The 53,321-nt window shown below is 65.6% G+C and carries 60 protein-coding genes and 2 tRNA genes (2 of these 62 only partly in view); 22 read left to right on the plus strand and 40 right to left on the minus strand.

The features are described from left to right. Positions 1-258, plus strand: partial view of a tyrosine-type recombinase/integrase gene (locus AC1DW9_RS21375; protein ID WP_476775668.1) — the 3' end only. The gene continues 822 nt to the left of window position 1, outside the view; the window shows 258 of its 1,080 coding nt (coding positions 823-1,080); its start codon lies off the left edge, out of view; the stop codon is at positions 256-258. Between the two features lie 9 nt (positions 259-267). On the opposite strand, the gene AC1DW9_RS21380 is transcribed toward AC1DW9_RS21375, so the two are convergent. The 4 genes from AC1DW9_RS21380 to AC1DW9_RS21395 form a co-directional block, all read right to left on the minus strand. Next, positions 268-343, minus strand: a tRNA-Phe gene (locus AC1DW9_RS21380). 88 nt (positions 344-431) lie between these two features. Beyond that, positions 432-641 (minus strand): DNA gyrase inhibitor YacG, encoded by a 210-nt coding sequence (gene yacG, locus AC1DW9_RS21385; RefSeq protein ID WP_074471494.1) that lies wholly within the window; start codon positions 639-641, stop codon positions 432-434. Then, positions 634-1,455 carry an SDR family NAD(P)-dependent oxidoreductase gene (locus AC1DW9_RS21390; protein ID WP_476775667.1) on the minus strand — a complete coding sequence of 274 codons (822 nt, stop codon included), beginning with the start codon at positions 1,453-1,455 and terminating at the stop codon, positions 634-636. The genes yacG and AC1DW9_RS21390 overlap by 8 nt, the downstream gene beginning before the upstream one ends. Before the next feature lie 93 nt (positions 1,456-1,548). Next, on the minus strand, positions 1,549-2,157 hold the full coding sequence (locus tag AC1DW9_RS21395; RefSeq protein ID WP_476775735.1) for a Maf-like protein: 609 nt from the start codon (positions 2,155-2,157) through the stop codon (positions 1,549-1,551). 328 nt (positions 2,158-2,485) lie between these two features. Between AC1DW9_RS21395 and AC1DW9_RS21400 the strand changes: the two genes are divergently transcribed. After that, positions 2,486-2,869 (plus strand): hypothetical protein, encoded by a 384-nt coding sequence (locus AC1DW9_RS21400; protein ID WP_141739951.1) that lies wholly within the window; start codon positions 2,486-2,488, stop codon positions 2,867-2,869. Positions 2,870-3,024: 155 nt separating this feature from the next. On the opposite strand, the gene AC1DW9_RS21405 is transcribed toward AC1DW9_RS21400, so the two are convergent. Together AC1DW9_RS21405 and AC1DW9_RS21410 are read right to left on the minus strand one after the other, a co-directional pair. Continuing rightward, positions 3,025-3,876 carry a CDP-alcohol phosphatidyltransferase family protein gene (locus tag AC1DW9_RS21405; RefSeq protein WP_476775666.1) on the minus strand — a complete coding sequence of 284 codons (852 nt, stop codon included), beginning with the start codon at positions 3,874-3,876 and terminating at the stop codon, positions 3,025-3,027. A gap of 95 nt (positions 3,877-3,971) precedes the next feature. Then, positions 3,972-4,670, minus strand: a complete 699-nt coding sequence (locus AC1DW9_RS21410) for a phosphatidylserine decarboxylase (protein ID WP_441507899.1) — start codon at positions 4,668-4,670, stop codon at positions 3,972-3,974. 232 nt (positions 4,671-4,902) lie between these two features. On the opposite strand from AC1DW9_RS21410, the gene AC1DW9_RS21415 reads away from it, so the two are divergent. Next, entirely contained in the window at positions 4,903-5,367 is a 465-nt protein-coding gene (locus AC1DW9_RS21415; RefSeq protein WP_441507900.1) for a GNAT family N-acetyltransferase, read from the plus strand. A 9-nt stretch (positions 5,368-5,376) separates the two neighbouring features. On the opposite strand, the gene AC1DW9_RS21420 is transcribed toward AC1DW9_RS21415, so the two are convergent. From AC1DW9_RS21420 to AC1DW9_RS21440, 5 genes are all read right to left on the minus strand, one after another. After that, positions 5,377-5,889 (minus strand): hypothetical protein, encoded by a 513-nt coding sequence (locus AC1DW9_RS21420; RefSeq protein ID WP_441507901.1) that lies wholly within the window; start codon positions 5,887-5,889, stop codon positions 5,377-5,379. Beyond that, positions 5,886-6,479 (minus strand): hypothetical protein, encoded by a 594-nt coding sequence (locus tag AC1DW9_RS21425; RefSeq protein WP_441507902.1) that lies wholly within the window; start codon positions 6,477-6,479, stop codon positions 5,886-5,888. Before AC1DW9_RS21425 ends, AC1DW9_RS21420 begins: the two co-directional genes overlap by 4 nt. Before the next feature lie 12 nt (positions 6,480-6,491). After that, positions 6,492-6,983: a hypothetical protein gene (locus tag AC1DW9_RS21430; protein WP_441493068.1), complete on the minus strand. Its 492-nt coding sequence runs from the start codon at positions 6,981-6,983 to the stop codon at positions 6,492-6,494. A gap of 99 nt (positions 6,984-7,082) precedes the next feature. Beyond that, positions 7,083-8,996, minus strand: coding sequence for an ABCB family ABC transporter ATP-binding protein/permease (locus tag AC1DW9_RS21435; protein WP_441507903.1), 1,914 nt, complete (start codon positions 8,994-8,996; stop codon positions 7,083-7,085). A 3-nt stretch (positions 8,997-8,999) separates the two neighbouring features. Further along, the gene (locus AC1DW9_RS21440; RefSeq protein WP_476775665.1) at positions 9,000-9,176 is read right to left on the minus strand and encodes a hypothetical protein; all 177 of its coding nucleotides are present in this window, start codon (positions 9,174-9,176) and stop codon (positions 9,000-9,002) included. Between AC1DW9_RS21440 and AC1DW9_RS21445 the strand changes: the two genes are divergently transcribed. Beyond that, complete coding sequence (locus tag AC1DW9_RS21445; protein ID WP_441493071.1) at positions 9,175-9,522, plus strand: hypothetical protein; 348 nt, start codon at positions 9,175-9,177, stop codon at positions 9,520-9,522. The genes AC1DW9_RS21440 and AC1DW9_RS21445 overlap by 2 nt on opposite strands. Positions 9,523-9,663: 141 nt before the next feature. On the opposite strand, the gene cimA is transcribed toward AC1DW9_RS21445, so the two are convergent. The 3 genes from cimA to cysS form a co-directional block, all read right to left on the minus strand. After that, positions 9,664-11,259 (minus strand): citramalate synthase, encoded by a 1,596-nt coding sequence (cimA, locus tag AC1DW9_RS21450; protein WP_441493072.1) that lies wholly within the window; start codon positions 11,257-11,259, stop codon positions 9,664-9,666. A 112-nt stretch (positions 11,260-11,371) separates the two neighbouring features. Then, positions 11,372-11,749, minus strand: coding sequence for an endonuclease domain-containing protein (locus tag AC1DW9_RS21455; RefSeq protein WP_441507915.1), 378 nt, complete (start codon positions 11,747-11,749; stop codon positions 11,372-11,374). A 173-nt stretch (positions 11,750-11,922) separates the two neighbouring features. Continuing rightward, positions 11,923-13,452, minus strand: coding sequence for a cysteine--tRNA ligase (cysS, locus tag AC1DW9_RS21460; protein WP_441507904.1), 1,530 nt, complete (start codon positions 13,450-13,452; stop codon positions 11,923-11,925). A gap of 314 nt (positions 13,453-13,766) precedes the next feature. Between cysS and AC1DW9_RS21465 the strand changes: the two genes are divergently transcribed. Further along, positions 13,767-14,099, plus strand: coding sequence for a hypothetical protein (locus AC1DW9_RS21465; RefSeq protein WP_113512928.1), 333 nt, complete (start codon positions 13,767-13,769; stop codon positions 14,097-14,099). Between the two features lie 9 nt (positions 14,100-14,108). Here the strand turns inward: AC1DW9_RS21465 and AC1DW9_RS21470 are convergent, their stop codons facing one another. Then, positions 14,109-14,636 (minus strand): CreA family protein, encoded by a 528-nt coding sequence (locus AC1DW9_RS21470; protein ID WP_441493075.1) that lies wholly within the window; start codon positions 14,634-14,636, stop codon positions 14,109-14,111. A 75-nt stretch (positions 14,637-14,711) separates the two neighbouring features. Between AC1DW9_RS21470 and AC1DW9_RS21475 the strand changes: the two genes are divergently transcribed. Next, entirely contained in the window at positions 14,712-15,317 is a 606-nt protein-coding gene (locus tag AC1DW9_RS21475) for a GNAT family N-acetyltransferase (protein WP_476768790.1), read from the plus strand. On the opposite strand, the gene AC1DW9_RS21480 is transcribed toward AC1DW9_RS21475, so the two are convergent. The 6 genes from AC1DW9_RS21480 to AC1DW9_RS21505 all read right to left on the minus strand — a co-directional run bounded on the left by AC1DW9_RS21480 (position 15,298) and on the right by AC1DW9_RS21505 (position 20,176). Continuing rightward, a complete protein-coding gene (locus AC1DW9_RS21480; protein ID WP_441493077.1) occupies positions 15,298-15,831 on the minus strand; it encodes a hypothetical protein in 534 nt (177 codons plus the stop codon). The two genes, AC1DW9_RS21475 and AC1DW9_RS21480, sit on opposite strands and share 20 nt — an antisense overlap. A 33-nt stretch (positions 15,832-15,864) precedes the next feature. Then, a complete protein-coding gene (locus AC1DW9_RS21485) occupies positions 15,865-16,062 on the minus strand; it encodes a DUF2783 domain-containing protein (RefSeq protein ID WP_441507906.1) in 198 nt (65 codons plus the stop codon). Continuing rightward, complete coding sequence (locus AC1DW9_RS21490; RefSeq protein ID WP_441507907.1) at positions 16,059-17,657, minus strand: FAD-dependent oxidoreductase; 1,599 nt, start codon at positions 17,655-17,657, stop codon at positions 16,059-16,061. Before AC1DW9_RS21490 ends, AC1DW9_RS21485 begins: the two co-directional genes overlap by 4 nt. Positions 17,658-17,735: 78 nt before the next feature. Continuing rightward, the gene (locus AC1DW9_RS21495; protein ID WP_476775664.1) at positions 17,736-18,206 is read right to left on the minus strand and encodes a DinB family protein; all 471 of its coding nucleotides are present in this window, start codon (positions 18,204-18,206) and stop codon (positions 17,736-17,738) included. 4 nt (positions 18,207-18,210) lie between these two features. Then, the gene (locus tag AC1DW9_RS21500; protein ID WP_441507908.1) at positions 18,211-19,173 is read right to left on the minus strand and encodes an MBL fold metallo-hydrolase; all 963 of its coding nucleotides are present in this window, start codon (positions 19,171-19,173) and stop codon (positions 18,211-18,213) included. Further along, positions 19,163-20,176 (minus strand): fumarylacetoacetate hydrolase family protein, encoded by a 1,014-nt coding sequence (locus tag AC1DW9_RS21505; RefSeq protein WP_441507909.1) that lies wholly within the window; start codon positions 20,174-20,176, stop codon positions 19,163-19,165. Before AC1DW9_RS21505 ends, AC1DW9_RS21500 begins: the two co-directional genes overlap by 11 nt. A 62-nt stretch (positions 20,177-20,238) precedes the next feature. Between AC1DW9_RS21505 and AC1DW9_RS21510 the strand changes: the two genes are divergently transcribed. Then, positions 20,239-21,324 carry a TRAP transporter substrate-binding protein gene (locus AC1DW9_RS21510; protein WP_441493083.1) on the plus strand — a complete coding sequence of 362 codons (1,086 nt, stop codon included), beginning with the start codon at positions 20,239-20,241 and terminating at the stop codon, positions 21,322-21,324. A gap of 31 nt (positions 21,325-21,355) precedes the next feature. Here AC1DW9_RS21510 and AC1DW9_RS21515 read toward each other — a convergent pair whose 3' ends face one another. Both AC1DW9_RS21515 and hmgA read right to left on the minus strand, forming a co-directional pair. Beyond that, the gene (locus tag AC1DW9_RS21515; RefSeq protein WP_476768786.1) at positions 21,356-22,333 is read right to left on the minus strand and encodes a CHAD domain-containing protein; all 978 of its coding nucleotides are present in this window, start codon (positions 22,331-22,333) and stop codon (positions 21,356-21,358) included. A 35-nt stretch (positions 22,334-22,368) separates the two neighbouring features. After that, positions 22,369-23,727 carry a homogentisate 1,2-dioxygenase gene (gene hmgA / locus AC1DW9_RS21520; protein ID WP_441507911.1) on the minus strand — a complete coding sequence of 453 codons (1,359 nt, stop codon included), beginning with the start codon at positions 23,725-23,727 and terminating at the stop codon, positions 22,369-22,371. 105 nt (positions 23,728-23,832) lie between these two features. Between hmgA and AC1DW9_RS21525 the strand changes: the two genes are divergently transcribed. The 3 genes from AC1DW9_RS21525 (at position 23,833) to AC1DW9_RS21535 (ending at position 27,243) form a co-directional block, all read left to right on the plus strand. Beyond that, complete coding sequence (locus tag AC1DW9_RS21525) at positions 23,833-24,333, plus strand: MarR family winged helix-turn-helix transcriptional regulator (protein ID WP_441507912.1); 501 nt, start codon at positions 23,833-23,835, stop codon at positions 24,331-24,333. A gap of 181 nt (positions 24,334-24,514) precedes the next feature. Then, the gene (locus AC1DW9_RS21530) at positions 24,515-25,678 is read left to right on the plus strand and encodes a DUF2865 domain-containing protein (protein WP_441507913.1); all 1,164 of its coding nucleotides are present in this window, start codon (positions 24,515-24,517) and stop codon (positions 25,676-25,678) included. A gap of 245 nt (positions 25,679-25,923) precedes the next feature. Continuing rightward, on the plus strand, positions 25,924-27,243 hold the full coding sequence (locus AC1DW9_RS21535) for an MFS transporter (protein ID WP_441493088.1): 1,320 nt from the start codon (positions 25,924-25,926) through the stop codon (positions 27,241-27,243). A gap of 82 nt (positions 27,244-27,325) precedes the next feature. On the opposite strand, the gene gltX is transcribed toward AC1DW9_RS21535, so the two are convergent. The 3 genes from gltX to AC1DW9_RS21550 all read right to left on the minus strand — a co-directional run bounded on the left by gltX (position 27,326) and on the right by AC1DW9_RS21550 (position 30,826). Next, a complete protein-coding gene (gltX, locus tag AC1DW9_RS21540) occupies positions 27,326-28,666 on the minus strand; it encodes a glutamate--tRNA ligase (protein WP_441493089.1) in 1,341 nt (446 codons plus the stop codon). A gap of 41 nt (positions 28,667-28,707) precedes the next feature. Further along, on the minus strand, positions 28,708-30,447 hold the full coding sequence (locus AC1DW9_RS21545) for an NAD+ synthase (protein WP_441493090.1): 1,740 nt from the start codon (positions 30,445-30,447) through the stop codon (positions 28,708-28,710). A gap of 85 nt (positions 30,448-30,532) precedes the next feature. Next, entirely contained in the window at positions 30,533-30,826 is a 294-nt protein-coding gene (locus tag AC1DW9_RS21550) for a Dabb family protein (protein ID WP_441493091.1), read from the minus strand. A gap of 234 nt (positions 30,827-31,060) precedes the next feature. On the opposite strand from AC1DW9_RS21550, the gene AC1DW9_RS21555 reads away from it, so the two are divergent. The 3 genes from AC1DW9_RS21555 (at position 31,061) to AC1DW9_RS21565 (ending at position 33,016) form a co-directional block, all read left to right on the plus strand. Then, a complete protein-coding gene (locus tag AC1DW9_RS21555) occupies positions 31,061-31,309 on the plus strand; it encodes a F0F1 ATP synthase subunit epsilon (RefSeq protein ID WP_441507914.1) in 249 nt (82 codons plus the stop codon). Between the two features lie 93 nt (positions 31,310-31,402). Beyond that, positions 31,403-31,663, plus strand: a complete 261-nt coding sequence (locus AC1DW9_RS21560; protein WP_441493092.1) for a PsiF family protein — start codon at positions 31,403-31,405, stop codon at positions 31,661-31,663. Positions 31,664-32,137: 474 nt separating this feature from the next. Beyond that, on the plus strand, positions 32,138-33,016 hold the full coding sequence (locus AC1DW9_RS21565; protein WP_476855177.1) for an outer membrane protein: 879 nt from the start codon (positions 32,138-32,140) through the stop codon (positions 33,014-33,016). A 75-nt stretch (positions 33,017-33,091) separates the two neighbouring features. On the opposite strand, the gene AC1DW9_RS21570 is transcribed toward AC1DW9_RS21565, so the two are convergent. Further along, positions 33,092-34,477, minus strand: coding sequence for a class II 3-deoxy-7-phosphoheptulonate synthase (locus AC1DW9_RS21570; protein WP_113512887.1), 1,386 nt, complete (start codon positions 34,475-34,477; stop codon positions 33,092-33,094). Positions 34,478-34,832: 355 nt separating this feature from the next. On the opposite strand from AC1DW9_RS21570, the gene AC1DW9_RS21575 reads away from it, so the two are divergent. Further along, positions 34,833-35,864, plus strand: coding sequence for an alpha/beta hydrolase (locus AC1DW9_RS21575; RefSeq protein ID WP_476775663.1), 1,032 nt, complete (start codon positions 34,833-34,835; stop codon positions 35,862-35,864). Positions 35,865-35,900: 36 nt separating this feature from the next. On the opposite strand, the gene gor is transcribed toward AC1DW9_RS21575, so the two are convergent. Beyond that, positions 35,901-37,265, minus strand: coding sequence for a glutathione-disulfide reductase (gene gor, locus AC1DW9_RS21580; protein ID WP_441493095.1), 1,365 nt, complete (start codon positions 37,263-37,265; stop codon positions 35,901-35,903). Next, the gene (locus tag AC1DW9_RS21585; RefSeq protein ID WP_441506560.1) at positions 37,258-38,556 is read right to left on the minus strand and encodes an O-antigen ligase family protein; all 1,299 of its coding nucleotides are present in this window, start codon (positions 38,554-38,556) and stop codon (positions 37,258-37,260) included. Before AC1DW9_RS21585 ends, gor begins: the two co-directional genes overlap by 8 nt. A 182-nt stretch (positions 38,557-38,738) precedes the next feature. Between AC1DW9_RS21585 and AC1DW9_RS21590 the strand changes: the two genes are divergently transcribed. The 3 genes from AC1DW9_RS21590 (at position 38,739) to AC1DW9_RS21600 (ending at position 41,842) form a co-directional block, all read left to right on the plus strand. Further along, positions 38,739-39,704, plus strand: coding sequence for a Bug family tripartite tricarboxylate transporter substrate binding protein (locus AC1DW9_RS21590; RefSeq protein WP_113512881.1), 966 nt, complete (start codon positions 38,739-38,741; stop codon positions 39,702-39,704). A gap of 149 nt (positions 39,705-39,853) precedes the next feature. Further along, positions 39,854-40,330, plus strand: coding sequence for a tripartite tricarboxylate transporter TctB family protein (locus AC1DW9_RS21595; RefSeq protein WP_113512879.1), 477 nt, complete (start codon positions 39,854-39,856; stop codon positions 40,328-40,330). A 12-nt stretch (positions 40,331-40,342) separates the two neighbouring features. Further along, a complete protein-coding gene (locus AC1DW9_RS21600; protein WP_441506561.1) occupies positions 40,343-41,842 on the plus strand; it encodes a tripartite tricarboxylate transporter permease in 1,500 nt (499 codons plus the stop codon). A 265-nt stretch (positions 41,843-42,107) separates the two neighbouring features. Here AC1DW9_RS21600 and AC1DW9_RS21605 read toward each other — a convergent pair whose 3' ends face one another. The 4 genes from AC1DW9_RS21605 to AC1DW9_RS21620 all read right to left on the minus strand — a co-directional run bounded on the left by AC1DW9_RS21605 (position 42,108) and on the right by AC1DW9_RS21620 (position 45,501). Then, a complete protein-coding gene (locus AC1DW9_RS21605; RefSeq protein WP_441489223.1) occupies positions 42,108-42,632 on the minus strand; it encodes a DUF2059 domain-containing protein in 525 nt (174 codons plus the stop codon). Positions 42,633-42,817: 185 nt separating this feature from the next. Next, a complete protein-coding gene (rpiA, locus tag AC1DW9_RS21610) occupies positions 42,818-43,519 on the minus strand; it encodes a ribose-5-phosphate isomerase RpiA (RefSeq protein WP_441489222.1) in 702 nt (233 codons plus the stop codon). 17 nt (positions 43,520-43,536) lie between these two features. Then, on the minus strand, positions 43,537-44,988 hold the full coding sequence (locus AC1DW9_RS21615; protein ID WP_441506563.1) for an NAD-dependent succinate-semialdehyde dehydrogenase: 1,452 nt from the start codon (positions 44,986-44,988) through the stop codon (positions 43,537-43,539). Positions 44,989-45,096: 108 nt separating this feature from the next. Continuing rightward, entirely contained in the window at positions 45,097-45,501 is a 405-nt protein-coding gene (locus AC1DW9_RS21620; protein WP_441506564.1) for a hypothetical protein, read from the minus strand. 131 nt (positions 45,502-45,632) lie between these two features. On the opposite strand from AC1DW9_RS21620, the gene gph reads away from it, so the two are divergent. Continuing rightward, complete coding sequence (gph, locus tag AC1DW9_RS21625) at positions 45,633-46,334, plus strand: phosphoglycolate phosphatase (protein ID WP_441506565.1); 702 nt, start codon at positions 45,633-45,635, stop codon at positions 46,332-46,334. A 165-nt stretch (positions 46,335-46,499) separates the two neighbouring features. Here the strand turns inward: gph and AC1DW9_RS21630 are convergent. Next, positions 46,500-46,574, minus strand: a tRNA-Val gene (locus AC1DW9_RS21630). A gap of 350 nt (positions 46,575-46,924) precedes the next feature. Between AC1DW9_RS21630 and AC1DW9_RS21635 the strand changes: the two genes are divergently transcribed. After that, complete coding sequence (locus AC1DW9_RS21635) at positions 46,925-47,230, plus strand: hypothetical protein (RefSeq protein WP_113514830.1); 306 nt, start codon at positions 46,925-46,927, stop codon at positions 47,228-47,230. Between the two features lie 84 nt (positions 47,231-47,314). On the opposite strand, the gene AC1DW9_RS21640 is transcribed toward AC1DW9_RS21635, so the two are convergent. The 3 genes from AC1DW9_RS21640 to AC1DW9_RS21650 form a co-directional block, all read right to left on the minus strand. After that, the gene (locus tag AC1DW9_RS21640) at positions 47,315-47,764 is read right to left on the minus strand and encodes a hypothetical protein (RefSeq protein ID WP_441506566.1); all 450 of its coding nucleotides are present in this window, start codon (positions 47,762-47,764) and stop codon (positions 47,315-47,317) included. A gap of 88 nt (positions 47,765-47,852) precedes the next feature. After that, positions 47,853-47,999: a hypothetical protein gene (locus AC1DW9_RS21645; RefSeq protein ID WP_441506567.1), complete on the minus strand. Its 147-nt coding sequence runs from the start codon at positions 47,997-47,999 to the stop codon at positions 47,853-47,855. 163 nt (positions 48,000-48,162) lie between these two features. After that, positions 48,163-48,363: a hypothetical protein gene (locus AC1DW9_RS21650; protein ID WP_441489215.1), complete on the minus strand. Its 201-nt coding sequence runs from the start codon at positions 48,361-48,363 to the stop codon at positions 48,163-48,165. A 116-nt stretch (positions 48,364-48,479) separates the two neighbouring features. Between AC1DW9_RS21650 and AC1DW9_RS21655 the strand changes: the two genes are divergently transcribed. Continuing rightward, positions 48,480-49,475, plus strand: coding sequence for a lytic transglycosylase domain-containing protein (locus AC1DW9_RS21655; RefSeq protein WP_441506568.1), 996 nt, complete (start codon positions 48,480-48,482; stop codon positions 49,473-49,475). Between the two features lie 172 nt (positions 49,476-49,647). After that, positions 49,648-50,229, plus strand: coding sequence for a L,D-transpeptidase (locus AC1DW9_RS21660; protein WP_113514822.1), 582 nt, complete (start codon positions 49,648-49,650; stop codon positions 50,227-50,229). A gap of 94 nt (positions 50,230-50,323) precedes the next feature. On the opposite strand, the gene AC1DW9_RS21665 is transcribed toward AC1DW9_RS21660, so the two are convergent. Next, entirely contained in the window at positions 50,324-50,692 is a 369-nt protein-coding gene (locus tag AC1DW9_RS21665; RefSeq protein ID WP_441489213.1) for a gamma-butyrobetaine hydroxylase family protein, read from the minus strand. A 174-nt stretch (positions 50,693-50,866) separates the two neighbouring features. On the opposite strand from AC1DW9_RS21665, the gene moaA reads away from it, so the two are divergent. Beyond that, positions 50,867-51,868, plus strand: a complete 1,002-nt coding sequence (gene moaA / locus AC1DW9_RS21670; RefSeq protein WP_441506664.1) for a GTP 3',8-cyclase MoaA — start codon at positions 50,867-50,869, stop codon at positions 51,866-51,868. Between the two features lie 191 nt (positions 51,869-52,059). On the opposite strand, the gene AC1DW9_RS21675 is transcribed toward moaA, so the two are convergent. Both AC1DW9_RS21675 and AC1DW9_RS21680 read right to left on the minus strand, forming a co-directional pair. Further along, positions 52,060-52,593: a GrpB family protein gene (locus AC1DW9_RS21675; RefSeq protein WP_441506569.1), complete on the minus strand. Its 534-nt coding sequence runs from the start codon at positions 52,591-52,593 to the stop codon at positions 52,060-52,062. A 116-nt stretch (positions 52,594-52,709) separates the two neighbouring features. Then, positions 52,710-53,321: the 3' portion of a methyl-accepting chemotaxis protein gene (locus AC1DW9_RS21680; protein WP_476775662.1), read on the minus strand. Its footprint extends 1,161 nt past the window's final position; 612 of the gene's 1,773 nt are visible here — the last part of the coding sequence; its start codon lies off the right edge, out of view; it ends in the stop codon at positions 52,710-52,712.

Genomic DNA, 53,321 nt, shown 5'->3' on the forward strand with positions numbered 1-53,321 from the left:
CTTCCCAACGCCTGCGTGACGCACGGCCTGCGGAAGGCCGCCGCACGGCGACTGGCCGAAGCGGGCTGCACGGCACACGAAATTCAGGCGATCACCGGCCACACGACGCTGAAAGAGGTCGAAAGGTACACCGCCGCGGTATCGCGCGAGCACCTGGCCACATCGGCAATCGGAAAGGTGGCGAACGCCGGTGGAACATCGGGCTCGCAAACCGGCTTGCAAACCACCCCCGCAAAGCGAGGAAAATCAAATGCTTAGAGGAAGGAATGGTGCCCAGAGCTGGAATCGAACCAGCGACACTGCGATTTTCAGTCGCATGCTCTACCAACTGAGCTATCTGGGCATCCGGCGAAGCGCCAGGCGCTTCGTGTTGGTGGGGGCGATATAGAGGGTGATTGGCGGGCTGTCCAGTCGCTTCAGCCGGCTTCCGATCAAGTCTCGTCTTCGCGTGTGGGTAACCCGGTTTCAGCCTCCTCCACCGGCTCGCCGGGAATGACATAACTGCCCTTCAGCCAATGGCCGAGATCGATGTCGCGGCAGCGTGACGAGCAGAAGGGCCTGAAGCGGTGCACCGCCGGCTTGCGGCAGATCGGGCAGGGTCTCGGCGCCGGCGGGGGTGACGTGTCCTGATTCTCAGCCATATTTGAGCGTGATGCCTCCATCGACCACGAGTTCGATGCCGGTGACATAGCGCGCTTCGTCACTGGCAAGGAAGAGCGCGGCATAGGCCACGTCCCAGGCCTCGCCCATATGGCCCATCGGCACCTGCGCATCGCGCGCCTTCCACATCGCGGCGATGTCGCCCTCGCCATAGGCCTGCGCGAGGCCGGCGGAATGCTCAACCATCGGCGTCTTCATCAGGCCGGGCAGGATCGCGTTCACGCGAATCTTCTGCGCCGCGTATTGCACGGCGGTCGTGCGGGTCAGGTGATTCAGCGCCGCCTTTGTGGCGGAATAGCTGGCATAGGGCACCCCGGTGTGGCGAATCGAGGCGATCGAGGAAATGTTGATGATCGAGCCGCCCTCGCCCGTCTCCTCAAACTGGCGCTGCATCACCGGGATGACGTGTTTCATCGCCAGGAAGGCGCTGGTGACATTGACCTTGAAGACCCGCTCCCAGGTCTCCTGCGGCAGATCGACGACGCTGCCGACCTCGGCGATGCCGACATTGTTGTCGAGAATGTCGATGCGGCCATAGCGGCCGAGCGCCTGGCCGACGAGATCGGCGATCGAATCGGCCCGGGTTACGTCGGTCTGGACCGCAAAGGCCTGGCCGCCCTCGTTCTGGATGATCGCTGCCGTCTCCTCGGCGGCATCGCGGTTGAGATCGGCGCAGACCACCCTGGCGCCCTCGCGCGCAAAGATCGTCGCGGTTGCCTTGCCATTGCCCCAGCCGGGCCCGATCGAGCCTGCGCCCGCGACGATTGCGACCTTGCCCCTCAAGCGTTCCGTCATCGGCCCCATCCCTGGTTGCGCGCCTTGCGCTGCCGAAGCGGCAGCGGCGACAGGATCGGGATAACCGCAGGTCAGGGCAAGATGCGCTGACGCTCAGCCGACATTCATCCAGCCGAAGCGGATCGGGAAGCCTTCGCCGCCGAGCAGGTTCACCGTCTCGTAAAGCGGCAGGCCGACAACGCCGGTATAGGAGCCGACGAGCTTGACCACGAAGGAGCCGGCAATGCCCTGGATGGCATAGGCGCCGGCCTTGCCGCGCCACTCACCTGAGGCGAGGTACATCTCGAGATCTTCGGTCGAGAGCCGCTTGAAGCGCACGCGCGTCTCGACGATGCGGTCACGGATCGCTCCGCCCGGGGTCACAAGGGCAACGCTGGTATAGACGCGATGGGCGCGCCCGGAGAGCATCCGCAGGCAGGCAGCTGCCTCATCGACGATCTCCGCCTTGGGCAGGACCCGACGGCCGACTGCGACCACGGTATCGGCCGCCAGGATGTAGCAGCCTTCGAGATCGGGGCGGCTCTTCGCGCCTTCCCGCGCGGCCAGCGCCTTCTCGCGCGCCAGGCGGCGCGAAAGATCGCGCGGACGCTCGCCTTTCAGCGGTGTCTCGTCCAGATCGGACGGCAGCATGGCGTCGGGCTTCAACCCGGCCTGCTCCAGCAAGGCCAGCCGGCGCGGAGAGGCCGAAGCCAGGACCAGCATAGGCCGCCAGCCGGGCTGCTTGGGAGTGGAGAAGAAACTCAAGGGCGTTCGTCTCTGAGGCTCGCAGGCGCCCATGGCGGACACCCTCCGACCAAGCCTCTAGATCATTTTCGCCGGTTGCGAAATCTCTCTGAACCGCCACGCGTCGAATGCAATCCTGGAGCGCAATACCCATTTCGTTATGTTCACTGCGCATAAAATACGCAGCCTCGCCCTTGCGTTTCAGCCTTTCACTTGACACATTAAAGCCTGCGGCCCGCAGACGCGGCCTCTTTGCGAGGCCGGAGTCCTTTCCGACCTGTCCCGTGTTCCGGAGCCCTTCACCGAAATGACCACATCGACCCGACGTCCGCGTTCCGCTCTGGGAACGGGAGTGGAAGCGCAGGCGCTCGTGAGCAAGGTCATGACGATGCAGGCCGAGGCCGGGCTGACCATCGCGATGCGGATGCCGATCCTGCTCAAGGGCGCGCTCGGCGACCGGCGCGGCCAGCGCGAGGCGACGAAGGCCCTGACCGAGAAGGTTTCCGCGGTGATGGAAAGCGGCCTCGCCGCGAGCCAGGCTGTCAGCCTGTTCTGGTGGGATCTGGCCTTCAGCCCATTCAGCCAGCTCGACATGAGCGAGGCGGTCGCCCGGGCGACCAGCAACACCCTCGAGCCATTCTCGAAACGAACCCGCGCCAATGCGGCGCGGCTGAGCAGCCGCCGCCGCTAGATTATAGCGACCGGATTTCGCGTCCGACCCGATAATCCAATCGTCTGTGCTTGCATCGGCTCTACCGAAAACCGCAATCCACTTTTCGGGCCGACGCTTTGGCGCGCTCGCGTCGGCTTTTCCGAAAACCGCAATCCACTTTTCGGGCCGACGCCCTAGTCGGTATCCGACACGGGCGTCTTGCCGCCCTCGGACGGAGCTTCCACCAGGCCGGCGTTGTATTCGCGCTCGAGCTTGCGATAGCGCGCAACGCTGATCGGGATCAGCGCGAGATAGGCCAGCACGATCAGCGACAGCATCTCGAAGGGGTAGGCAAAGAGCAGCCCCGCCACCACCACCACCGCGACGAAGAGCGGCAGCACCTTCTCACGCGGCACGCGGGTGCCGAGCGTCTTGCCGGCATAGCAGGGGATGCGCGAAATCGTCAGGAAGGCGATGAACAGGATATAGATCCCGACCAGCAGGGCGCCATATTCCTGCACCGGCACACCGATGAAATGCAGATAGAGCGGCAGCATCGCGGTGATCGCGCCCGCGGGCGCCGGCATACCGACGAAGAAGTTCTTCTGCCAGTCGGGACGATTGGGATCGTCGATCATCACGTTGAAGCGCGCGAGCCGGAGCGCCATGGCGCAGGCCAGCGTCAGCACGATGATCCAGCCGAAGGAGCGCAGATCGTGCAGGACGAAAATCCAGAGCACATAGCCCGTGGCGACGCCGAAATTGACGAAATCCGAGAGCGAATCGAGCTCGGCGCCGAAGCGCGACGTGCCCTTCAGCATGCGCGCCAGGCGGCCGTCGACGCCGTCGAGCGCGGCAGCGATCAGGATGAAGATCGTCGCCGATTCGAGCTTGCCCTCGACCACGAGCCGCATCGCGGTCAGGCCGAGGCAGAGCGCCAGCAATGTGATGACATTGGGCGCGATCAGCCGAAACGGGATCGCCTTGAAGCGCGTGCGCTTCGATTCAGCCTGCTCGGGCTCGAAGGGGGGAAAGAGATCGCTCATGCCAGCCGGAATACGCGGTTTTAGGCCCGGAGGCTAGGAGCAGTCGGCGATCATCCCGGGCGCCGCATCACGGCGCTCCGGGATGTCGAAAGCGCTCAGATTCCGCGGAAGCTGCGCCGTGTTTCGCTGGCCGAGACATCGGCCAGCACGGTCTCGCCGGCGATCGCGGTCTGGCCTTCGCCAACCAGCGGAATCACGCTCGTCGGCAGATAGACGTCGACGCGCGAGCCGAAGCGAATCAGGCCGAAACGCTCGCCGGTCGCAATCGCATCGCCCTCCTTGACGAAGGGCACGATGCGCCGCGCGATCAGGCCTGCGATCTGGACGACGCCGACCGTGCCGGCCGGGGTCTCGATCGCCAGCGCGTTGCGCTCATTGTCCTCGCTCGCCTTGTCGAGCTCGGCATTGAGGAAGAGGCCCGGCGTATAGGCCATCTTGATGATGCGGCCCGAGACCGGGGCGCGGTTCACATGGCAATCGAAGACGTTCATGAAGATCGAGATGCGCGTCATCGGCTCGGCCGGCAGGTTCAACTCCGGCGGCGGCAGCGCCGAGGCGATCTGGCTGATGCGGCCATCGGCCGGCGAGATCACCAGCCCCTCGCGTTGCGGCGTGACCCGGATGGGATCGCGGAAGAAATAGCAGACCCAAATCGTGATGATCGCGCCGAGCCAGCCGAAGGGCGACCAAAGATTGGCGAGCACGATCGTCGCCACCAGCGCGATCGCGATGAAGACGTAGCCCTCCTTGTGGATGGGAACGATCACTTTGCGGACGGAATCGACGAGCGACATGGGCAATCCTGTTTGGTCTTGTCAGCGCGTCGGCAGAGTGACGCTCCCCTGCGGCCCGAATGGGGCGGCAGGCATTGCCGCGTGATTTACGGGGTTCGGCGCTCCGGGGGAAGAGGCCGCATGCCGCGCCCCTTGTGGCAGACGAAACTCCGCCTCTTTGCCGCCGCGTCTTCCAGACAGGGCAGCGGAACGGCTAGAAGTGCAGCCATGGCATTGGTGCGGAGTGCGGGACATGGCGGAGGCGGGCGATATCGACACGGCTCTTCTGGCCAGGCTTGGCTGTGACGATGTCAGCCTGCGGCTGAGCAGGAGCTATTCGCCGGAAACCTCGCCCTGGCGCGCCGCCGCCTATCGCTTCGACATCCTGGCCGAGGCTGAGCCCGCCGGCACGATCAGCCTGCGGCCAGGCGCGAGCTATCTCCTGACCCATCTCGCCGGGCAGATCGGCTTTTCCGTCGAGCCAGCCTATCGCGGGCGCGGCCTCGCCGGCAAAGCCGTGACGGCGCTGCTTCCCCTGGCCAAGGCGTGCGGCCTCAGCGAACTCTGGCTGACGACGACGCCCGACAATCTCGCCTCCCGCCGCACGCTGGAAAGGCTCGGCTGTGTCCTCGTCGAAGAGGTCACGATCCCGGAAAACTACGAAAGCTATGCCCGCGGCGAGCGCCTGAAGCTGCGCTACCGGCTGGAGCTGGACTGAGCGTAGCCGTCAGTCGGCCGGGCACTGCCCGACAAGCTCGGCCAGCGCGCTCCGGCCGGATGCAAGGTCGAAATCGGCAGAAACCGCCCCGCTGCCCTGAGCCGGGATCAACACACTCATCTCGGCCCCGCCGAGGATCAATCCGAGTAGGGACGCCGGGCGCGCAACATGCACGGCCCGGTCCGCCCCGACCGCGCCCGCCAGTTCAACCGCCGGCTGACCATCGGCTTGAACGAAGGATGCAGCCGCCCGCCCCGCCTTGCCGAACAGTCCGTCATTGTTCAGCGGCAGAAAGGCGATGGACAGGCTGGCCTCGATGCAGCGGATCGCGAGGCCGACATGGGCCTCTCTATCGCTCAGCACCGCCGCGACATCCTTGCGCCCGCCCTGCCGGTCATTGGTAATGACCACCCAGTTGCCGATTTTCTTCGTGCCGGAGGCCTGCACAGGCATGGCCGACAGCGCCAGGACCAGGCTGGCGCCGAGCCCGAACACCGCTCGCAAGCGCTTCGCTGCCGTCATCGCGTGGCCCCTGAGGGGCGGCTGAGCGCACCGAGCGCCGCCGCCCAGGGCGCAGGGGCCGGCAGCATGACATCCGCCGGAAAATGCGGGAGCAGTTCGAAGGCGAGCCGCTGGCCTGCCCGGTCCTCCTGGACCACGAGAGTATCGAAGCGAAGCAGCTGAGCGGAGGCTCGCGGCAGGACAGCGCCGGCCGCGACAGGCTTGCCCGCAACCATCAGGACGAAGCAACTATCGGCCGGATTCCAGCCCCGCTTCGCTGCGGGGCTCTCGGGCGCGCCGCCCTGCACGAGATATCCGCCCTGCCAGCGTATCGAGAGCGCCTCATCGAGCCGAAGCGGTTGCCGATCGGGAGGAAGTGTCGATTCAAGCGGCGACGGCGACATTCTGAGCAGCGAGCACGTCTGGACGATGCCCGGCCGTCCCGGCTTGACGATCCAGAGCTCCCAGCCCTGCTCCGTCGCGGCAGCGGCCCGGTCCGCGGCCAGGATGGAGAAGAGAAGCGCCCCGGTCAGGCGCAGGCGCTTCAGCATGGTGTCACCGCGGCAGGCAAGGATCGGCCAGTTGCGTGGGAGCGAGCCATCGCCACGCAAGCCACGCAATCCTCAGGCGAGCGCCGTCGGGCTGCGGACGAAGCGGCGCGCGGCGAGATAGGTCAGCACCACGAAGATCAGCAGCACGAGCCCTTCGGCAATCGCGAAGGGCGGCTCTGACTGGGTCGGCGCCATGGCCTGGAGAAACGGCACCTTCATGAAAGCCTGCGCGACCGCAACGAAGATCAGCAGATAGAAGGCGAGCATCGCCGTGACCGCATAGATCCGCCGCCAGGCGCCATCGAGCCTGCGAGCGTAGAGGGCGTATCCGGCAAGGCCGACCAGAATGAGCGAGATCGCACCGACGATATGCGAGGGCAGGAGGCCGTTGAATGGAAAGCCGAAGCCCGTCGCGCTGGTGGCAAACGCGGTGGAGAGGAAAATTCCGGTCCAGCGCGGCCGCGTGTGCCCTTTCAGCATGGCCGCGGCGACGGGAAAACCCGCCACGATGGCGATCAGGCTGAGCCAGGTATGAAAGCCGGTGAAGGTCGTCGGATCGAACATGAGCAGCCCCCGCAATGCTCCACCGGCTTCGTGTGAAACCGGCGGAGTATAGCATGCAGGAAGCAGGCCGCGTTTGGCGAGAGAATTCCGTCGCCCCGACTACTGCGTCAGGGTCACTCTCACACTCTCTTCTTCTTCCTCGGTCGCGCGCTTCAGCGTCGCCTTGGCCTCGTCGACCTGGCGCTGACGGTTCCAGAGCGCCGCATAGACGCCATCCGCCGCCAGCAACTCGCGGTGATGGCCGCGTTCGACGATCAGGCCCTTGTCCAGCACGATGATCTCGTCGGCATTGATTACGGTCGAGAGCCGATGGGCGATGACCAGCGTCGTGCGCCCCTCGCTGACCCGGTCGAGCGCGTCCTGGATCTCCTTCTCGGTGAAGGAATCGAGCGCCGAGGTCGCCTCGTCCAGCACCAGGATCGGCGGCCCCTTCAGGATGGTGCGGGCGATGGCGACGCGCTGCTTCTCGCCGCCTGAGAGCTTCAGGCCGCGCTCGCCGACGGAGGTCTCATAGCCGTCGGGCAACGACCGGATGAAGCGGTCGATCTGGGCGAGCCGCGCCGCCTCCTCGACCTCGGCCTCGGTCGCATCCGGCCGGCCATAGCGGATATTGTACTCGATCGTGTCGTTGAACAGCACGGTGTCCTGCGGAACCATGCCGATCGCCGAGCGCAGGCTGACCTGCTGGATCGCGGCGATATCCTGCCCGTCGATCATGATCCTGCCCTTGGCCGGTTCGTAGAAGCGGAAGAGCAGGCGCGAAATCGTCGACTTGCCGGCGCCGGACGGGCCGACGATGGCGATCGTCCTGCCCGGCGGCACCGTGAAGGAAATACCCTTCAGGATCGGCCGCTCAGGGATATAGGCGAAATGCACGTCCTCGAAGCGGACCTCGCCTGCATCGACGCGAAGCGGCGGGGCGCCCGGATGGTCCTGGATCTCGGGATCGCGGCCAATCAGGGCGAACATCTCGCCGATGTCGAGGGTCGCCTGCTTGATCTCGCGATAGACCGTGCCCATGAAATTCAGCGGCTGGTAGAGCTGGATCAACATGGCGTTGATCAGCACGAAATCGCCGACCGTATGCGTGCCGGCCTGGAAGCCGCGCACCGCCATCACCATCGAGATCGTCAGGCCCGTCGCGAAGATCGCCGCCTGTCCGAAATTGAGCCAGGCGAGCGAGGTATAGGCCTTGATCGAATTGCGCTCGTAGCGCGCCATCGAACGGTCGTAACGGGCTGTCTCGCGAGCCTCTGCTCCGAAATACTTCACCGTCTCATAGTTGAGCAGCGAGTCGATCGCCTTCGAATTGGCGTCGGTATCGGACTCGTTCATGGCGCCGCGAATGGCGATGCGCCATTCGGTGGCCTTGATCGTGTAGGCCATGTAGGTCGTCACCATCACCACCAGCACGACGACATAGAGCCAGTCGAACATCGTCAGCAGCACGGCGGTGATCAGGGCGACTTCGACCACGACCGGCACCAACTGGTTCAGGCCGAGGCGGACCATTTCCTCGATGCCGTTGCGGCCGCGCTCCAGCACGCGGGTCAGACCGCCGGTCTTGCGCTCGAGATGGAAGCGCAGCGAGAGATAATGCAGATGACCGAAGGTCTGCAGCGCCAGCGTGCGCACCGCATGCATGAACACGGGTGCGAACAACGCGTCGCGCATCTGGATGAAGGCCGAGGAGCCGACGCGCGCCAGCCCGTAGATCAGCGTCAGGGTCAGCGGTGCGCCGACCAGCCAGGGCAGCCAGCGCCCGAGACTGGTCGGCGTGTTCGCCAGGGCATCCGTCGCCCATTTGAAGGTGAAGGGCACGCCCATCAGCACCATGCGGCCAATGACCAGCAGGATGAAGGCCGCGACCACGCGCTTGCGTAGATCGGCGCGATCCGGTGGCCAGAGATAGGGCCAGAGCGCACGGAAGGTCGCGACAAAGCCGGAGCCGGGTTGCAGGACGGCCGAGTGGGCGAAGTTCGACGCTGGAGGCGGCGCGGCAGGCGGGGACATTTTTCAAACAGTTCCAAGTTGAACCGCCCATATATCCGCGATCGCGGGCGAATGCATGAGCCTTGCTGCAAGTCGGGGATTGCGGAACACGCGCGCCGGCTTGGCCTTGTTCTCGTCGAAGGACCGGTGTGAGATGGCGTCGGAGCGGTCAATGCTCGGATCGGGGAAAGAAACAGCCATGAGAGCTCAACGGGTTATCCTTGCCGGCCTGATCGGCGCCAGCGTCTCACTCTGCCTCGCGACGCTTCCCGCCCTGGCGCAATCAGCGCGGCCGCCGGCACAGATCAAGGTAACCAATGCCCGCAGCGTGCCATTGAACACGCTCGAAATCACCACCTCGGGTGAACAGCCCCGCCTCGTCGCCAAACTCGCCAAGCCGCTCGCTCCCGGAAAGAGCGCCGTGCTGAAACTCAACAAGCCGGCAGGCTGCAGCTATTTCGTGCTCGGTCGCTTCAGCGACGAGGTCGAAAACGACAATGACGGCGTCGATCTCTGCAGGGAAAAGACGATCCGCCTGACGGATTGAGCCGCCAGGGCCATCATGGCCGGGCCTCGTCCCGGCCATTCCCGACCGCGGCGGCACCGCCGAACGCTCATCCGCAGAATGATTGCCAGGTGGGCGCTGCGCCTCACCCGGGAATCGCGGCGGATCAAAAGCCCTCGTCGCTTACGCCGTCGCGCCGGCCCGCATCAGCTTGTAGGTGATCGAGTCGACCAGCGCCTGGAACGAGGCGTCGATGATGTTGGCGCTGACACCGACCGTGGTCCAGCGTTCGCCGGTCTCGTCAGCGGATTCGATCAGGACGCGCGTCACCGCATCGGTGCCGCCCTGGAAGATGCGGACCTTGTAGTCGACGAGCCGCAAGCCGCCGATCAGCGACTGATAGCGGCCGAGATCCTTGCGCAAGGCGACGTCGAGCGCATTGACCGGACCGGCAGAGCCCTCGGCAGCCGAGATCAGCAGCTCGTCGCCGACCTGCACCTTCACGATCGCCTCGGAGAAGGTGACGAGCTCGCCATTGGCGTTGTAGCGGCGCTCCACATTCACCTTGAAGCGCTCGACCGTGAAATAATCCGGCACCTCGCGCAGGATCCGCTTGGCGAGCAGGAAGAAGGAGGCGTCGGCCCCCTCGAAGGCGTAGCCTTGCGCCTCCTTGTCCTTGAGCTCGTCGAGCAGGCGCCCGAGCCGCGGATCGTCGCGCCCAAGCGTCACGCCGATGCGCTCCAGCTCGGCAACGAGGTTGGACTTGCCGCCCTGGTCGGAGATCAGGACCTTGCGGATATTGCCGGTCGCTTCCGGCGCGACATGCTCATAGGTGCGCGGGTCCTTCAGCACCGCTGAGGCATGGATGCCGGCCTTGGTCGCGAAGGCAGACGAACCGACGAAGGGCGCGTGCCGGTTCGGGGCGCGGTTCAGCATCTCGTCGAGGGCCCGCGAAACATGGGTCAGCTCGCCGAGCTGCTGCTCGTCGACATTGATGCTGAAGCGCTCGCGATACCTGTCCTTCAGTTTCAGCGCGCCGATCAGCGTCACCAGATTGGCGTTGCCGCAGCGCTCGCCGAGCCCGTTCAGCGTGCCCTGGATCTGGCGGACCCCCGCCTCGACCGCCGCCAGCGAATTGGCAACGGCGCAGCCGCAATCGTCATGGGCATGGATGCCGAGATGATCGCCCGGCACGACCTTGGCGACCTCGGCAACGATGGCGCCGACCTCGTCCGGCAAGGTGCCGCCATTCGTGTCGCAAAGCACGACCCAGCGCGCGCCCGCCTCATAGGCTGCCCGCGCGCAGGCCAGCGCATAGTCGGGATTGGCCTTGTAGCCGTCGAAGAAATGCTCGCAGTCGAGCATCACCTCGCGTCCGGCCGCCTTCGCGGCCTTCACGCTGTCGGTGATCCCCTCGAGATTGTCCTCGAGCGAGATCTCGAGCGCGACATGGACATGGTAGTCCCAGCTCTTGGCGACGAAGACGATGGCGTCGGCCTTCGCCTCGAGCAGGGCAGCGATGCCCGGGTCGTTGGCGGCCGAGCGCCCTGCCCGCTTGGTCATGCCGAAGGCAGCGAACTTGGCCTTCGAAGTCGGCTTCTCCGCGAAGAAGGCGGTATCGAGCGGGTTCGCCCCGGGATAGCCGCCCTCGACATAGTCGATGCCGAGCTTGTCCAGCATGGCGGCGACCGCGCGCTTGTCGTCGAGCGAGAAGTCGACTCCGGTGGTCTGGGCGCCGTCGCGCAGCGTCGTATCGAAAAGATGGACGCGGGCGCTCATCGCCCGGCCCTCATCCGATAGCGCAGCACACGCGGCATCACCATGGCGAGCATGACGAGCTTCATGGCGACCGAGAGCGCACCGGCGCGCCGGATCTTCGGGGCATCCCGGTTCATCGTTTCACTTCCCATGTCATGTCCGTCTCATGGAGCGTCGCTCCATCGAGATCGTGCCAAAGCGTGTCCTGGACCTCGTCGCCACGACGAAGAATATCGGCGTTCCAGAAGCGACGAATGCGAAAGCCCTGCTCCTTCAGCCAAGCGTCCCGAACGGCGTCATAGGTGCTTTCTGCATGGTGGCCGCCATCGGCTTCGACGATCAGTCGCTTCGACGGACACACGAAATCGACGATATAGGAACCGATCTGGACCTGCCGACGGAACTTGAAACCGCTGAACCGCCTGTCGCGCAGGAGGTGCCAAAGCTTGCGCTCGGCCTCCGTCGGCTCCTTGCGCATCGAGCGCGCGCGCTGGCCGAGCTTGGCACGCAGCGACGGCGCATGCTCCCCTTCTCCCCCTGCGGGAGAAGGTGGCCGCGCAGCGGCCGGATGAGGGGTCGCGCTTCCCTGTCCGGTTGAAGCAGAATGAGCCGAAGGCCGGCAAGCGTCGCGCGACCCCTCACCCCAACCCTCTCCCGCAAGGGGAGAGGGGGCTTGGTCGCGGTTCATCGCTTGACCTGCCATGCTGTCGTGGGCTCGCCCGTCGCCGGGTCCTTGCCATCCTTGAGCTGGATGCCGATCGCCGCAAGTTCGTCGCGGATGCGATCGGACTCGGCAAAGTCCTTGGCGCGACGTGCTGCAAGCCGGCGCTGGATCAGATCGTCGACACGCGTCGCGAAGCCGTCATCGGTCGCCGTCCGGATGAGGAACTCCTGTTCCTTCCGCCCCCAGGCCTGACGATTCAGGCCGAGGAAATCGACGCTTGCCGCCAATGCGCGCGCAGCCTTCGGATCGCCGGCCTTCGCTTCGCGTGCGAGACCGTGAAGCCGCGTCATCATCTTGGCCGTGTTCAGGTCATCGGCCAGCGCGGCGATGATTTCGGCATCCACGTCGCTTGGAGTGGCCTGCGGTTCCGTCGGAATGCCACGCAGGACTTCCTCCCAGCCACCGATGATGGACTCGACCTCCTCCAGCGACTTCACCGTCCAGTCGATCGGCTGACGATAATGCGTCTTCAACATCGCAAGGCGCAGCACTTCGCCCGGCCATGTCCGGCCGCCGAAGGCATCGGTCTGCAGCAGTTCGTTGATGGTGACGAAGTTGCCGAGAGACTTCGACATCTTCTCGCCTTCGACCTGCAGGAACCCGTTATGCATCCAGATATTCGCCATGCGGCCGGCGCCATCGGCACCGCCGAAGGCGCAGCAGCTCTGGGCGATTTCGTTCTCATGATGCGGGAAGACGAGGTCGATGCCGCCGCCATGGATGTCGAAGACATTCCTGGCGGGGTCATCGCAGGCGAGCCCGCCGCCGAAGGGTGCGAGCAGCTTCGCCATCGACATGGCCGAGCACTCGATATGCCAGCCGGGGCGGCCGGGCGTGGCGATGCCGGCCGGGGAAGGCCAGCCGGGGTCGATGCCGTCGCGGCTTGGCTTCCACAGCACGAAATCCATGGCATCGCGCTTGTAGGGCGCGACATCGACACGGGCGCCGGCCATCATCTCGTCCAGCGAACGCCGGGCGAGCGAGCCGTATTTCGGTGCCTTCCCCAGGCTCGCCACAGCCGGCACATGGAACAGCACATGCTCCTCGGCGACATAGGCGATGCCACGGGCGATGAGGCGCTCGATGATCGCCTTCATCTCCTCGATATGGTCGGTGGCGCGCGGCTCGGCATCGGGGCGCAGATTGCCCAGCGCATCGACATCATTGTGGAACTGCGCCGTCGTCGTCTGCGTGACCCGGGCAATCGCCTCGTTCAGCGGCAGGCCCGGAAAGTCGCGGGCGGCGCGCGCATTGATCTTGTCGTCGACGTCCGTGAGGTTGCGGGCATAGGTGACATGCTCGGGGCCATAGAGATGGCGGAGCAGCCGGTAGAGCACGTCGAAGACGATGACCGGGCGGGCATTGCCGATATGGGCGTAGTCATAGACCGTCGGACCGCAGACATACATGCGGACATTGCCGGGATCGATCGGCGCGAACGTCTCTTTCGTCCGCGTCAGCGTGTTGTAGAGCCTTAAAGTCGGCGTCATCGAAACGGTCCTGGCGAATAGGCGACGAGAAGCGTGGTCCGGGCCGCTGGCCGGGGGCGCTTTCTGTCGGGTCGTTTCAGGACGATGACGTGAGCAGCCGGCCAGCGAAAGCTAGCGGCAAATAATGCAAATCCGGATGGCGGCCTGCGTCATGAAAAACTGATTGCCTGTGCGCGGGCTTTGCGTCAAGAGGGCGCCCGAGTTTGTTGCGCCGCAACATAGCTGACGCCGAATTCATTCAAATTTAACGGACTGGAACCATCCTCATGCTTCGAAGGTTCTTTGGCCTGTCGGGTCACGAGGAAAGATCGAGAATGCGCCGCGCCATCGCCCTGATCGGCCTGTTCGGAATCGTCGGAGCCGGCCTCTCGCTCGCAGTCCTGCCGACCTCGAAGACGGTGGCCGCTTCCAACGACCAGCGCATTTTCCTGATTCCGGCGAGCGACGGCTATGGCGTCGCCGACTGCCTGTCCTCGAAGACTTCGGAATGCGGCAAGATCGTCGCCGATGCCTGGTGCGAGGCCCAGGGTTTTGCGAAGGCGACAGCCTTCGGCATCGCCTCGCGCGAAGATTTCACCGGTTCGGTCTCGAAGCCTGTCATCACCGAACCGGCCGAACAGCCGCTCTCGATCACCTGCGGCGGCTGAGCCTGCGGCTCACCTCACCCAATCCGAGCATTTCGGCGCCTCGCCTACCCCGCCCCAGGGCATGATCGGGACGGTGGATGTCGAATTCTGCGGCGACCCGTCGATCAGCTTGTCGGAATAGACGAGATAGACCAGCACGTTGCGCTTGATGTCGCAGCCGCGCACGATCTGCATCTTCTTCCAGACCATCGAGCGGCGCTCGCGGAAGACGACATCGCCCTGCTCGAACTTCTCCTTGAACTTGATCGGACCGACCTGACGACAGGCGAGCGAGATCTCCGAGACCTCCTCCGCCACCCCGAACATGCCGGAGACGCCGCCCTTCTCGGGGATAGTGTAGTGGCAGGCCACACCCTCGACGATCGGATCGTCGACGCCATAGACGGCGAGCTTGTCGTTCGGCGTCAGCATCTTCCAGACGGTCGATTTCCTGAAGATCAGGTCCTCCTGGGCCTGTGCGGCCCCGGTCAGACCGAGCCCTAGCGCCAACAGAGCCAGGGCCAGGGCGCGTGAAGAGGTGGTACCACAGGCGCGCATTCTCGATCTCCTGACTGTTCCGCGTAGCCGGCGCCGCATATGGGTTCTGAGGCGAAGCAATGCCAGAGGCGTCCGATGCAGACCAGCAAGATGCCGGCGACGACGCAGCCGATCCTCGCGACGGACCGCCTCATCCTCAGGCCGAGAACCATTGAGGATCTCGACCATGTCATTGCAATGAATTCCGATCCGGAGGTGATGCGACACATCGCGCCAGTCGGCACCGCCTTCATGAGCAGGGAGGCCGTGGCGAAGCGCAGCTTCACCCATGTCGATCGGGGGCTGGGCTACTGGTCGATCAGCCCGCGCGAAAGCCCTGGCGCGTTGCTGGGCTATGTCGCGCTGTTCCCCGGCGCTCCGGCGACGGCGCAGATCGAGCTGAGCTACCGCTTCGAGACGCGCCATTGGGGCCGGGGTTATACGACGGAGGCGGCCTCGCGCCTGCTCCAGCACGGTTTTGGCCCATTGGACCTAACCGAGGTGGTCATCCTCACGCACCCGTTGAACGCGGCATCCCTTCGTCTGGCGGAGAGGCTCGGTTTCCAGCGCGAGAGCGACCGGTGCTCATGGCTGATGGGCGATCCGCACTTCCTCTGCGCCTTCTTCCGCCTCGGCCGCGCCGGCTGGCTTGCCACCCATGACGCAGCCGCGGCACCGGTCGTCACACCGCCAGTGGCTTGAACACCAGATAGGCCGCGGCCAGCGCGCCGAGCACGCCGAGCGTGAACAGCACCAGCTTCAACTGCGTGAAGCCGCTCGCCATGGCGACATCGCCCGCCTCGACCCGGGGGTATTTGTCGAGCAGCCGGGCAATGACAAAATTCTCGACGACATCGCAGAGCCCGCCGAAGAGCCAGCCGCCGCCGCATAATGCCGCCACCCACCAGGGATAGCCGCGCATCGCGACGCCCGCGACGATGATCGCGCCGACGATCGCATAGGTCAGGGCGAAGGCGACATCGGCCGGCAGCACCCGGTGACGGTAGCGGTTGCGGCGTTCCTCGCCATAAGCTGCGAAGAGCTTTTCGACATCGGCAGCGTTGAAGCCGTTCCAGTCGCTCTCGAGCATGCGGGCCACGCCCTGACGGCTCGCCCAGAGCCCGGTGAGCCAGAACATCAACATCACCAGCGCCGGCCCCCACAGGAAGAACGAGAGCGGGATGGCGCTGGAATAGAGCGGAACGGGATCGATCATCGCGGCCAAGGCTCCGGCAGAGGAAATGCGACGTTACCGCGCCTCGCGCGCCAGCGCCAAGGCCTGACGCAGGATCTCCACGTCACCGATATGATTGACGAAGATCAGGACGAGCCTTGCATTGAGCGCCACGCTCTCGGCCTCGGAGAGATCGCGATGCGCCTCCGCGATCATCCGGAACGCCGCGTCGGGATCGGAGAGATTCGGTTCCGTGACAAGTTCGCTGCTCATGCTGCGGCGCGCCCTTCCAGCCTCTCGATCGCGGCCGCCAGTTGCACAGGTGTCGCCTGGCGAAACCGCGCCGCGACATGGCCGTCAGGACGCAGCACGACGGCATCGCCCGGCGTCAATCCGTAACGTCGCGCCAGGGGCTCGTCTCCCCCATCTCTGGCGGGAACGTCGACCCACAAGGCGGCGGCAGGCGTCATGCCCTCGGCCGCCACCCCGCAGGCGATGATGACCGGCCGGCCCTCGGCCAGCGTCTCGCTCAGCCAGCGCCGCCCGCCGGCTGTGGATGGCAGCGCAGCGTCGTGGAAGGAGGTGCCCGCCGCGAGCCCCCCCTGCCAATCCGGGCCAGGCGTCGAAAGCGGCGACGCCAGATAGGTCGTCGGCTGCGAGAGACGCCCGGAATTGACGAAGCCCCGGGCGAAGCCGGCCTTGCCGGCCAGGGCAAGGGCCGCATCGCGCAAGACCCGCTCGCCTGGCGAGCGCGGCGCGATGAAATCCGTGGCGCGGGTCGAATGCAGGATATTCTCCTGCGCTGCTTCGACACGCTCCCTGTCATAGCTGTCGATCAGAGAAGCGGGACTCTGCCCTTTCACGACCAATGCCAGTTTCCAGCCGAGATTGTCGGCATCCTGGATGCCGGAATTGGCGCCGCGCGCGCCGAAGGGCGAGACCTGATGCGCCGCATCGCCGGCGAAGACCACCAGACCATGAACGAAGCGCGCGAGCCTGCGGCACTGGAAGCGGTAGACCGAGACCCATTCCAGCGCGAAATCGTCATGGCCGAGCATCTGCCGGATGCGCGGCCGCACGATCTCGGGCTGTCGTTCATGCTCGGGGTCGGCGTCGCGATCGAGTTGCAGATCGATGCGCCAGACATCGTCCGGCTGCTTGTGCAGCAGGGCCGACTGTCCGGAATGGAAGGGCGGCGCGAACCAGAACCAACGCTCGGTGGGGAATTCCGCCCGCATCTTCACGTCTGCGATGAGGAACTTGTCCTCGAAGGCCTCACCGCGAAACTCCAGGCCAAGCAGCGCGCGCGTCGGCGATCGCGCTCCGTCGCAGGCGACCACCCAGCCGGCATCGAACTGGTAGGGCCCATCCGGCGTCGCGATGGTCAGGAGCGCGCCGTCGCTACGAGGCTGGATGCCGGTGAGACGGTTCGACCAGCGCAGATCGATCAGCGCCTCCGCAGCCGCAGCGTCGGCCAACGCCGCTTCGACGTAATATTGCTGCAGGTTGATGAAGGCCGGCTGCTTGTGGCCAGGCTCGGGCAATAGATCGAACTCATAGAGCTGCTCCTGCCCGCGAAAGACCCTGCCCCGCTGCCAGGTGACGCCTTTCGCGACCATGCCTTCCGCGAGGCCGAGCCTGTCGAAGATCTCGAGCGTACGCTTGGCAAAACAGATCGCGCGCGAGCCCTCGCCGATGCGATCGGAATCATCGATCAGCACGACGGGAACGGCACGGCGCGCCAGATCGAGCGCGAGCGTCAGCCCGACCGGGCCGGCGCCAATGATGACAACCGGATGATGGGCCGGTTCGCGTGCATCCTGGTCAGGGCTGCGGCGATAGGCGAAACGGCGCAGCTCCGTCGTCATCCGATCGCCTCCGGCCCCTCGATCCCGAGCCCCCGCAGATCCGAGGCACGCCGGCCGGCATCGAAAGCGAGGAAATACTCATCGAGCTGCGGCGGCGCGACCGTCGTGCCGGCGAGCATGGTGGGCCTGGCCGCGATGATGGATCTGATGCTGGAAGAGATGCGCGAGCAGATCGTCGATCCGCTCGGGCACCTTGCCGTCATCGCCGCGATCGGTCTCGACCTGCCGTGCCAGCTCTGCCTCGCTCAACGCATCGCAGAAGGCGATCAGGCGGCGATCGGTCTGCCCCTGCACGATGAGGAGCGCGGCCGCGTCGAGCGGCCGGAAGGTATCGAAGACGGCGAGCCCGCGCCCGCCCTGCTCCAGGGCGTCGAGATAGAACTGATCGACCGAGAGATTGTGGTTCAAGGTCTCGTGGAGCGAGGGGAAGAAGCTCGTTCGCGTGGCCCTGAATGCCTCGTCGTCCAGTTCGGCGCAGGCGCGCAGCAGCCGGTCATTGGCCCAGCCATTGTTGCGGGCCGCCTTGCGCAGATAGGCGACGAGCGACACCGCCCTACCCTCGCAGGTCGAGCCACATCTGGCGATCGCGCTCGTCGGTCCAGATGCGGGGATGATCGAGCCCGTTGGCCTCGTCATAGGCACGCGAAACATTGAAGGGCAGGCAATGCTCGAAGATCACCCAGTCGCCATAGCCTGGCTTCAAAACGGCATGGACACGCTCGAAGGTCTCGCGGAGCGAGCGGCCCGCGCCGGCGTTCTGCTTCACGGCGTCATAGAGGTCGCTGAGAAAGGCGCGCGTGCCGCTGATGCCATCGGCGACCATCGCCGCATCGGTCAGCGCAGCGCCCCGGCCAGGCACCATCGCGACCGAGCCGAGGGCCGACAAATGGTCGAGCGTCGTCGGCCAGTCCTCGAAATGGGCATCGCCGCAATAGGGCGTCGCACCATATTCGACGAGATCCCCCGCGAAGGAGACCTCGGCATCGGGAATCCAGGCGACGATGTCGCCTGCGGTATGACCGCGCCCGAGCTTCATCAGCCTGACCTCGCGCTTGCCCAGCCAGATCGAGGCGGTGTCGGAAAAGGTCATGGTCGGCCAGGTCAGGCCCGGGCGGATCGAATCCGCGCCCTGGAAGAGCCGCGGAAACCGGCCGATCTCGCTCGCCTTGTCCTGCTCGCCGCGTTCCACGATCATCTCGCGGGCGACATCGGAGGCGACGATCTCGCGGGCGCTGTAGGCTGGCGCTCCCAGCACGCGGACCGCGTGGTAATGCGAGAGCACGACATGGCTGATCGGCTTGTCGGTGATCCTGCGGACGCGTTCGATCACGGTTTCCGCCATCTTCGGCGTCGCCTGCGCATCGAAGACGAGCACGCTCTCGTCACCGACGACGACCCCGGTATTGGGGTCGCCCTCGGCGGTATAGGCGTAGATGCCCCGGCCGATCTCATCGAAGGAAACGGTCTTCTCACCGAGATCGGCACTGGAGGCGAAGGCGGGCTTGTCAGTCGACATGGGGCAGCACGTCCTGTTCGATCGCACCGAAAATGGAAGAACCATCCCCGTCCTTCATCTCGATACGAACCGTATCGCCGAAGCGCAGGAAAGGCGTTGCCGCGGTGCCCGACTTGATGATCTCGACCATGCGCTGCTCGGCGATACAGGCGTAGCCGACGCCTCCCAGCGCGATCGGGCGCCCCGGGCCACCTTCGTCGTCGCGGTTCGAGACCGTGCCGGAGCCGATGATCGTTCCGGCCGAAAGCGGGCGCGTTCGCGCGGCATGAGCGATCAGCGTGCCGAAATCGAAGGTCATGTCGATGCCGGCATTCGGCTGTCCGAAGGGCTGGCCGTTGAGCAGCGACAGCAACGGCAGATGCAGCTTTCCGCCCTGCCATGCCTCGCCCAGTTCATCCGGTGTCGCGGCCACCGGCGAGAAGGCCGTCGGCGGCTTCGACTGGAGAAAGCCAAAGCCCTTCGCCAGTTCGTCCGGAATCAGGTTGCGCAGGCTGACGTCATTGACGAGCATCACGAGGCGGACATGGCCATGCGCCGCTTCCGCAGAGACCCCCATCGGCACGTCGCCGGTGATGACGGCGATCTCGGCCTCGAAATCGATGCCGTCCTCCTCGTTGCGGGTCCGGATCGGCTGGCGCGGCCCCAGCAGGGCGTCGGATCCGCCCTGATACATCAGAGGGTCGCTCCAGAAACTCTCGGGCATCTCCGCGCCCCTCGCCTTCCTGACGAGCGCGACATGGTTCACATAGGCCGAGCCGTCGAGCCATTGATAGGCGCGTGGCAAGGGGGCTGCGCAATCATGCTCGTGGAAACGGAAGGATGGGACGGAGCCATGCTCCAATCCTTCTGCTAGATCGGCCAGGCGCGGCGCATGGCGCCCCCAGTCGTCGAGCGCGGCCTGCATGGTCGCGACCACGGGAAAAGCGTCCGTGGCGCGCGTCAGGTCTTTGGAAACCACGACAAGGCGGCCATCACGACCGTGCATGAGGGAAGCGAGTTTCATCTCTTTCCAATCCGTGACGAACACGCGAGATTGCGCGCAACAAACCTCTGGGAGTTCAGCTTATGAAACGCCGCGACTTTTTGAAAACCGGTGCGCTGGCAGCGGCTGCGACGCCGGTCGCGATGCCGGCGATCGCGCAGTCGCAACCTGAGGTGAAGTGGCGCCTGACCTCGAGCTTCCCGAAGGCGCTCGACACGATCTACGGCACGGCCCAGCAGTTCGCGAAATACATGTCGGACGCGACCGACGGCAAATTCCAGGTCCAGACCTTCTCCGCCGGCGAGATAGTGCCGGGCCTGCAGGCCCTCGACGCGGTCACCTCCGGCACGGTCGAATGCGCGCATACGCCGACCTATTTCTATATCGGCAAGGAGCCGGCACTCGGGCTCGGCACCGGCATCCCGTTCGGACTCAACGCGCGTCAGCAGCATTCCTGGTGGTTCTTCGGCGGCGGCGAGGAGATCATCAATTCGGCGCTGGCCAAATTCAATGCCTATTCGATCCCCTGCGGCAATTCCGGCTGCCAGATGGGCGGCTTCTTCCGCAAGGAACTGACCTCGCTCGATGATCTCAAGGGCCTGAAGTTCCGTATCGGCGGCATGGGCGGGGCCGTGCTGGCCAAGCTCGGCGTGGTGCCCACGCAGATCGCAGGCGGCGACGTCTACCCGGCGCTGGAGCGCGGCACGATCGACGCCGCAGAATTCGTCGGCCCCTATGATGACGAGAAGCTCGGCTTCGTGCGCGTCGCCAAATACTACTACTATCCCGGCTGGTGGGAGGGCGGCGCCATGCTGCATCTCGTCGTTGGCCAGGAGGCCTGGAACAAGCTGCCGAAGCACTACCAGGCGATCGTCCATCACGCCTGCGAGGCTGCCAATAACTGGATGCTGGCCAAGTACGATGCGGTGAACCCGGGTGGCCTGCGCCGGCTGGTCCAGCAGGGCGCACAGCTCAAGGCCTTCCCGATGCCGATCATGGAAGCGGCTCTCAAGGCGGCGGACGAGTACTACGCCGAGACCTCCGCCAAGAGTGAGTTGTTCAAGAAGGGCTACGACTCGATGGTCGCTTTCCGCGGCGAGAACCTGCTCTGGTGGCAGGTGGCAGAGCTGTCGTACGACTCGTTCATGAACCGTCTGCGGTCGCGCTGAGGCGCCACCGGGACCAATAGATGGCGCCGGGTCAGACAAGTTTGATCCGGCGCGGCGCATGCGCCACCATCGCCTCGGCCAGGTGGGCGCAGACCGCTTTCGGGCGCGTGTCGAGCACGGGCTCGACCATCCCCGCCGCCTTGCCACGCTGCTTGCCGGCGCGCCGGCGGAGTTTCTTCCTGACGTTCCTCAGGGATCTGGTCGTGGCGGTTTCCGCCAGTTGCCGCTCTGTCAAATCAAGATCGACGACCGCACCGAGATGTGTGCGCAAACGCTCGACCGCCTCGATCTGCTCCTTGTAGTGACCGGGATCGGCAGGCTGGAAGAAGCTGAGCTGATAGCCGAGATCGATGATGCGGGTGCGCCAGGCGTGCAGGCGCTTCAGGCTCATCCGGCGCGGATCACGGCGCGCCGCGCGTCTGGCCTTGCGGTAGCTGCGCCGGAACCCGGCGAGCAGGAAGCCCCCGCGCTCGCCAGCCACCGACCACTCCTCCATCCTGGCAGCGAGACGGTCGAGCTCCGTTTGCATCGCCGCAACGGTTTCCGGCAGCGGCATCGGGTCAGGCGGAGGCTCGACCAGCTTGCCGCGTTCGCTGGGCAGCAGCTCCTGCAAGGTCCGCGCGACGACCGCAGCTTCGCGGGTCGCGGTGAAGGTCTGGCGCAGGCGCTTGATGCCGGCCCGGAGCAGCGCCGTCTCCTCCTCCAGTGCAGCCGGCGAGAGCTTCAGCAGGGAACGCCACGCCTTCATCAGTCGGCGGAAATCATGAACACCCTTGGCGGGGTCGCTCTCCAGGCGGTCGAGTAACCGCCGCCCCTGCAACGGCATCTCGCGACAAACTGCGAGCCAGTGCTGGGCCCAGAGCCGCATCAATGCCGGACCGCTGGGCACCGCATTGCGCGACGTCCGGGCGCGCGGGCTCCTGCCGCCGCTCAGCCGAACCGGTGCTTTCGCGGGTATCGCCAAGGCGCGCTCCTTGCGAAGTTCGGGAGCGCATTGAGCGACAAGCATTCGGGCTCCGCAAGTGCCTTGCAAGGATCGGAACGCTACCAGGCCTCGCGCCTCGTCGGATCGAAACGCTTCTTCAGGCCCTCCCAGCAGGCGCTGTAGTCCGGCTGCCGGGCGGGCAGGCTCGCGGCGTAGCCGGTGACGCGCTGGGGGAAGCGGGTCTCGAACATGAAGGCCATGGTCCCGGTCAGCTTCACGGGCTTGAGCTCGACCGTGCTTGCATGTTCGAACGCCTGCGCGTCCGGGCCATGCGGCAGCATCATGTTGTGGAGGCTGAAGCCGCCAGGCGTGAAGCCCTCCGGCTTGGCGTCATAGACGCCGTAGATCAGCCCCATGAACTCGGACATGATATTGCGATGATACCAGGGCGGGCGGAACGTGTTCTCCGCGACCAGCCAGCGCTCGGGGAAGATCACGAAGTCGATATTCGCAGTGCCGGGTGTCTCCGAGGGCGCGGTCAGGACCGTGAAGATCGACGGGTCGGGATGGTCGAAGGAGATCGCCCCGACCGGCGAATAATGGCGCAGGTCGTATTTGTAGGGCGCGTAATTGCCGTGCCAGGCCACGACATCGAGCGGCGACTGGCCGATCGGCGTGGAGAAGAGTTCCCCGCCCCATTTCGCATAGAGCGTCGACGGCGTCTCATCGTCTTCATAGGCCGCGATGGGAGTCAGGAAATCGCGCGGATTGGCCAGGCAATTCGCGCCGATCGGGCCGCGATCCGGCAAGGTGAAGGAGCCGCCATAGTTTTCGCAGACATAGGCGCGGGCCGGTCCGCCCATCAGCTCGCAGCGGAAGACGACGCCGCGCGGAATGATGCAGATCTCGCCGGGCTCGATCTCGATCACGCCGAATTCGGTGCAGAAGCGCAACGCCCCCTCCTGCGCCACGATGAGCAATTCGCCATCGGCGCAGAAGACGTATTCGCGTTCCATCGAGGCCGTGACGAAAACCATATGGGCGGCCATGCCGGCCTGGGTCTCGGCATCGCCAGCGGTCGTCAGCGTGCGCAGCCCGGTGAGGAAGGTCAGCGACTCCGATGGCATCGGAATCGGGCTCCAGCGCAGCTGTCCGATCGGCAGCTCGGCCTCGTCGCGGCAGGGCGCACTGCGGATCAGCCCCTTGTCGACCTTCTTCCAGCGCCCGCCATGCTTGACGCTGGGCCGGATGCGGTAGAGCCAGGACCGCTCGTTCGAGGAGCGCGGCGCGGTGAAGGGCGAGCCGGATAGCTGCTCGGCATAGAGGCCATAGGCGGGCCTCTGCGGCGAATTGCGGCCGACCGGCAAGGCGCCGGGCAGCGCCTCGGTCTCGAAACTATTGCCGAATCCCGACATGTAGCGCGTGCCGGTCGCGGCCTGGCGCAGCGGGGCTGTATGAATCTGTGCCTGGACATTCATGAGCATTTCCCCTTCCGCTGCCGGACCGCTTTGACAAGAACGCAGGTTCCGGAAAGATCGGAGCGGGCGTCCCGCCCCGACCTCAGCTAGTTACAGATGAAACTAATGTCAACGCAGCCCGAGCCTCCCCCACCCGGCGACGAAACGACCTTGCGGCTGGAGCAGTTCCTGCCCTATCGGCTGAACGTCGTCGGCCATTTCGCCAGCCGCGCGCTCGGACGAATCTATAGCGAGCGCTTCGGCATAGGCATTCCCGAATGGCGTGTGATCGCGCAGCTCGGCGAATTCGGAAAGCTGACTTCGCGCGACATCGGCGAGCTGTCCCAGATGCACAAGACCAAGGTTTCGCGCGCCGTCAGCGAGCTCGAGAAGCGCGGCCTGACGTCGCGCAGCGAGAATCGCGAGGACCGGCGCGAGGCCTTCATCAGCCTTACCCCCCGCGGCTCCCGAACCTATGCCGAGATCGTGCCCCTGGCGCTCGCCTTCCAGGCGCGCTGGACCGAGGGACTTCCGGCAGAGGAGCTGCGCGTGTTCGAACGCGTGCTTTCGATTCTCACCGAACGGGGCCGCCATCTCGCCGGCGGCTATCACGAAAGCGAAGGCTGAATTGCCGCTTGCCGCCAAATATGGCATGCCGGGCCTCGCCATGGCCGTCCGCCCGAATCCGCGCCGCGCCATCGCAGGACCCGTCCTTAGTTCCGTCGCGTTTGGCAGGTGAAACTCCCGCAAAGCGATTGCCCGGTTTCCGGGGCGGATCGAACAAGCAGGTAATATGGCCCGACCGGCGATGAGACTACGACTAACCCGGCGCCTCGGCGCGATGCTGCTGGCCTTCTCGGCGATGGGTGGAGCGGCGCTGGCGCAGTCGCCCGCGTGCAATGCCTGGCGCAGCGAACTCGCGAGCCTGCAGGGCCAGCGCGGCGGCGATCCGCGCGCCGCGCAGCAGGCGCAGCGCGTCGGCGCCCAGCTCTCGCAAAGCGTCAGCCAGTTCCGCGCGATGGGCTGCGAACGTGGCGGATTCCTCTTCTTCGGTGCGCAGGCGCCCCCGCAATGCGGCGGCCTGCAGGCACAGATCAACCAATTGCAGTCCCAGTACACGGCACTCCAGCGCCAGGCACAGGGCGGAGCTGCCGAGCAGCGCCGCATGCAGCTCGCCGCAGCGATCGAGACCAATTGCCGGGGGGGCGGGCAGCAGCGCGGCTTCTTCGAGACGATCTTCGGCATCGAGCCTCGCCGCGGTGAGATCGATTCGACCATGCCCGAACTCGATCCGGACATGCAGCCGCTCGATTCGGAGAAGCCCCGCCAGGGCGGCCCCAATACGGTCTGCGTCCGGACCTGCGACGGCTATTTCTTCCCGCTCGCCAACAGCCCCGGCGGCCGCGACGGCCAGGATGAAATGTGCCAGGCGCTCTGCCCGGGGACGGAGACGCTGGCCTTCGGCATGAGCACCGGCGGCGACATTCAGAATGCTGTCGCCCGTGCTAGCGGGACGCCCTATTCGTCGCTGGCGAACGCCGGAAAATACATTCGAAGCTTCGATTCCGCCTGCACCTGCCGGGCGCCGGGCCAAAGCTGGTCCCAGGCGCTGCGCAATGCCGAGGAGCTTCTCGACAAGCGCAAGGGCGACGTCATCGTCACCGAACAGCGCGCAGCCGAGCTGTCGCGGCCCAAGCCCGATCCCAAGCGCAGGACCGCGACACCCGCGCCGGCTCAACAACAGCCGATCCTGTCTGATGCCGACGACAAGCCGATGCCGTCCGAGAATTCGCCGACTTCGGGCACGGAGTCGGCCGGCATGGGTCCGCAGAGCGTCGAGCCCGAGAAGGTCGTGCAGCAAGGCGACGGCGTGAAGAAGGAAAGCCGCAGCGTCACCGGCGAGCGGCGCACGGTCAGGATCGTTGCGCCCAACCTCGCACCCAATCTGGGCCCCGCAGTCGCGCGGCCCTGACGCCGGCAGCGCCGCCGCAACGGCGCCTCGTGCGTCGGCGGCGAAGGCTGCGTCATGCGCCAGAGCGGAGAGCGGCGCTTAAATACCCCGCAGATCAAGCGCTGGACGCATGACGCCGACAGGCGCATATACAGGCAAGACCACCCCGGCCGGCCTGGATACGCGCCAGATTTCGTCAGGATTGCTCTTCCAGCGCGCAATCCTACTCTGACGGCCTCCTTGGCAGAGCCCAGCAGAGGCGTCCCATGTCAGAGACAACCGCCAACACGCATACCGGAATGGATCTGGCCGATACCCGTCGTCGCCTGAAGGCGATCTTCATGGGCTCGGTCGGCAATCTCGTCGAATGGTATGATTTCTACGCCTACACGGCCTTCGCACTCTATTTCGCGCCGCATTTTTTCCCGTCGCACGATCCGGTCGTCCAGCAGCTCAACGCCGCGACGCTGTTTGCCGCCGGCTTCATCGTCCGCCCGATCGGCGGATGGCTGTTCGGTCACATCGCCGACCGCTATGGCCGCCGGCTTTCGCTGACGATCTCGGTGCTGATGATGTGTTTCGGCTCGCTGATCATCGCGCTGACGCCGACCTATGCGACAATCGGATTTGCAGCGCCCGCGCTGCTCGCTCTCGCGCGGATCATCGAAGGCCTGAGCCTCGGCGGCGAGTACGGGGCAAGCGCGACCTATCTCACCGAGATCGCCGACCCGAACCATCGCGGGTTCTATTCGAGCTTTCAGTACGTCACGCTGATCGGCGGCCAGCTGACCGCCATCGTGGTACTGCTGCTGCTCCAGAACGTGTTCCTGACCCATGAACAGCTCGTCGCCTGGGGCTGGCGCATTCCTTTCGTGATCGGAGCCCTGCTCGCGATCACCGCGATGTTCATGCGCCGCCACATGCATGAGACGGAATCCTTCGTCGAAGCCAGCAAGACGAAGAAGCGCGAAAGCTCGCTGCGCGGGCTGCTGAAATACCCGCGCGAGGTTGCGATCGTGGTCGGCCTGACGGCCGGCGGCACCGCGGCCTTCTATACCTTCACCACCTATATGCAGACCTTCGTGAAGCAGACCGTCGGCCTGTCCGACATCACGACGACCTATGTCATCGCCGGTTCGCTGATCTTCGCCTCGATCCTGCAGCCGATCTATGGCGCCATCTCGGACAGGATCGGCCGCAAGCCGCTGCTGATCTTCTTCGGCGTTGCCGGCTCGCTGCTGACGGTGCCGATCCTGACGATGCTGTCCCAGACCAAGTCGCCCTGGATGGCGTTCCTGCTGATCTCCGGAGCCTGGATCTTCGTCGCCGGCTATACCTCGATCAACGCCGTGGTGAAGGCCGAATTGTTCCCGACCGCGATCCGCGCCACAGGCATCGCCGTGCCCTACGCCGTGACGGTCTCGATCTTTGGCGGCACGGCGCCTGCGATCGCGCTGTTCTTCAAGCAGCAGGGCCACGAGCAGTGGTTCTTCTACTACCTGGCGGGCGTGATCTTCCTGTCGCTGCTGGTCTACGCGACCATGCGCGACACCAAACATGAATCGGCGATGCACCGGCACGAGTGATCCACGGCGCCATTGCCCGCTGGACCGATGTCGTCCCGGACACGTAGCGCAAGCCGCGCTGATCCGGGACGATGCGAAGCCTTCAGGCCGCCTCGCCCCCGAGCCGCTTCAGCGCTTTGTCACGGCCGATGAGCGGCAGCAGTGCAGCCAGCTCCGGCCCGTGCTCGAGGCCGGTCAGCGCCTGGCGAAGCGGCATGAAGAGCCCCTTGCCCTTGGTGCCGGTCGCCGCGCCGACGGCCTGTGTCCAGCTCTTCCAGGTTGTCATATCGAAGGGCTCGGCCGGGAGCAGTGCGGCTGCGCTCGCCGCAAAGCCGGCATCGGTGATCACGGGCGTGATCGGGCCGCGAACGACCTGCCACCAGGCCTGCACCTCGGCAAGCTTCGCGAGATTGCCGCGCACCGCCAGCCAGAAGGGCTCGCCGGCCGCGATCCCAAGCTCCTGCAACCGGTGCGACACCGCGTCGAACGGCAGCTGATGCAGCGTGCGCGCGCTCAGGGCTTCAAGCTCATGCTCATCGAACTTGGCCGGTGCGCGCGAGACATGGGCGAGGTCGACGAGATCCGCGAGCTCATCCAGGCTCGCGACCGGCCTGACGGCGTCGGAGGAGCCGACCAGGACGGCCAATGCCGCGACGGCGAGCGCCTCCACCCCGGACTCGCGCAGGCCGCGCAGCGAGAGATGGCCGAGCCGCTTCGACAGCCCCTCCCCACTCGCCGTGGTCAGCAGGTTGTGGTGGCCGAATGCCGGAAGGCCAGCGCCCAGCGCCTCGAAGATCTGGATCTGGACCGCCGTGTTGGTGACATGGTCCTCGCCGCGAATGACATGGGTGACGCCGGTCTCGATATCGTCGACGACCGAAGGCAGCGTGTAGAGATAGCTGCCATCCTCGCGCACCAGCACCGGATCGGAGAGCGAGGCGCAGTCGACATGCGATGCGCCGCGCACGAGATCGTCCCAGGCGACCTCACGGGCCTCGAGCAGGAAGCGCCAATGCGGCTTGCGTCCTTCCGCCTCAAGCGCCGCCCGCTGCTCGGCCGTGAGCTTCAGCGCAGCGCGGTCGTAGATCGGCGGCAGGCCGCGAGCGAGCTGGCGCTTGCGGCGGCGATCCAGTTCGTCGGCGGTCTCGAAGCAGGGGTAAAGCCGCCCGGCAGCACGCAGCCTGTCGGCTGCCGCATCATAGATCGGGAGCCGCTCCGACTGGCGAATGACGAGATCGGGCTCGATGCCGAGCCAGCCGAGATCCCCTGAAATCGCATCCGCGAATTCGGGCTTCGAGCGCGCAAGATCGGTATCGTCGTAGCGCAGCAGGAAACGCCCGCCATTGCGGCGGGCATAGAGCCAGTTGAACAGCGCCGGACGGGCATTGCCGATATGGAGATAGCCGGTCGGCGACGGCGCGAAGCGAACGAGTGGCGTTGTCATGACGAGGCTTATGACGCCTTTGCGCGAGGCCGACAATCGGCTCAGAAATCGAAGCTCTCGCCCCCGGCCTTGCCGACGCCCTTGACCAGCGCGGCGTCCGGCCGATGCGCGGGTTCGCCGGGATCGCGGAAGCGATTGACGATCGGGTAGCGCCGGTCGCGGCCGAAATTCTTGCGCGTCACCTTCACGCCGGGCGCGGCCTGTCGGCGCTTGTACTCGGCGAGATAGAGCAGGCGTTCGACCTTCTTGACCGTCTCGAGATCGTGGCCACGGGCGACGATGTCGGCGAGACGCATCTCATGCTCGATCAGGCAGGCCAGGATATCGTCCAGCACGTCATAGGGCGGCAGCGAATCCTCGTCCTTCTGGTTCTCGCGCAGCTCGGCCGTCGGCGGCTTGACGATGATATTGTGCGGAATGACCTCGCCGTCCGGTCCGAGCGCACCGGCGGGCTTCCAGCGGTTGCGCAGCGCCGACATGCGAAAGACCTCGGTCTTGTAGAGGTCCTTGATCGGGTTGTAGCCGCCATTCATGTCGCCATAGAGCGTGGCATAGCCGCATGACATCTCGGATTTGTTGCCGGTGGTCACCACCATCGGCCCGAACTTGTTCGAGATCGACATCAGCAGCGTGCCGCGCACGCGGCTCTGCAGGTTCTCCTCGGTGACGCCGCGATTGGTTCCGGCGAAGAGGCCGGCGAGCGCCGCTTCGAAGCCCTCGACCGGCTCGGCAATCGGCACGATCTCGTAGCGGACGCCGAGCGCATCGGCGCAGCGCTTCGCATCGTCCAGGCTCTCCTGCGAGGTGAAGCGATAGGGCATCATCACGCAGCGGACCTTGTCGGCGCCGAGCGCATCGACCGCCATCGCCGCGCAGATCGCGGAATCGATGCCGCCGGAGAGGCCAAGCACCACGCCGGGAAAGCGGTTCTTCTCGACATAGTCGCGCAGGCCCAGCACGCAAGCCGCGTAATCAGCCTCGTCGCTGCTCTCGATCGGCGTGATCTCGCCCGGCAGGCAGCGCCAGGACCCGTTCTCGCGCACCCAATCGGTCAGGCGCAGCACTTCGCGAAACGCCGGGAGCTGGTGAGCAAAGGTCTTGTCCGCATTCAGCACGAAGGAGGCGCCCTCGAAGACGAGCTCGTCCTGGCCGCCGAGCTGGTTCAGATAGACCATCGGCAACCCGGCCTCGACGACGCGAGCGACCGCGACATTCAGGCGTTCCTCGGTGACGCCGCGCCGATAGGGCGAGCCATTGGGAACAAGCAGGATCTCGCCGCCGGTCTCGGCGATGCACTCCACGACCTCCTCGCCCCAGATATCCTCGCAGACCGGCAGGCCAAGGCGGATATGGTTGCGGAAGACGACAGGACCGGGCAGCGGGCCGGGTTCGAAGACGCGTTTCTCGTCGAATACACCGTAATTCGGCAGGTCGACCTTGAAGCGCACCGACTGGATCATCCCGGCGTCGAGCAGCGCGTAGGCGTTGTAGAGCTTGCCGTCCTCGAGCCAGGGCAACCCGACGAGCAGAGCTGGACCACCATCGGCGGTCTCGCGCGCCAGATCCTCGCAAGCCCTGCGACAGGCATCCTGGAAGGCGGGCTTCAGCACCAGATCTTCCGGCGGATAGGCCGACAGGAAGAGTTCCGTGAACATCACGAGATCGGCGCCGGCAGTTGCAGCGTCGCGCCGCGCAACGCGCACCATGTCGGCATTGCCGGCTACATCGCCGACGATGGGATTGAGCTGGGCCAGAGCCAGGCGGAACGAGGTCGCTGTCATGCTTCGGCTTTACCGCGCGGCGGCAGGGCCAGCAACGGGCGCGCGCCCTGCCCCGACCTGCATTTGTGCGTGATCGGCCCTTCGATCAACGCAAGGTCGAACGGAAATCGGCGGAATAGCGCAGCTCGCGCAGCGGACGCACGCGGCGTGTCGTTTCGTCATAGATCGGATGGGCCTTGTAGGCCGCCAGCGCCGCCTCATCGGCAAATTCGCCGTAGACGACGACATCGATGTCATTGCCCAGCGGATCGAGCTTGGCATTGGCCACGACCTCGAAGGCGAGCGAATGCGGGATATCGCCGAGCCGGGACAGAGACAGGCGGATCGTCTCGACATCCTCGCGCCGCTGCGCCGTGAAAAATACGATGTGGCGGATCATGCGCCCTCCCTCGCAGGCAGCCGGGAATCGCGCCGCCCTTTCGGGCCGATGTCTTCCCGACGGTGCGCAAAACGCAACCTGCGTTAACGCCGCATCGGCATCGATCCAGCCAAGCGCTTAATCTTGCTTGCCTCCGCTTCCCTCGGTCGCCGGAACAGCCGCGTACGAAAGCGGAATCGCGCGGCACGCTGAAAACTCCCTCTCGCCCTGTTCACCCCTCCGCGAGGTGGCGCCATGAGCAGGCGCGCGCCTCAACTGACCGCCAAACGGATTGCCGTGCTCAAAATCCTGGCTCCGCATCGCGGCGCGGAATATCTGGTGACCTGTGCCGAGATCGGCGCCAAGAGCGTCCCGTACGGCACCCGCAGCGGCTACCGTGAATGGGCCTGCTCGGGTTCACTGTCTCACCTCAAAGAAACGCCCCGCCGGAGCGAGACTGAAAATGCCACAGGTCGAAGACGTGGCCAGCCAGCTGTTCAGTAGCCATTCAAGTCGGGCAGCGCGATCATTCGCCATCCGACAGCCGACCCGGCGACTGCCTGGAACCGATCATCCGGGTTGATGACGGACGTTGCCATGAACCTCTCGCACTATCTGCTGCCGGTTGCCGCGCTCGCGATGATGACGGGATACGGGTTTGCGCAAACACCCGTACAGATGGGTCCGGATACAAAGCCGGCCATGACCTCCCCGGCACCCGCGGCGCCTGCCAAGAAGGCTACGGCGACCTCCTCCGACAGGACCGCCAAGTCAAAGGCGTGCTCTGTACAAGCCGATCAGAAGGGGCTTCACGGGAAGGCCAGGAAGAAGTTTCGCGACGAGTGCCAGAAGGCCTAGGCTCGATGAGATCGGGCGCCATCGTGGATGTCAGGTGGCGCCCTGGGGCCAATTTGTCAGCCGGCCGTCAGTTTGGCTTTCCTTCAGCGCCGCACTTACGGAGTGAGTAGACGCCCCGGTGGGCTTCGGAGACAGGTGGAACGGCATCACATAGCCCTCGTCCCGGTCGTCACAGACGATGGCATGAGTGACTTGCCGCCCTGTTCGGCATGTCGATTGGAATGGTCGAGCGCTACACCAAGCACATCGACCAAGAGGCTTCGGCGCGCAAGCCGCGGTCTGGAACGGAATGCGGAGAGAACAAGGACTGCAAACTTTCTATAGCCGATCTGAAAACTCCGGCGCGAAACGCCAAACAAACAGGGCCCGACAGAGATGAGCACGTTAACGCCGCATTAGGGTTACCAATGCATCAATACCGCCCAGAGCAGTGCGACAAAGGCCGGGTTGCGGCCCCTGCTCGGGGAGACCACGATGCGTATCCGCTCCATTGCGCCGGCCCTGGGCCTTGCCGCGCTCGGACTGTCCGTGGCCGCCATGCCGGCGGCTTCGGCCGACTATCCGGTGTTGCGCGGCTCGCAGATCGAAGATGCACCACCGCCGCCATCGGAGTATTTCTCGGGCGGGGTCAACTGGACGGGCTTCTATCTGGGCGGCGGCGCCGGGGTCTCGGAGACGAAATTCGAGCCCGGAACCGGCCTGCAGAACCTGGCCAATTTCGCCTTCCGGAACACGTTGCTTGGCGCCGAGAGCAATATRGGCTCGTTCGTCAACAACCTGCCGTCGAAGAGGGACAGCGGCGCAACGTATTTTGGCATGGCCGGCTATAACATTGCCTTTGGCGATGCCGTACTCGGCATCGAGGCCGACTATACCCGCTCCGACCAGAGCTACGGCATCAACGACTTCATTGCGCGCCGGACGATCACCTCGAACGGCACGGTAAATGACTGGTCCATGACGACCCGCCAGGGAGCGGTTCTGAACGACTACGCGACGGCGCGCATTCGCATGGGTTGGGCCTATGGCCGCATCATGCCCTTCGCGACATTCGGTGGCGCCGTCGGTCGCTTCGACACCGCATCGACGATCACAGCGACAAACTTCATCACCCAGGCGAATCCTGTCACCGGCGCCATCAACTCCGGCATGGCGGTTGGCTACCCGCTCACAGTCGGGGCCACCAAGAAGAACGTCTATGGCTACGGCCTCGCGGTCGGCGCCGGCGTTGACATGGCCTTGACCGACAACCTCTTCCTGCGCGGCGAATACCAGTTGATCCGCTTCGCGGACGTCGAAGGGACAACGACGACGGTCAACACGGCCCGCGTCGCCGCGGGCGTAAAATTCTGATCTGAAGACCCGGACTAATAGGAAAAGCCGCGGCTCACGCCGCGGCTTTCTTGTTTCTGCCAGGGTGACGCCTGCTTATTCCGCTGCCTCGGCCTCGGGCCGGGCCCGGCCCGAGCGCTCGCGCTTGACCAGTTCTGCAACCAGGAACGCCATCTCCAGCGCCTGCTCCGCATTGAGGCGCGGGTCGCAGAAGGTGTGGTAGCGGTCGTTCAGGTCGGCGTCGGTCATGCCGCGTGCACCACCCGTGCATTCCGTGACGTTCTTGCCGGTCATTTCCAGGTGCAGGCCGCCGGCATAGGTGCCTTCGGCCTGGTGCACGGCGAAGAAGTTCTTCACCTCGCTCAGGATCAGGTCGAAGGGCCGCGTCTTGTAGCCGCTCGCAGCCTTCACCGTGTTGCCGTGCATCGGATCACAGGACCAGACGACATTGCGCCCTTCCCGCTTGGTGGCGCGTACCAGGGCCGGCAGATGGTCGAAGACCTTGTCGGCGCCGAAGCGTGCGATCAGCGTCAGGCGTCCGGCCTGGTTCTGCGGATCGAGCGTGTCGATCAGCCTCATCAGGTTGTCCGGGGTCAGGGACGGGCCGCATTTCAGGCCGATCGGATTGCGGATGCCACGGAAGAACTCGACATGGGCATGGTCGAGCTGGCGGGTGCGGTCACCGATCCAGACCATATGGCCGGAGGTGTCGTACCAGTCGCCGGAGGTGGAATCGACGCGGGTCATCGCCTGCTCGTAGCCGAGCAGCAACGCCTCGTGGCTGGTGTAGAAATCCGTGCTCCGCATCTCGGGATGCGTCTCAGGATCGATGCCGATGGCGCGCATGAAATCGAGCGCCTCGGTGATGCGCCCCGCCACCTCCTGGTAGCGGCCCGACTGCGGACTGTCCTTGACGAAGCCGAGCATCCAGCGATGCGCATTGTCGAGATTGGCATAACCGCCGGTGGCGAAGGCGCGGATCAGGTTCAGCGTCGCCGCCGACTGGCGATAGGCCTCGAGCTGACGGCGCGGATCCGGAATCCGGGATTCTGCCGTGAACTCGTTGTCGTTGATGATATCGCCCTTGTAGCTCGGCAGCTCGACGCCACCGATCGTCTCGGTCGGGGTCGAGCGCGGCTTGGCGAACTGGCCAGCGACGCGGCCGACCTTCACCACCGGCGAGCCGCCGGCAAAGGTCAGGACGACCGCCATCTGCAGGAACAGGCGGAAGAAGTCGCGGATATTATCGGCCGAATGCTCGGCGAAGCTCTCGGCGCAGTCGCCGCCCTGGAGGAGGAAGGCCTCACCGGCGGCAACCTTGCTCAACGCCCGTTTGAGCTTGCGCGCCTCGCCTGCAAAAACGAGCGGCGGAAAGCCGGCGAGCTGCTGCTCAACCGCCTTCAAGGCTGCCTGGTCCGGATATTCCGGCATCTGCTGGACGGGCTTTGCCCTCCAGCTCTCGGGCGTCCACCGCTCGGACATCTCACTTGCTCCTGATGATAACATCTCACGCCCACCCCTCCCCACGGAAAGGCAGTGTGATCCCGGCGCTATACACCCGCACCGCAGCAAAGACCATAAAGCCGTTGACGGTTACGTATGCGCGAGCTGGGCGTCGCAGGGCGGAGCTGTTCCGGCGACCAGGACCGGGCCGCGTGAACGAGAGCGCCCAAGAGCACGGCAAGGGCATGCCGCTTCGTTCGCCTCTGCGTGTCGGCCGAGGAGTTCATCCCGTCGGCGATGCAGGCCGCCGGCTGCCGGGCATCGTTGTATTCGCCTCGACAGCTCCCTAACGTCACCTGCCAATCACAAGAACATCGGCAGGGAGAAACAAGGCATGGTCATTCGCGCGTTCGCGGTTGCTGCTTTCATGGTTGCCGCAGCATGGGCTGCACGGGCCGAGGAGCCCCTCGCGCTTCGCGGCATGGGCTCGTTCCATGTCGGCGGCAAGTTGGTCGAGATCTCGGGCCGTCCCGTGAAGGAGGTCACCTTCACCCCTGGCGGGGTACCGGCCAAGGTCGACCCCAACGGCACTTACCAGACCGGCCAGATGTATGTGCAGTATTTCCTGCCGCAGAACGAGCGCGGTGCAGCGCCGCTGCTGTTCTGGCATGGCGGTGGCATGACCGGCGTGAACTGGGAGAGCACGCCGGATGGACGGCAAGGCTGGCTCGAATACTTCCTGCGCAAGGGCTGGGCCGTCTATAATTCCGATGCCGTCGAGCGCGGCCGTGCCGGCTGGGCCATGTATCCCGACGTCATCCCCGGCGAGCCGGTCTTCCTGACCACCGCGAACCCGTTCGAGCGCTTCCGTATCGGCGCTGGCGCAAATGCCTATGATAAAGACCCGGCCAAGCGGACATTCCTGGCCGGCAGCCAGTTCCCGCCCGATGGCTACGACAATTTCGTCAAGCAGATCGTGCCGCGCTGGACGTCGACGGACCAGATGATCATCGACGCCTATCTGGCCGAAGTCGACAAGATCTGCCCCTGTGTGATCGTGTTCCACAGCCAGGCCGGCCAGTTCGGCTTCAAGGTTGCCCAGGCCCGGCCCGACAAGATCAAGGCCCTGATCGCGGTGGAACCGGCAGGCCTCGGAGACCCCGCCAAGGCCGATGTTTTGAAGAACATCCCCGTCCTGATGATCTATGGCGATTACATCGAACAGGATGCGCGCTGGCCGACGATCCGCAAGAACGGCACCGAGTTCGGCGACAAGATCAGGGCGGCGGGCGGCTCAGTCGATGTCGTCAACCTCCCCAGCATCGGCATCAAGGGCAATTCCCATATGCTGATGATGGACAAGAACAATCTCGAGGTGGCGCAGGTCGTCCAGGATTGGCTCGTCCGGAAGGGACTGACCAAGTGATGCAAGGCGGCGCCCCAAGGGGCGCCGCCTTGCTGCTCAGTGGCGCGCCGTCCGCATCGTCACGAGTTCCTCGGCCGCGCTCGGATGCAGCGCGATGGTGCGGTCGAAATCGGCCTTGGTCGCTCCCATGGTGACGGCAATCGCCACCGCCTGGATGATCTCGCCCGCGTCATGGCCGATGATGTGGACACCCAGCATCCGGTCCGTTTTCGCGTCGACCACGAGCTTCATGTAGATGCGCTCGTGGCGGCCCGAGATCGTCGCCTTCATCGGCCGGAAACCGGCCTCGAAGACGCGCAGTTCGTAACCAGCGGCGATCGCCTGCTGCTCGGTCAGGCCGACCGTTCCGATCTCCGGTGTGGTGAATACTGCCGAGGCCACCACGTGATGGTCCATCGCCCAGGGCTTTCCGCCAAAGGTCGAGTCGGCGAAGGCGTGGCCCTCGCGAATGGCGACGGGCGTGAGATTGATGCGATTGGTGACATCGCCGACCGCGTGGATCGACGGCACGGTCGAGGCCGAATTCGCATCGACCATGACCTGACCGATGGGCCCGAGCTTGACGCCGGCGGTCTCCAGGCCGAGCCCCACCGTATTGGGACGACGGCCGGTCGCCACGAGAACCACGTCCGCATCGATCGGCTCGCCCGTGGCGCAATGGGCACGGCGCGTACCATCGGCCAATTGTTCGATGCGATCGATGGTGCAGCCCAGCCGCAACGTGATGCCCGCATGGACCAGCGCATCGCGGAGGCGCACGCGCAGATCCTCCTCGAAGCCGCGCAGGACATTGTCGCCGCGGTGCAGCACCGTCACCTCGACGCCGAGGCGGCGGAACACGCTGGCAAATTCGAGCGCGATATAACCGCCGCCCACCACCAGCATGCGCCGCGGCAGGCTCGGAAGATGAAAGATCTCGTTCGAGCTGATGCCGAGTTCGCCGCCAGGGATCGGCGGATCGAAGGCGGGGTAGCCTCCGGTCGCGACCAGGATGTGCCGGGCCCGGACGGTCTCGCCGGATTTCAGCAGGCGCACCGTGTTCGGCCCTTCGACCACAGCGCGCTCTTCGCGGATCGCGACCTTGGCGCCTTCAAGCCCCTTGCGGTAAAGGCCGGAGAGCCGGGTCACTTCGTTGGCAACGGCATCCCGCAAGGTCGGCCAGTCGAAGCTCGGCTTGTCGAGCGTCCAGCCGAAGCCGGCAGCATCCTCAAACTCGTCTGCAAAGCGGCTGGCATAGACGAAGAGCTTCTTCGGGACACAGCCGCGAATGACGCAGGTGCCGCCGATGCGGTCTTCCTCGGCGATCATGACGCGCGCCCCGTGCCCGGCCGAGATCCGCGCCGCGCGCGTACCGCCGGAACCAGCGCCGATCACGAAAAGGTCGACATCGAAATCAGCCATGCTCTGCTCCTCGGCCGACATCTCGGCCCGACTCGAACCAAAGGGCGGCGGCAGCCAGGGCCGCGATCCACCAGCCCTGCCAGGCGCCATGTCCCACCGATGCCATGACGAAGGCTGCCGCAAAAAGTGCAAGCCGCGGGGCGCGTTCGCGCGCGGACAAGGCGCCAAGCCTCCGGAAGAACAACAGCCCAGCAACCAGCAGCAATGCGGCGCCGACGATGCCGGTTTCCGTCCAGAGCTGAATCGGCGCGCTATGCGGGTGTCCAACCGCCAGGAGCAAGCGACGTGGCGGCGAGACCTGTTCTGCGACCGGGTGCGTCTGGAGGGCCGAGGAGGAGCCGAAGCCAGAGCCGATGAACGGGCGGGCCGCGATCGCCTCCCCGAAGCTGAGCCAGATGTCGACGCGGTCACGCGAATGGGATTCGGCCGTCTGCTCATAGAGCGCGGGCGGCAGAAGCCGATCGACCAATTGTCCGATCACCGGCGCCAGCACCAGCGTCGCCGCAAAGCCAAGTGCCGTCGCAGCCAGAGTCAGACGTGGAAGCAGGCGGGCCAGCAGCCAGGCAAGGACGAGAATGCCCAATCCAAGTTTCGCAGTGCCGCTATCGGAATAGAGAATGATGCCCGCAACCGCTGCGGCTACGCCCCCCGCCAGCAGACGATCGGCGACGCGTTTCGATCCGCCGCTCCAGAGCAAGTGCACAGCCGGAGCCAGGAGCACGAGGCAGGCGATGACCGGCCGGTTGAATATAAAGCTCATCTGTTTGCCGCCCAGGCCCAGCGTAATGCGCTGAGCGAGGCCATTCTGCAGCTCCAGGAAGATCAGGCCCGAGGCCAGTATCAGGCAAATGGCCAGGGCCCGCATCAGTGCCTGCTTCGGCCTGAACCAGGCACTCGCCGCGATCACCAGGGCAAAACCAAGAGGCAGCAGCAACTCCGCCCAGGCTGCAAAGCCGGATGCCGGCCGATGCGTCCACAGCAGCGAGACCAGGGCCCAGGCAAGGAGGGCCGTCAGTGCGAGGCCGATCGGGCTTCGCAAGCCTGCAAGGATGCGCCGCAACAGGGGGCCGACATCGCGGCCCGCAGCGGCAACGGCAGCGGCAGCGAATGCCGCTGCCGCCAGCCCGAGCATCAGCGGCGCGGACCGATTTGCCGCCCACATGACGAGCGGCAACGCGACCATGAGGATGCCGCCCAGCGCTGCGAGTCGAAGGGCCTGGCGCGACGGGGAAGGGTCGGTGATCACAGCGCGATCGACATCCCGCGAGTTGAAGTTCAAGCTCATGGTCATGCGATTACGCGATCGCACCAAGCCCGCCTAGCGTGAATTCCGCCGGCTCGCGTGCGTTGATGCGCAAAAGACCTTGACTTGAGATTATGCAATCAGGCGCAATTGACCGGCGGAGCGTCAAAGTGTCACTCGCGGAGCGCTGACACCAAAACAGTGCGGGAATCCGCAAGCGGAGGAACAACATGCTCAAATCCATTCTGTCGCGCGGAGCCGTGACGGCTCTGGCGCTCGCTGGCCTGACGACTGCCGCATTTGCGCAGCTCGAGCTCAAGATCATGGCTCCGGCCGCGCCGGGTGGTGGCTGGGACGGAACCGCCCGCTCGATGCAGCAGGCGCTGACCGCGTCCGGCATCGCCAAGAGCGTGCAGGTCAACAACGTCAACGGCGCGGGCGGCACCATCGGCCTTGCGCAGTTCGTGAACGGCGCCAAGGGCGACGGCTCGCAGCTGATGGTCAACGGCTTCGTCATGGTCGGCGCCATCCTCCTGAACAAGTCGCCGGTCAATCTCAGCCAGGTGACGCCGATCGCACGCCTGACCGCCGAGGCTCAGGTCATCGTCGTTCCCGCGGATTCGCCGATCAAGACCGCCAAGGACCTCGCTGACCGCGTCAAGGCCGACCCGGCCAAGGTGACCTGGGCTGGCGGCTCGGCCGGCGGCGTCGACCACATCATGGCTGCCCTCTTCGCCGGCGCTGTCGGCGGCGATGCCACCAAGATCAACTACATCCCCTTCTCCGGCGGTGGCGAGGCCCTGGCCGCGCTGCTCGGCGGGCGCGTCACGGCCGGCATCTCGGGCTATGGCGAGTTCGAGGGTCAGATCAAGGCTGGCAAGCTGCGCGTCGTCGGCGTGAGCTCCGGCGCCCGCCTCCCCAACGCCCCCGATGCCCCGACCCTGAAGGAGGGCGGCGTCAATCTCGAGGTGCTGAACTGGCGTTCGGTCGTCGCCCCTCCCGGCATCACCGCCGAGCAGCGCAAGGTGCTGGCCGATGCCATGGAGAAGATGGCCAAGTCGAAGGAATGGGCCGAGATCCTCAAGGCTCGCGGCTGGGATGACGCCTATCTCGGCGGCGCCGAGTTCGAAGCCTTCCTGAAGGCCGAAGATGCCCGCGTCGGCAAGGTCCTCCGCGACGTCGGCCTTGTGAAGTAACGCCACAGGCGACTGACGAACATAGGCATGGGCGGGCGGTGCCATCACCGCCCGCCCATTCTCTCCTGCCAGTTATCTCTGGCAGTCGCCGCTTTGCCATCAGCTGGGCGCACCGGTTCTGGTCCGCATCAAACCAGGTAAGGAACGACATGGCCTCCACCTCCTCGGCCAAGGGCGCCGACATCCCCGCCCTCGTCGTCGCAGCTCTGCTGCTGATCGCGGCGGCTCTCGTCGCCTATGACGCGAAATCGCAGACGATCGTCTCGACTTATGGCGTCGGCCCGACGGCGATGCCCTACGTGGTCAGCGCCGTCCTTGGCGTGCTGGGCCTGTGCCATCTCGTCGTCGCGTTCCGGGAGGGCCTGCCCAAGCCCGAGGCGGTCGACAGCACCGCGGTGCTCTGGCTGACGGGCGGATTGATCGGCCTGATCGCCTGCATCGGGCTCGGCGGCGGCTTCATCATTGCGACGGCCATCGTCTTCTCCGCGACCGCGCGCTCCTTCGGCCGTCAGGCACTGGCCGTCGATTTCGGCATCGGCCTCGTGCTCGGGCTTGCCATCTTCCTGATGTTCTCCAAGCTGCTGCAGCTGACGCTGCCGTCCGGTCCGCTTGAAAAGCTGTTCTGAGGAGCCGGGACAATGGACACATTCAACGCACTGATGCACGGCTTCGCCGTCGCGATCGAGCCGTCGAAACTGCTCTTCGCGCTGGTCGGCGTCTTCCTCGGCACTGCAGTCGGCGTCCTGCCGGGCATCGGCCCGGCGCTGACGGTGGCACTGCTCCTGCCGGTGACCTTCAAACTCGATCCCGCCGGCTCGCTGATCATGTTCGCCGGCATCTATTACGGCGGCATGTATGGCGGTTCGACCACTGCGATCCTGATTAACGCGCCAGGAGAGAGTGCCTCTCTCGCAACCGCGCTCGAAGGTTCCAAGATGGCCAAGGCCGGCCGCGGCGGCCCGGCACTGGCAACCTCCGCGATCGGCTCCTTCGTCGCCGGCACCATCGCGACGCTGGGCCTCGCCTTCCTCGCGCCGTGGCTGGTGGAGGTCGCGGTCAAGTTCGGGCCGTGGGACTATTTCGCGCTGATGATCCTCGCCTTCGTCACGGTATCGGCGACCTTCGGCGATTCACCTCTGCGCGGGATCACCAGCCTCGCCATCGGCGTCACGCTCGGCCTGATCGGCATCGACCGCCTGACCGGACAGGCGCGCCTGACCTTCGGCGTGCCGGAACTGCTCGACGGCGTCGAGGTGACGACGCTGGCCGTCGGCCTGTTTGCGGTCGGCGAGGCGCTCTATGTCGCTTCCAAGCGCTTCCGGGACCCGGAGGAGATCGTCCCGATCAAGGGCTCGCTCTGGATGACCAAGGAGGACTGGAAGCGCTCGTGGGCGCCATGGCTGCGCGGGACCGCCTTCGGCTTCCCGATCGGCGCGCTGCCCGCTGGCGGCGCAGAGGTGCCGACCTTCCTGTCCTATTCGACCGAGAAGAAGCTCTGCAAATATCCCGGCGAGTTCGGCAAGGGCGCGATTGAAGGCGTCGCCGGCCCGGAAGCCGCCAACAATGCCTCGGCGGCGGGCACGCTGGTGCCGCTGCTGACGCTCGGCCTGCCGACCTCGGCGACGGCCGCGATCATGCTGGCTGGCTTCCAGCAATACGGGCTCAACCCTGGCCCGCTGCTCTTCGCCGAACGCCCCGATCTCGTCTGGGGCCTGATCGCCTCGCTCTTCATCGCCAACACGATGCTGGTGATCATCAACCTGCCGCTGATCGGGCTCTGGGTCAGGCTTCTGGCGATCCCCCAGCCCTGGCTCTATGCCGGCATCCTGGTCTTCGCGGCGATGGGCACGCTCGCGGTCAAGGCCTCGGTGGTCGAACTCTCGATGCTCTTCGTCTTCGGCTTCCTCGGCTTTCTGATGCGCCGCTACGACTATCCGGTCGCTCCGATGGTGGTCGGGCTCATCCTCGGCCCGATGGCGGAGGCGCAGTTGCGCCGCGCGCTCCAGATCAGCCTCGGCGACCCGATGATCCTGCTCGAGAACCCTGGCTCCGCGATCCTGCTCGGCCTGGCCTTCATCGGGCTCGTCGCGCCCTTCGTGATGAGCGGGCTGAACAGGTTCAAGGCTTCCGAAGACTAAGATATCGGCCCGGAAGCGGATTGCAGTTTTCGGGCCGATGCAATCACTGAAGCTCAGACATCGGACCGGATGCGACTATCCAGCCCGATGGTCTGAGCGACCCGCCCTGGTCATATGTCCCGCCGGGGCGCCTCAGTTGCTGCCCGTGCAAGGGATGATCGAGCCGGATGCGGGCCGCGCGGTGAACCGCCCCCCGTCTCGAAAACCAAGAAGGCCGCCGGTTCATCACCGGCGGCCTTCTCTTTGGACGGCTTGTGTCGGCTGCTCAGAGCTGGTGGCCGCGCTTGCGCATTTCCTGGCTGAACCGATCGAACAGGAAGTTGCTGGTCTGCAGGGTCCATGGCTGCAGCACGACGAAGATCTCGTCGATCGCCTGCGGACGGAAGGCGTTGTAGCGCTGCCCGACCGGCGACTTGAAGAAGGCGGCGACCTCCTTGAGGTCGGACTCGGTCATCTTCTTCGCGAAGATCTCGCCTGCCGCGGTGATCATCTCCGCGATCTTCTGATCGGATTCCGGCTTCAGCGTATCGATCACCTCATTCAGATCCTTCTGGATCTCGGGACGGGTGGTGCCGACGATCTGGCGGACGCGATCGCGGAACTCGCCGTAAATCGACTCGAAGGACTGTGCGATGCCCGAGGAGATCACGACATCGCGGCCAGCCTGGAGCTGCGAAGCCGTCACCGTGGAGGCCGGAGCCGGGGTCGCAGCCGGAGCCTGGGCCTGCGCAGGCACGGCGAATACAAGCGCCAGACCGACGGCCACGCCGGCGAGGTGGTGACGGAACATTGCGTTGGGCCCCTTCATTATCAGGCTGACTCACACAGCCCGGGCATGACCCTCGCCCGCCCTTCGGCAAGCGAGCCGGTCCACCCGGCGGTTTCGGTATCGCCGCGATCGGCGTGGTGACGTATCCGTCCGGTTCCGGGCGGCGTGGTGCGCGTCTCCTTAGCGCGGATTGCGCCGGAATGGAATCATTCGATCGTGCCGAGAATCTTCAGGCCCGAGCTGCTGGCGAGGATGGCGCAGGAGGCAATGCCGAGGAAGAGCCCGTGCTCGACCACGCCCGGAACGGCGTTCAAGGCGGCGGCGAGCGCCTCGGGCTGTTCGATGCGCCCGAGATGCGCATCAAGGATGAAATGGCCGCCATCGGTGACCAGCGTCGAGCCGTCCGGGCGCAGCCGCAGCTTGATCTCGCCTGCCGCCCCCGATGCCGCGATCGCGGACGCCACGGCGCGACGCGTCGCCTCAAGCCCGAAAGGCACGACCTCGATCGGCAGCGGGAAACGCCCGAGGGTCTCGACCAGCTTGGTGTCATCGGCGATGACGACCATGCGCTTCGAGGCCACCGCGACGATCTTCTCGCGCAGATGGGCTGCTCCGCCACCCTTGATCAGGCGAAGCTGCGGATCGACCTCGTCTGCGCCATCGACCGTCAGGTCGAGCTCCGGCGTCTGATCGAGCGTCGACATCGGGATGGCCAGCGCCATGGCCTGGGCCTGCGTCGCTTCGGAGGTCGCGACGCAGAGCACATCCAGCCCCGCCGCAACGCGAGCGCCGAGCAGGTCGACGAAATGCTTCGCCGTCGAGCCCGTGCCGAGGCCGAGCCTCATGCCTGGGCGAACCAGTTCGAGCGCGCGCGCTGCCGCCTGCTTCTTGAGGTCGTCGGGGCTCATCAGCTTGTCCTGACCTGTCACGCGCCCAGCCCGCCGAGGAGCATGTACTTGATCTCGACGAACTCATCCATGCCGTGGAGGGAGCCCTCGCGGCCGAGGCCGGATTCCTTGACCCCGCCGAAGGGCGCAACCTCGGTGCCGAGGATGGCGGAGTTGATGCCGACCATGCCGTATTCGAGCTCCTCGGCGACGCGGAAGGCGCGACCGAGATCCCGGGTGTAGAAATAGGCGGCGAGCCCGAAGGGCGTGTCATTGGCCATGGCCACGACCTCGTCCTCGCTGGTGAAGCGATAGACCGGAGCGAGCGGGCCAAAGGTTTCCTCGCGCGTCACCAGCATCTTCGTGGTGACGCCGGCAAGCACGGTCGGCTCGAAGAAGGTGCGACCGAGCGCATGGCGCTTGCCGCCGACCACGACCTTCGCCCCATTGGCGACGGCATCGGCGACATGACGCTCGACCTTCTCGACCGCGCGCTCATTGATCAGCGGCCCCTGCACGACACCGATTTCGGCACCGTTGCCGACCTTCATCTTTGCGACTTCGCCGGCGAATTTCGCGACGAAATCGTCATGGATGCCGTCCTGCACGAAGAGCCGGTTGGTGCAGACGCAGGTCTGACCCATGTTGCGGTACTTGGCGATGATCGCGCCCTGCACGGCAGCGTCGAGATCGGCATCGTCAAAGACGATGAAGGGCGCATTGCCGCCGAGCTCGAGGCCAACCTTCTTCACCGTCGAGGCGGCCTGCTGCATCAGGAGCTTGCCGACCGGCGTCGAGCCGGTGAAGCCGATGAAGCGCACGGCCGGGTGCGAGGTCATCACGCCGCCGATGGCCTGCGCATCGCCGGTGACGAGATTGATGACGCCCTTGGGGAAACCGGCCCGCTCGGCCAGTTCGACCAGAGCCAGTGCCGTCAGCGGCGTATCCGGGGCCGGCTTGACCACGAAGGTACAGCCGGCGGCGAGACCGGGAGCGCATTTGCGGGTGATCATCGCGGCCGGAAAATTCCAGGGCGTGATCGCAGCGCAGACGCCGACTGGCTGCTTCTGGACGATGATGCGCGAATTCGGGAAGGGCGAGGGAATCGTCTCGCCATAGATGCGCTTGGCCTCTTCGGCGTAGAACTCGACGAAGGAGGCGGCATAGGCGACCTCGCCGCGCGCTTCGCTCAGCGGCTTGCCCTGCTCGGCGGTCATGATCTGCGCCAGGTCCTCCTGGTTCGCCATGATCAGGTCGAACCATTTGCGCAGGATCACCGAGCGCTCCTTGGCGCTCTTCTTCGCCCAGGGCTTGAAGGCCCGCGAGGCGGCTTCGACCGCAGCGGTGGTCTCATCGGCGCCGAAGCGCGGCACCTTGGCCAGCAGCTCGCCGGTTGCGGGATTGTCGACCGCATCGACGCCCGCGCCGATCCAGGCGCCATCGACATAGCACTGCGATTTCAGGAGCGACGGATCATTCAGCTTCAGCATGGCGGGCCTCGACGCGATTGCGGACATGCCCGGGCCTCTAGCACGAGCGATCGCGTCGCGCCGATTCAAAATGCCGCATGCTGCAGGTGCTCGAAGCGCAGGACGGGGCTATTTCGTCTGCGGTGTACAGACCACCTTGTCGTCGAAGACGTAGCAGATGCTCATCTCGCCGGTGCGAACATTGACGCGGAAGATGCCACCTTCACGCTCGTGGCGCGACGGCATCAGCAGGTAGTCGCTCGGCGCCTGCGGGCCGGCCCCCTCCCCCGCCGGGAAGCAGACAGTGACGCCGACGCCGCCTTCCTTGAGCTGGAACTGGCAGGCGCCGACCTCGCCGGTGGCGCGATCGACCCTGTAGACACGGTTGAGATCCGTCTGCGGCGCAGGCGCAAACTCGAAGGGCGCGGCCTGAGCGGAGACATGCGGCACGATGCAGGTGCCGAGCGCCAGCAGCGCCCTGAGCACCGACCGGCGGAAGCCGGCGTTTTCAAGATATTCAGACACCACTGCCATCCTTCACGCGAATCAAGGCAAAGATAGCATTGTTGCTGCCTGCCAAGATGACGATCCGGCGCGGCTCGCTTGCCAAACCGGACCAGACCGCCTTTAGAGGCCCAAAGCACCTGCGCACCGGAACCCCGCCCATGAGCTTGCTCCCCATCGTCGTCTTCGATCTCGACGGCACCCTCGCCGAGACCGCGCCCGATATCATGCGCACGCTCAACGTCATTCTCGAGCAGGAAAAGCTCTCGCCCCTGCCGTTGGAACGCGCGCGTGAACTCGTCGGCGCCGGCGCCCGCGCCCTGATCGAACGTGGTTTTCGCGTCTCCGGACGGCCGCTCGACGAAGAGACGCTGGAGCGGCTGTTCCAGGACTTCCTGCGAATCTACGCCGAGGACGTCGCCTCGAACAGCTATCTCTACGAGGGCGTCGTTGCTGCCATGCAGGCCTTGGCGGAGGACGGTTATGCGCTCGCCGTCTGCACCAACAAGCCGATCCTGCACACGCGCCTGATCCTCGAGCATTTTGGCATCAGCGGGCATTTTGCGGCTGTGGCCGGGCGCGACAGCTTCGCCTTCCACAAGCCCGACCCCCGCCACCTGACGCTGACGATCGAAGCCGCCGGCGGTGACCCTAGGCGCGCGGTGATGATCGGCGATTCACGCACGGATATCACCACCGCGCGTGCCGCCGGTATCCCCTCGATCTGCGTTCCCTTCGGCTATACCGATGTCCCGATCGAGGAGCTGGAGCCCGATCTCGTGATCCAGCATTTCGACGAGTTGCACGGCGCCGTGCGGCAGATACTGGAGCCGGCGCCCGCGCTTTGCGCATCGGCGAAATAGCGATCGGCGGGGCTTTGATCGGCTCCGCTGCTGACCGATCAGGTCGGGTGACGCGGCCCGTCGTTGAGGCAAGCAGCGCGATATCTGCGTCACAACTGGATAGCCATGCTGATGCACGCAAAGCGCGCTTTGCACAGATCTCGACAGCGATATGAAGAGGAAAAATGGTGGGCGGCACAGGGATCGAACCTGTGACCCCTCCCGTGTGAAGGGAGTGCTCTACCGCTGAGCTAGCCGCCCGGACCGGCCTTCTCCTAGTCGCGGACACATGCGCCGTCAAGGCGCAGTTCCGCCAAGCCCGCACGCAGCCGGGGAAATCTCAGCACCGACCCAGCCGCAGTGCTGTAGGAGGCCCTCCCCGCCTCCATCAGGCGGCAACGCCACACAATGCGACATTGCGGCGAATCCCGACAGCTGACTTCGCTGGCGCGGACCGCCAGGCCGCAGAGCACGCGCGTCACCTGCCGCTCACGCCGCGCATATCCGTTGCCCATGGGGAAAGCGCGCCTTTGGCCCTGGAGGGAACAGAGCGGGTCACGTTCCGTTCATCCGCAGCGAGCTATTCACGCCTCGAATCGGAGGACCCATCGATGCTGCTCAGAAAACTGATCCTCACGTCGGCAGTGGTCTCGGCGCTGATCCCGGCGGCAGCGGCGCACGCACAGTATTATGACCCCTATGACCGCCCGCCGCCGCGCTACGGCTATGATCGGGGCTGGGACTACGACCGGCCACCGCCGCCGCGCTACGGCTATGAGCGCCCCTATCGCCAGCCGCGCTATGGCGACATGTGCGTCACCTCCCGCGGCTCCTGCGAAGCGCCGCCATCGCCAAGAGGCGCCCCTTGCCGCTGTTATTTCGACGGTTTCGGCCCCAAGCGCGGCGCCATTCAGTAGAAATCTCGGCGAGATCGCGAGCAAGCCCTGGCTCGCGATCTCGTCAGGTCCGATTGTGTCAGAGCGCGGGCCTTCGGCCCCGGATCACTTGAAACCGATCAGGATGCCGTCTGCCCCAAGCGCAAGCTGCAGACCCTGGCTGCGCGTGTTCAGCTTCATCGTGACGCCATTGCTGTTGCGGAGCCAGACGCTGCCCTTGCCCTGCGCTCCCAGCGCCCAACCCTCGCGCAACTGGACATAAGCCCCCGCGAAGTCCTGCAAGCGGTGAAGGCCGTAGACCGTCCCGGTCGCCGTCATCCGTGAAGCGCCGAAGCCGCCGAAGCCCACACCGCCGACCGTGATGCCGTAGGAACGGCCGCCGAACTTCAGCGTTCCGCCGCCGACCTCGCCGGAGCCGATGAAGGCAACCTGGACCTGCTGGATGCGGACCGAGCCTGTCGGCGGACCGAGCGTCCGCTGCTGGGCAGCAGCCGGTGCGGCGGCCGAGGCGATGGCAAGGAAAACTGCAGCAAGGACAGACGACCCGATCGGCATCGAGCGAACTCCTTCGCTGGACTGGTTTGCTCAGACTGTCAGAGTGTGTCCGCGATGCGGGATCGCGTCCATTGCGCCGGCTTCGCGGTCAGGGGAAATCCCCTGCAGGGGCGCGCTTGAACATGGTCTCGATATCCCGCACCGCGTCGGCATAGCGGATGACATTTCGCTGGTTTTCGAAGGAGAGCGACCGGTAAAGCCCGACGAGCGCTTGCTCCTCAGCGGAAACCTGCATCAGACGACCGCCCTCGCGCGTTGCGCACCATCCACCGGCCCCTTGCACGGCTCGGACACAGGAATTCCCTATGGCGGTTGCAGATGAAGCAACTACGCGCGAACACCCGATTGGTTTCAGCCTCGCCCCGGCACGGCAGCAGGCGCGTCCCTCGAACACCTGATCATGCCCGGTCGCGGGGCCGACGATTCCGGCGCCAGATGGCCAATGTCGGCCAGAAGGCCGCGAGCGCCACGAAGACCGTCAGCAGGAGAAGCGCGACCACCATCTGAACAAAGTCGAAATTGGGAGCGCTGGGAGCAACGAACCAAGCGGCGACGATCCCGGCCAAGGCCAGCAATGCCTGAATGATCCAGTTGAACATCGTTAGGCCCTTCCGCAGACTTGTCCGGTCAAACACAGGTTCCGGACCCGAGACGGATTGTGACCGAGACGGGCGGGATGTGTCGAGCAATCAGTGCGCCCATGCGATACAGAGCCATGCCGATCCGCCCAACCCCTCGAACTGTGATCGCAGACGCCTTTGAGGCCGCGGCTGATATCCTGCCGCGCCTGTTGCGGCGGCTCGGCGGGGCGGCAACGGCCTGTCCGCGGCGGCGTCACCGCCATCTGGTCCCAGTGACATGCCTCGCAGGCGCGCTGCTCGCGTGTCCGGCCTTGGCAGCGCCGGAGGAGCCAGCCTCCTCCGGAATCGACCAGGCCCTCTGCCGGCTGATCGACGAAGCGGCGCGGGGCCAGGGGGTTCCGGCCGCCTTCCTCACCCGGCTGATCTTTCAGGAATCGAGCTTTCGCCCGGGCGTCACCAGCCCGGCAGGAGCCCAGGGCGTGGCGCAGTTCATGCCGGGCACGGCGCGCGAGCGCGGCCTGCTCGACCCGTTCGACCCGGAGCAGGCCGTGCCGAAGGCTGCCCATTTCCTGGCGGAGCTGCGCCAGCGCTTCGGCAATTGGGGACTTGCCGCCGCCGCCTATAACGGCGGCCCGAACCGGGTCGCATCCTGGCTCGCCGGTCGCGGCGGCCTGCCATTCGAGACTGAGAATTATGTGCTCTCGATCACTGGCGTCGCCGCCGAGACCTGGGCCGAGGATGCGCGCGCGGCCGTGAACGGCGACGGGCGCGACCGCCCTGCCCGGCGCGCAACGCGAGACGAAACCTCGTTCTGCGCAACGACGGTCGTGGCGATCCGCGCCGGCAGCAAGCCGCTCGAGCTGCGCGAGGCGCCCTTCGCGCCATGGGGCGTGCAATTGGCCGGAAACTTCTCGAAGGCACGCGCGCTGGCGTCTTTCCAGCGGGCGAGCGAGAAGCACCGGACGATCATTGCCGAGCTGCAACCGATGATCATCGGCACACGGCTGCGCAGTCGCGGGACGCGGGCCTTCTATCGGGTGCGGCTGCCAGCCGCCACACGAACCGAGGCAACCGCGCTGTGCCGTCGCATCCAGGCGCAGAACGGGGCCTGCGTCGTGCTCAAGAGCTGAGCGGCCAAGTTTATGTTGCAGGTGCGCAACGCGGCGGTCGAAAGCCCGTGCCTCGCGTCGATGTGATGCCACAATGATTGCACGCCAAACGTGAGTCTGACAGGAGATTGAGGAGATGTTGACTTTTTCCGGTCAACTTCATGTCCGCGCGAATCCACGCCCTGAGGTCCCGATGAACCGCTCTTTCCGAATGGCCATGTTCGCAGGCTTGGGCCTGATGGCTGCCGCGTCGACTGCCAATGCCTATGAGATCGATCCGCTGACGCGCCAGCCATTGATGCAGAACCCTGAGGCCGCCAAGGCGCAGGCTACCGCCATTCCCCGCGAGATCGTGTCCTATGACACCCGGCAGCGGCCCGGCACCATTGTGATCAACACGACCGAGCGCCGACTCTATTTCGTGCTGCCCGAAGGCAAGGCCGTGCGCTATGGCGTCGGCGTCGGCCGCCCCGGCTTCGACTGGTCCGGCTCGCAGGCCATCACGCGCAAGGCGGAGTGGCCGACCTGGACCCCGCCGTCGCAGATGCTGAAGCGGCGCCCCGACCTGCCGCGCTTCATGCCCGGTGGCCCGGAGAACCCGATGGGCGCCCGCGCCATGTATCTCGGCTCGACCCTGTATCGCATCCATGGCTCGAACGAGCCGGAGACGATCGGCCAGGCCGTGTCGTCGGGCTGCATCCGCATGCTGAACGATGATGTGATCGACCTTTACGAGCGCACCAAGGTCGGCACCCGGGTCGTCGTCGCCCGCTGAGCGACCCGCTTCCCTGGATAAGGAAGGCCGGCCTCGTGCCGGCCTTTTTCTTGTTCGAGCCGGGCGGTCCTGACCGCGCCGGTTCGGAAGCCGGTCACCTCCGTCTGACAGGCTCCCGCGACAGCCCCTTGGCGGCGAGAGCGTCGAGATAGGCCTGCGTCTTCTCCTGCGCATGCTCGCCGAGCTCGCGCAGATAGTCCCAGGCAAAGATGCCGGTATCGTGCATGTCGTCGAAGGAGAGCTTGACGGCGTAGTGGCCGACGGGGTCGACGCCGATGATCTCGACCTCGGCCTTGCCCGGCACCGTCTTCTTCTGGCTCGGGTCATGGCCCTGGACTTCGGCGGACGGGCTTTCCACCCGCAGCAGCTCGGCCGCCAGCGCGAAGCTCGCGCCGTCCTCGAAGGCAATGTGGAGGGTGCGCCGATCCTTGGAGAGGCGGATTTCGGTGGGCCAGGCTGACATCTTCGTTTTTCACCAAGGGGATGTGACGATCGCAGCTATTGACGCCACGCACGCCAGTGCCAATGTCTGAACATGATATAGCTATGCGGCTGCCACCACGCACGTGCGAGCAGCGGATGGTGGAAACGCTGTAGAGACGAAACCAGAGTGCTGATCGACTCCCACAAGCCCGTGATGCGCCCGCCGCTGATCGATCCGTTCGGCCGGGAGATCAGCTATCTGCGCATCTCCGTGACGGATCGCTGCGATTTCCGCTGCGTCTACTGCATGTCCGAGGACATGACGTTCCTGCCCAAGCGCGATCTGCTGACGCTGGAAGAGGTCGACCGGGTTGCGACCGCCTTCGTGGCGCGCGGCACCCGCAAACTGCGCATCACCGGCGGCGAGCCGCTGGTCCGGCGCGACATCATGAACCTGTTCCGCTCGCTCTCGCGGCATTTGACCAGCGGCGCGCTTGATGAGTTGACCCTGACGACCAACGGCTCGCAGCTGGAGCGCTATGCGAGCGAGCTCGCAGCCTGCGGCGTGCGGCGCATCAATGTCTCGCTCGACACGCTCGATCCGGACAAATTCCGCGCGATCACGCGCTGGGGCGATCTCGGCAAAGTGCAGCGCGGTATCGAGGCTGCGCGCGAGGCCGGGCTCAGGGTCAAGATCAATGCGGTGGCCCTGAAGGGCGTCAACGAGGATGAGATCGAGGGCCTGATGCAATGGGCCCATGGACTCGGCATGGACCTCACCTTGATCGAGGTGATGCCGCTCGGCGAGATCGAGCCCGGACGCATCGACCAGTTCCTGCCGCTCTCGATCGTCCGCGCGAGGCTGATGGACCGCTATACGCTCGACGACGATCCCTATCGTACCGGCGGCCCGGCGCGCTATGTCCGAGTTCGCGAGACCGGCGGGCTGCTCGGCTTCATCACGCCGATGACCCATAATTTCTGCGAAAGCTGCAACCGGGTGCGCCTGACCTGCACCGGCACTCTCTACATGTGCCTTGGCCAGGAGGACGCCGCCGATCTGCGCGCCGCCGTGCGCGCCTCCGGCGACGATGCCCTGCTCTACCGTGCCATGGACGAGGCGATCTCGCGCAAGCCGAAGGGCCATGACTTCGTCATCGACCGAAGGCATGCCCGCCCTGCCGTCAGGCGCCATATGAGCGTGACGGGGGGCTGACGGTCGGCGCGCGCAGCCGAATGTGCCAGACTTGTCTCCAGCGGCAATAACCTGCGCCCCCTGTCGCCCAAGCGGGCAACTCCCGACGATCCGGAAGCGCGACCTGCGGCCTGCGGTTATCCACGGGGACGGCCTGTCATCCCCGCCGGCTGGCTCAGGTCGGGGCCGGCCGGTCTCAAAGACGTCGCAGCTCAGTGGCTTTGATACCACGCGAGAGCATCTGCCTCCGCCTGTCTGATCCACGCATCCTTGCAGTCGCCATAAGCGTGGGAGTCGTCGGGGTGCCGGCTCCGGCAGTCCGCCTTTACGCGATCATAGGCGGCTGCGATGTCGGGACGGGCCCGGAGATAATCGCGGAACGCCAGGTGTCGCGTGATCTCCGGGGAGCCTTCGGGATAGCAATGGAGCTGGACGAGCCTGCGCCCCGTCTCCGTATCGGCTTTCGTAAGGTAGCGCCGGCCGGCCAAGCCAAGCTCTCCCCACCATTCGTATCCGAGCGTTTCCAGCTCGCCTTGCCGGGCATCGAGCGCAGCCAGGCTCCCGACCACTGGCAGAAGGTCCAGGATCGGCTTGGCGTGAATGGCCGGGATCGCTGTCGAACCGACGTGATGAACGATGAGCAGGCATGGCCCGATCGCCTCCGCAAGACGTTGCGCCTCGCGCCCGGCGAGATCGGACCAATGGGGATCATGGGGGTGCAGTTCAACTGTGATGGGCGGCGGCATGCCAGTGCTCTTCCATTCAGGGCAGAGCTCTTTCTACGATGCCGCTGCCCGGCGCAAGGACGAGCACGTTGAGGGAACCGGTCACTCTCCAGGTGGCTGCGGAGCGCCCCGGCCTCCTACATCCGATAGGCCATCCGCACACCGCCCCAATGCCGGCCATTCACGCGGAGCGGCGCGTCGACCTCGCGCATGAGCTGGGTGACATCGCCCATGTCGCGCCGGTAGGACTGGACGAGGAAGGGGCGCACGGAGCGGGCCGACATGATGCCGGCGCGATCGTGGAACATGCGGCGGTTGCGGCTATGCGGCGCGTTCCAGGCAGGATCGCCCTTGCGCTGCGGATGGGCGAACTCGGGGTGGTGCACCGGAATATAGCCGTTGCGATCGATCGGCAGGGCGAAGACCAGCCGCGGATCGCTGGCCAGTTCCTCGGCGAGCGCCGGCGGCAACAGCGCCTCAAGGGCCGGCAAGGCGCTGTTGGTGTATTGCTGCGGCTCGGTCTCCGGCACGGGCAGATAGTTGACGTCAAAGAGCTGGGCCTCGGACAGCTTCCCATCCCGCAGTGCCTGCTCGAAGAGCGTGCCCAGGCGAACCGCGAAGAGCTGCGCGCGCTCGATCAGCGGCCGATAGGATTCTTCGATCTCGTCGAGCAGACGGCGCAGGGGCTCATGCTCCCTGACGGTCGCTTCGCCGAAGGCGACATGCAGGCCGAGCTGGCTCGACGCCAT

The organism is Allobosea sp. P4_E12, assembly GCF_056401655.1.

Excerpts from the sequence above, each read along its gene's own strand:
- yacG (WP_074471494.1), bottom strand. The coding sequence starts at position 641 with ATGGCTGAGAATCAGGACACGTCACCCCCGCCGGCGCCGAGACCCTGC.
- AC1DW9_RS21390 (WP_476775667.1), bottom strand. The coding sequence starts at position 1,455 with ATGACGGAACGCTTGAGGGGCAAGGTCGCAATCGTCGCGGGCGCAGGC.
- AC1DW9_RS21395 (WP_476775735.1), bottom strand. The coding sequence starts at position 2,157 with ATGCTGGTCCTGGCTTCGGCCTCTCCGCGCCGGCTGGCCTTGCTGGAG.
- AC1DW9_RS21400 (WP_141739951.1), top strand. The coding sequence starts at position 2,486 with ATGACCACATCGACCCGACGTCCGCGTTCCGCTCTGGGAACGGGAGTG.
- AC1DW9_RS21405 (WP_476775666.1), bottom strand. The coding sequence starts at position 3,876 with ATGAGCGATCTCTTTCCCCCCTTCGAGCCCGAGCAGGCTGAATCGAAG.
- AC1DW9_RS21410 (WP_441507899.1), bottom strand. The coding sequence starts at position 4,670 with ATGTCGCTCGTCGATTCCGTCCGCAAAGTGATCGTTCCCATCCACAAG.
- AC1DW9_RS21415 (WP_441507900.1), top strand. The coding sequence starts at position 4,903 with ATGGCGGAGGCGGGCGATATCGACACGGCTCTTCTGGCCAGGCTTGGC.
- AC1DW9_RS21420 (WP_441507901.1), bottom strand. The coding sequence starts at position 5,889 with ATGACGGCAGCGAAGCGCTTGCGAGCGGTGTTCGGGCTCGGCGCCAGC.
- AC1DW9_RS21430 (WP_441493068.1), bottom strand. The coding sequence starts at position 6,983 with ATGTTCGATCCGACGACCTTCACCGGCTTTCATACCTGGCTCAGCCTG.
- AC1DW9_RS21435 (WP_441507903.1), bottom strand. The coding sequence starts at position 8,996 with ATGTCCCCGCCTGCCGCGCCGCCTCCAGCGTCGAACTTCGCCCACTCG.
- AC1DW9_RS21445 (WP_441493071.1), top strand. The coding sequence starts at position 9,175 with ATGAGAGCTCAACGGGTTATCCTTGCCGGCCTGATCGGCGCCAGCGTC.
- AC1DW9_RS21440 (WP_476775665.1), bottom strand. The coding sequence starts at position 9,176 with ATGGCTGTTTCTTTCCCCGATCCGAGCATTGACCGCTCCGACGCCATC.
- cimA (WP_441493072.1), bottom strand. The coding sequence starts at position 11,259 with ATGAGCGCCCGCGTCCATCTTTTCGATACGACGCTGCGCGACGGCGCC.
- cysS (WP_441507904.1), bottom strand. The coding sequence starts at position 13,452 with ATGACGCCGACTTTAAGGCTCTACAACACGCTGACGCGGACGAAAGAG.
- AC1DW9_RS21465 (WP_113512928.1), top strand. The coding sequence starts at position 13,767 with ATGCGCCGCGCCATCGCCCTGATCGGCCTGTTCGGAATCGTCGGAGCC.
- AC1DW9_RS21470 (WP_441493075.1), bottom strand. The coding sequence starts at position 14,636 with ATGCGCGCCTGTGGTACCACCTCTTCACGCGCCCTGGCCCTGGCTCTG.
- AC1DW9_RS21475 (WP_476768790.1), top strand. The coding sequence starts at position 14,712 with ATGCAGACCAGCAAGATGCCGGCGACGACGCAGCCGATCCTCGCGACG.
- AC1DW9_RS21480 (WP_441493077.1), bottom strand. The coding sequence starts at position 15,831 with ATGATCGATCCCGTTCCGCTCTATTCCAGCGCCATCCCGCTCTCGTTC.
- AC1DW9_RS21485 (WP_441507906.1), bottom strand. The coding sequence starts at position 16,062 with ATGAGCAGCGAACTTGTCACGGAACCGAATCTCTCCGATCCCGACGCG.
- AC1DW9_RS21490 (WP_441507907.1), bottom strand. The coding sequence starts at position 17,657 with ATGACGACGGAGCTGCGCCGTTTCGCCTATCGCCGCAGCCCTGACCAG.
- AC1DW9_RS21500 (WP_441507908.1), bottom strand. The coding sequence starts at position 19,173 with ATGTCGACTGACAAGCCCGCCTTCGCCTCCAGTGCCGATCTCGGTGAG.
- AC1DW9_RS21505 (WP_441507909.1), bottom strand. The coding sequence starts at position 20,176 with ATGAAACTCGCTTCCCTCATGCACGGTCGTGATGGCCGCCTTGTCGTG.
- AC1DW9_RS21510 (WP_441493083.1), top strand. The coding sequence starts at position 20,239 with ATGAAACGCCGCGACTTTTTGAAAACCGGTGCGCTGGCAGCGGCTGCG.
- AC1DW9_RS21515 (WP_476768786.1), bottom strand. The coding sequence starts at position 22,333 with ATGCTTGTCGCTCAATGCGCTCCCGAACTTCGCAAGGAGCGCGCCTTG.
- hmgA (WP_441507911.1), bottom strand. The coding sequence starts at position 23,727 with ATGAATGTCCAGGCACAGATTCATACAGCCCCGCTGCGCCAGGCCGCG.
- AC1DW9_RS21525 (WP_441507912.1), top strand. The coding sequence starts at position 23,833 with ATGTCAACGCAGCCCGAGCCTCCCCCACCCGGCGACGAAACGACCTTG.
- AC1DW9_RS21530 (WP_441507913.1), top strand. The coding sequence starts at position 24,515 with ATGAGACTACGACTAACCCGGCGCCTCGGCGCGATGCTGCTGGCCTTC.
- AC1DW9_RS21535 (WP_441493088.1), top strand. The coding sequence starts at position 25,924 with ATGTCAGAGACAACCGCCAACACGCATACCGGAATGGATCTGGCCGAT.
- gltX (WP_441493089.1), bottom strand. The coding sequence starts at position 28,666 with ATGACAACGCCACTCGTTCGCTTCGCGCCGTCGCCGACCGGCTATCTC.
- AC1DW9_RS21545 (WP_441493090.1), bottom strand. The coding sequence starts at position 30,447 with ATGACAGCGACCTCGTTCCGCCTGGCTCTGGCCCAGCTCAATCCCATC.
- AC1DW9_RS21550 (WP_441493091.1), bottom strand. The coding sequence starts at position 30,826 with ATGATCCGCCACATCGTATTTTTCACGGCGCAGCGGCGCGAGGATGTC.
- AC1DW9_RS21555 (WP_441507914.1), top strand. The coding sequence starts at position 31,061 with ATGAGCAGGCGCGCGCCTCAACTGACCGCCAAACGGATTGCCGTGCTC.
- AC1DW9_RS21560 (WP_441493092.1), top strand. The coding sequence starts at position 31,403 with ATGAACCTCTCGCACTATCTGCTGCCGGTTGCCGCGCTCGCGATGATG.
- AC1DW9_RS21570 (WP_113512887.1), bottom strand. The coding sequence starts at position 34,477 with ATGTCCGAGCGGTGGACGCCCGAGAGCTGGAGGGCAAAGCCCGTCCAG.
- AC1DW9_RS21575 (WP_476775663.1), top strand. The coding sequence starts at position 34,833 with ATGGTCATTCGCGCGTTCGCGGTTGCTGCTTTCATGGTTGCCGCAGCA.
- gor (WP_441493095.1), bottom strand. The coding sequence starts at position 37,265 with ATGGCTGATTTCGATGTCGACCTTTTCGTGATCGGCGCTGGTTCCGGC.
- AC1DW9_RS21585 (WP_441506560.1), bottom strand. The coding sequence starts at position 38,556 with ATGACCATGAGCTTGAACTTCAACTCGCGGGATGTCGATCGCGCTGTG.
- AC1DW9_RS21590 (WP_113512881.1), top strand. The coding sequence starts at position 38,739 with ATGCTCAAATCCATTCTGTCGCGCGGAGCCGTGACGGCTCTGGCGCTC.
- AC1DW9_RS21595 (WP_113512879.1), top strand. The coding sequence starts at position 39,854 with ATGGCCTCCACCTCCTCGGCCAAGGGCGCCGACATCCCCGCCCTCGTC.
- AC1DW9_RS21600 (WP_441506561.1), top strand. The coding sequence starts at position 40,343 with ATGGACACATTCAACGCACTGATGCACGGCTTCGCCGTCGCGATCGAG.
- AC1DW9_RS21605 (WP_441489223.1), bottom strand. The coding sequence starts at position 42,632 with ATGTTCCGTCACCACCTCGCCGGCGTGGCCGTCGGTCTGGCGCTTGTA.
- rpiA (WP_441489222.1), bottom strand. The coding sequence starts at position 43,519 with ATGAGCCCCGACGACCTCAAGAAGCAGGCGGCAGCGCGCGCGCTCGAA.
- AC1DW9_RS21615 (WP_441506563.1), bottom strand. The coding sequence starts at position 44,988 with ATGCTGAAGCTGAATGATCCGTCGCTCCTGAAATCGCAGTGCTATGTC.
- AC1DW9_RS21620 (WP_441506564.1), bottom strand. The coding sequence starts at position 45,501 with ATGGCAGTGGTGTCTGAATATCTTGAAAACGCCGGCTTCCGCCGGTCG.
- gph (WP_441506565.1), top strand. The coding sequence starts at position 45,633 with ATGAGCTTGCTCCCCATCGTCGTCTTCGATCTCGACGGCACCCTCGCC.
- AC1DW9_RS21635 (WP_113514830.1), top strand. The coding sequence starts at position 46,925 with ATGCTGCTCAGAAAACTGATCCTCACGTCGGCAGTGGTCTCGGCGCTG.
- AC1DW9_RS21640 (WP_441506566.1), bottom strand. The coding sequence starts at position 47,764 with ATGCCGATCGGGTCGTCTGTCCTTGCTGCAGTTTTCCTTGCCATCGCC.
- AC1DW9_RS21645 (WP_441506567.1), bottom strand. The coding sequence starts at position 47,999 with ATGCAGGTTTCCGCTGAGGAGCAAGCGCTCGTCGGGCTTTACCGGTCG.
- AC1DW9_RS21650 (WP_441489215.1), bottom strand. The coding sequence starts at position 48,363 with ATGTTCAACTGGATCATTCAGGCATTGCTGGCCTTGGCCGGGATCGTC.
- AC1DW9_RS21655 (WP_441506568.1), top strand. The coding sequence starts at position 48,480 with ATGCCGATCCGCCCAACCCCTCGAACTGTGATCGCAGACGCCTTTGAG.
- AC1DW9_RS21660 (WP_113514822.1), top strand. The coding sequence starts at position 49,648 with ATGAACCGCTCTTTCCGAATGGCCATGTTCGCAGGCTTGGGCCTGATG.
- AC1DW9_RS21665 (WP_441489213.1), bottom strand. The coding sequence starts at position 50,692 with ATGTCAGCCTGGCCCACCGAAATCCGCCTCTCCAAGGATCGGCGCACC.
- moaA (WP_441506664.1), top strand. The coding sequence starts at position 50,867 with ATGCGCCCGCCGCTGATCGATCCGTTCGGCCGGGAGATCAGCTATCTG.
- AC1DW9_RS21675 (WP_441506569.1), bottom strand. The coding sequence starts at position 52,593 with ATGCCGCCGCCCATCACAGTTGAACTGCACCCCCATGATCCCCATTGG.